The sequence below is a fragment of the Oceanobacillus sp. Castelsardo genome, from assembly GCF_001659985.1.
Classification (GTDB): domain Bacteria; phylum Bacillota; class Bacilli; order Bacillales; family Amphibacillaceae; genus Oceanobacillus.
The window spans coordinates 1-57,671 of the sequence record NZ_LYCS01000013.1; the positions used below are offsets into that span (position 1 = coordinate 1).

At 36.0% G+C, this 57,671-nt stretch carries 55 protein-coding genes, 15 tRNA genes, 1 rRNA gene and 1 riboswitch (1 of these 72 running past the window's edge); of the genes, 16 read left to right on the plus strand and 55 right to left on the minus strand.

Annotated elements, in window-relative coordinates; translation table 11 throughout:
• The 17 genes from A9178_RS16375 to A9178_RS16455 all read right to left on the minus strand — a co-directional run.
• Positions 1 to 498: ribosomal RNA gene (locus A9178_RS16375) — 16S ribosomal RNA — on the minus strand; the annotation flags it as partial.
• Between the two features lie 241 nt (positions 499 to 739).
• Positions 740 to 813: transfer RNA gene (locus A9178_RS16380), tRNA-Ile, on the minus strand.
• Positions 814 to 823: 10 nt separating this feature from the next.
• Positions 824 to 897: transfer RNA gene (locus A9178_RS16385), tRNA-Gly, on the minus strand.
• Between the two features lie 12 nt (positions 898 to 909).
• Positions 910 to 986 (minus strand) — tRNA-Arg (locus A9178_RS16390).
• Positions 987 to 1,001: 15 nt separating this feature from the next.
• Positions 1,002 to 1,078, minus strand: a tRNA-Arg gene (locus tag A9178_RS16395).
• A gap of 3 nt (positions 1,079 to 1,081) precedes the next feature.
• Positions 1,082 to 1,170: transfer RNA gene (locus A9178_RS16400), tRNA-Leu, on the minus strand.
• Between the two features lie 5 nt (positions 1,171 to 1,175).
• Positions 1,176 to 1,250, minus strand: a tRNA-Gly gene (locus A9178_RS16405).
• Positions 1,251 to 1,275: 25 nt separating this feature from the next.
• Positions 1,276 to 1,360: transfer RNA gene (locus A9178_RS16410), tRNA-Leu, on the minus strand.
• A 7-nt stretch (positions 1,361 to 1,367) separates the two neighbouring features.
• Positions 1,368 to 1,440, minus strand: a tRNA-Lys gene (locus A9178_RS16415).
• 160 nt (positions 1,441 to 1,600) lie between these two features.
• Positions 1,601 to 1,676, minus strand: a tRNA-Thr gene (locus tag A9178_RS16420).
• Between the two features lie 18 nt (positions 1,677 to 1,694).
• Positions 1,695 to 1,779: transfer RNA gene (locus A9178_RS16425), tRNA-Tyr, on the minus strand.
• 6 nt (positions 1,780 to 1,785) lie between these two features.
• Positions 1,786 to 1,861, minus strand: a tRNA-Phe gene (locus A9178_RS16430).
• Positions 1,862 to 2,077: 216 nt separating this feature from the next.
• Positions 2,078 to 2,154 (minus strand) — tRNA-Asp (locus A9178_RS16435).
• A gap of 2 nt (positions 2,155 to 2,156) precedes the next feature.
• Positions 2,157 to 2,233, minus strand: a tRNA-Met gene (locus A9178_RS16440).
• A 27-nt stretch (positions 2,234 to 2,260) separates the two neighbouring features.
• Positions 2,261 to 2,336 (minus strand) — tRNA-Val (locus A9178_RS16445).
• Between the two features lie 103 nt (positions 2,337 to 2,439).
• A tRNA-Glu gene (locus A9178_RS16450) sits at positions 2,440 to 2,514 on the minus strand.
• Between the two features lie 237 nt (positions 2,515 to 2,751).
• Positions 2,752 to 3,009, minus strand: coding sequence for a hypothetical protein (locus A9178_RS16455; protein ID WP_068677229.1), 258 nt, complete (start codon positions 3,007 to 3,009; stop codon positions 2,752 to 2,754).
• 221 nt (positions 3,010 to 3,230) lie between these two features.
• Here A9178_RS16455 and A9178_RS16460 point away from each other — a divergent pair, with 221 nt between their 5' ends.
• The gene (locus A9178_RS16460) at positions 3,231 to 4,277 is read left to right on the plus strand and encodes a lactonase family protein (RefSeq protein WP_082918242.1); all 1,047 of its coding nucleotides are present in this window, start codon (positions 3,231 to 3,233) and stop codon (positions 4,275 to 4,277) included.
• Positions 4,278 to 4,324: 47 nt separating this feature from the next.
• Here A9178_RS16460 and A9178_RS16465 read toward each other — a convergent pair whose 3' ends face one another.
• From A9178_RS16465 to A9178_RS19580, 4 genes are all read right to left on the minus strand, one after another.
• A complete protein-coding gene (locus A9178_RS16465; protein WP_369801992.1) occupies positions 4,325 to 5,551 on the minus strand; it encodes an MFS transporter in 1,227 nt (408 codons plus the stop codon).
• A 176-nt stretch (positions 5,552 to 5,727) separates the two neighbouring features.
• Positions 5,728 to 6,144 carry a MarR family winged helix-turn-helix transcriptional regulator gene (locus tag A9178_RS16470; RefSeq protein ID WP_068677233.1) on the minus strand — a complete coding sequence of 139 codons (417 nt, stop codon included), beginning with the start codon at positions 6,142 to 6,144 and terminating at the stop codon, positions 5,728 to 5,730.
• A gap of 158 nt (positions 6,145 to 6,302) precedes the next feature.
• Positions 6,303 to 6,413, minus strand: a complete 111-nt coding sequence (locus A9178_RS18760) for a YjcZ family sporulation protein (protein ID WP_082918244.1) — start codon at positions 6,411 to 6,413, stop codon at positions 6,303 to 6,305.
• A gap of 98 nt (positions 6,414 to 6,511) precedes the next feature.
• A complete protein-coding gene (locus A9178_RS19580) occupies positions 6,512 to 7,594 on the minus strand; it encodes an N-acetylmuramoyl-L-alanine amidase (RefSeq protein WP_068677237.1) in 1,083 nt (360 codons plus the stop codon).
• A 221-nt stretch (positions 7,595 to 7,815) separates the two neighbouring features.
• Between A9178_RS19580 and sda the strand changes: the two genes are divergently transcribed.
• Positions 7,816 to 7,953, plus strand: coding sequence for a sporulation histidine kinase inhibitor Sda (gene sda / locus A9178_RS16480; protein WP_068677239.1), 138 nt, complete (start codon positions 7,816 to 7,818; stop codon positions 7,951 to 7,953).
• Between the two features lie 268 nt (positions 7,954 to 8,221).
• Here sda and pabB read toward each other — a convergent pair whose 3' ends face one another.
• Positions 8,222 to 9,967, minus strand: coding sequence for an aminodeoxychorismate synthase component I (pabB, locus tag A9178_RS16485; protein WP_068677241.1), 1,746 nt, complete (start codon positions 9,965 to 9,967; stop codon positions 8,222 to 8,224).
• A gap of 203 nt (positions 9,968 to 10,170) precedes the next feature.
• Here pabB and A9178_RS16490 point away from each other — a divergent pair, with 203 nt between their 5' ends.
• The 4 genes from A9178_RS16490 (at position 10,171) to trpB (ending at position 14,551) form a co-directional block, all read left to right on the plus strand.
• On the plus strand, positions 10,171 to 10,674 hold the full coding sequence (locus A9178_RS16490; RefSeq protein WP_068677243.1) for an Lrp/AsnC family transcriptional regulator: 504 nt from the start codon (positions 10,171 to 10,173) through the stop codon (positions 10,672 to 10,674).
• Positions 10,671 to 11,843 (plus strand): aminotransferase, encoded by a 1,173-nt coding sequence (locus A9178_RS16495; protein ID WP_068677246.1) that lies wholly within the window; start codon positions 10,671 to 10,673, stop codon positions 11,841 to 11,843. Before A9178_RS16490 ends, A9178_RS16495 begins: the two co-directional genes overlap by 4 nt.
• Before the next feature lie 271 nt (positions 11,844 to 12,114).
• Positions 12,115 to 13,245 carry a CAP domain-containing protein gene (locus tag A9178_RS16500; RefSeq protein WP_068677248.1) on the plus strand — a complete coding sequence of 377 codons (1,131 nt, stop codon included), beginning with the start codon at positions 12,115 to 12,117 and terminating at the stop codon, positions 13,243 to 13,245.
• Positions 13,246 to 13,384: 139 nt separating this feature from the next.
• Entirely contained in the window at positions 13,385 to 14,551 is a 1,167-nt protein-coding gene (gene trpB, locus A9178_RS16505; protein ID WP_068677250.1) for a tryptophan synthase subunit beta, read from the plus strand.
• 98 nt (positions 14,552 to 14,649) lie between these two features.
• On the opposite strand, the gene A9178_RS16510 is transcribed toward trpB, so the two are convergent.
• The 8 genes from A9178_RS16510 to A9178_RS16545 form a co-directional block, all read right to left on the minus strand.
• Complete coding sequence (locus tag A9178_RS16510) at positions 14,650 to 15,987, minus strand: GntP family permease (protein WP_068677251.1); 1,338 nt, start codon at positions 15,985 to 15,987, stop codon at positions 14,650 to 14,652.
• Positions 15,988 to 16,107: 120 nt separating this feature from the next.
• Positions 16,108 to 17,307: an iron-containing alcohol dehydrogenase gene (locus tag A9178_RS16515; protein ID WP_068677253.1), complete on the minus strand. Its 1,200-nt coding sequence runs from the start codon at positions 17,305 to 17,307 to the stop codon at positions 16,108 to 16,110.
• Positions 17,308 to 17,458: 151 nt separating this feature from the next.
• Complete coding sequence (locus A9178_RS16520) at positions 17,459 to 19,252, minus strand: sigma-54-dependent Fis family transcriptional regulator (protein WP_156520796.1); 1,794 nt, start codon at positions 19,250 to 19,252, stop codon at positions 17,459 to 17,461.
• A gap of 197 nt (positions 19,253 to 19,449) precedes the next feature.
• A complete protein-coding gene (locus tag A9178_RS16525) occupies positions 19,450 to 20,940 on the minus strand; it encodes an MDR family MFS transporter (protein ID WP_068677255.1) in 1,491 nt (496 codons plus the stop codon).
• A gap of 312 nt (positions 20,941 to 21,252) precedes the next feature.
• Positions 21,253 to 23,202 (minus strand): ABC transporter permease, encoded by a 1,950-nt coding sequence (locus A9178_RS16530; RefSeq protein WP_068677257.1) that lies wholly within the window; start codon positions 23,200 to 23,202, stop codon positions 21,253 to 21,255.
• Positions 23,192 to 23,953, minus strand: coding sequence for an ABC transporter ATP-binding protein (locus A9178_RS16535; protein WP_068677258.1), 762 nt, complete (start codon positions 23,951 to 23,953; stop codon positions 23,192 to 23,194). Before A9178_RS16535 ends, A9178_RS16530 begins: the two co-directional genes overlap by 11 nt.
• A gap of 217 nt (positions 23,954 to 24,170) precedes the next feature.
• Positions 24,171 to 25,205: a sensor histidine kinase gene (locus A9178_RS16540; RefSeq protein ID WP_068677260.1), complete on the minus strand. Its 1,035-nt coding sequence runs from the start codon at positions 25,203 to 25,205 to the stop codon at positions 24,171 to 24,173.
• The gene (locus A9178_RS16545) at positions 25,198 to 25,890 is read right to left on the minus strand and encodes a response regulator transcription factor (protein ID WP_068677262.1); all 693 of its coding nucleotides are present in this window, start codon (positions 25,888 to 25,890) and stop codon (positions 25,198 to 25,200) included. Before A9178_RS16545 ends, A9178_RS16540 begins: the two co-directional genes overlap by 8 nt.
• Before the next feature lie 153 nt (positions 25,891 to 26,043).
• Between A9178_RS16545 and A9178_RS16550 the strand changes: the two genes are divergently transcribed.
• From A9178_RS16550 to A9178_RS16565, 4 genes are all read left to right on the plus strand, one after another.
• On the plus strand, positions 26,044 to 26,253 hold the full coding sequence (locus tag A9178_RS16550; RefSeq protein WP_068677264.1) for a helix-turn-helix transcriptional regulator: 210 nt from the start codon (positions 26,044 to 26,046) through the stop codon (positions 26,251 to 26,253).
• Positions 26,243 to 26,674, plus strand: coding sequence for a DUF2178 domain-containing protein (locus tag A9178_RS16555; RefSeq protein WP_068677266.1), 432 nt, complete (start codon positions 26,243 to 26,245; stop codon positions 26,672 to 26,674). Before A9178_RS16550 ends, A9178_RS16555 begins: the two co-directional genes overlap by 11 nt.
• 174 nt (positions 26,675 to 26,848) lie before the next feature.
• Entirely contained in the window at positions 26,849 to 28,261 is a 1,413-nt protein-coding gene (locus A9178_RS16560; RefSeq protein WP_156520793.1) for an RNA-guided endonuclease InsQ/TnpB family protein, read from the plus strand.
• 263 nt (positions 28,262 to 28,524) lie between these two features.
• Positions 28,525 to 28,743 carry a hypothetical protein gene (locus tag A9178_RS16565; protein WP_068677271.1) on the plus strand — a complete coding sequence of 73 codons (219 nt, stop codon included), beginning with the start codon at positions 28,525 to 28,527 and terminating at the stop codon, positions 28,741 to 28,743.
• 761 nt (positions 28,744 to 29,504) lie between these two features.
• Here A9178_RS16565 and A9178_RS16570 read toward each other — a convergent pair.
• The 13 genes from A9178_RS16570 to A9178_RS16630 are packed head-to-tail and all read right to left on the minus strand — an operon-like array spanning position 29,505 to position 39,969.
• The gene (locus A9178_RS16570) at positions 29,505 to 30,116 is read right to left on the minus strand and encodes a histidine phosphatase family protein (protein ID WP_068677273.1); all 612 of its coding nucleotides are present in this window, start codon (positions 30,114 to 30,116) and stop codon (positions 29,505 to 29,507) included.
• Between the two features lie 2 nt (positions 30,117 to 30,118).
• The gene (locus A9178_RS16575; protein ID WP_068677275.1) at positions 30,119 to 30,832 is read right to left on the minus strand and encodes a hypothetical protein; all 714 of its coding nucleotides are present in this window, start codon (positions 30,830 to 30,832) and stop codon (positions 30,119 to 30,121) included.
• A complete protein-coding gene (locus tag A9178_RS16580; RefSeq protein ID WP_231889875.1) occupies positions 30,829 to 31,323 on the minus strand; it encodes an ECF transporter S component in 495 nt (164 codons plus the stop codon). Before A9178_RS16580 ends, A9178_RS16575 begins: the two co-directional genes overlap by 4 nt.
• 5 nt (positions 31,324 to 31,328) lie before the next feature.
• On the minus strand, positions 31,329 to 31,763 hold the full coding sequence (locus tag A9178_RS16585; RefSeq protein WP_068677277.1) for a bifunctional adenosylcobinamide kinase/adenosylcobinamide-phosphate guanylyltransferase: 435 nt from the start codon (positions 31,761 to 31,763) through the stop codon (positions 31,329 to 31,331).
• Entirely contained in the window at positions 31,715 to 32,329 is a 615-nt protein-coding gene (locus tag A9178_RS16590) for a histidine phosphatase family protein (protein WP_231889876.1), read from the minus strand. Before A9178_RS16590 ends, A9178_RS16585 begins: the two co-directional genes overlap by 49 nt.
• Positions 32,299 to 33,093, minus strand: a complete 795-nt coding sequence (gene cobS / locus A9178_RS16595; RefSeq protein ID WP_068677375.1) for an adenosylcobinamide-GDP ribazoletransferase — start codon at positions 33,091 to 33,093, stop codon at positions 32,299 to 32,301. The genes A9178_RS16590 and cobS overlap by 31 nt, the downstream gene beginning before the upstream one ends.
• The gene (locus tag A9178_RS16600) at positions 33,090 to 33,929 is read right to left on the minus strand and encodes a cobyric acid synthase (RefSeq protein WP_082918246.1); all 840 of its coding nucleotides are present in this window, start codon (positions 33,927 to 33,929) and stop codon (positions 33,090 to 33,092) included. Before A9178_RS16600 ends, cobS begins: the two co-directional genes overlap by 4 nt.
• On the minus strand, positions 33,929 to 34,504 hold the full coding sequence (locus A9178_RS16605) for a bifunctional adenosylcobinamide kinase/adenosylcobinamide-phosphate guanylyltransferase (RefSeq protein ID WP_068677281.1): 576 nt from the start codon (positions 34,502 to 34,504) through the stop codon (positions 33,929 to 33,931). The genes A9178_RS16600 and A9178_RS16605 overlap by 1 nt, the downstream gene beginning before the upstream one ends.
• Entirely contained in the window at positions 34,486 to 35,562 is a 1,077-nt protein-coding gene (gene cobD / locus A9178_RS16610; RefSeq protein ID WP_082918247.1) for a threonine-phosphate decarboxylase CobD, read from the minus strand. Before cobD ends, A9178_RS16605 begins: the two co-directional genes overlap by 19 nt.
• Positions 35,537 to 36,502, minus strand: coding sequence for an adenosylcobinamide-phosphate synthase CbiB (gene cbiB, locus A9178_RS16615; protein WP_068677283.1), 966 nt, complete (start codon positions 36,500 to 36,502; stop codon positions 35,537 to 35,539). Before cbiB ends, cobD begins: the two co-directional genes overlap by 26 nt.
• Positions 36,503 to 36,504: 2 nt before the next feature.
• On the minus strand, positions 36,505 to 37,971 hold the full coding sequence (locus A9178_RS16620) for an adenosylcobinamide amidohydrolase (protein ID WP_068677285.1): 1,467 nt from the start codon (positions 37,969 to 37,971) through the stop codon (positions 36,505 to 36,507).
• A gap of 14 nt (positions 37,972 to 37,985) precedes the next feature.
• On the minus strand, positions 37,986 to 39,035 hold the full coding sequence (locus A9178_RS16625) for a FecCD family ABC transporter permease (protein ID WP_068677287.1): 1,050 nt from the start codon (positions 39,033 to 39,035) through the stop codon (positions 37,986 to 37,988).
• Positions 38,995 to 39,969, minus strand: coding sequence for an ABC transporter substrate-binding protein (locus A9178_RS16630; RefSeq protein ID WP_068677289.1), 975 nt, complete (start codon positions 39,967 to 39,969; stop codon positions 38,995 to 38,997). Before A9178_RS16630 ends, A9178_RS16625 begins: the two co-directional genes overlap by 41 nt.
• Before the next feature lie 128 nt (positions 39,970 to 40,097).
• Positions 40,098 to 40,277, minus strand: a riboswitch (cobalamin riboswitch).
• Between the two features lie 228 nt (positions 40,278 to 40,505).
• On the opposite strand from A9178_RS16630, the gene A9178_RS16635 reads away from it, so the two are divergent.
• Positions 40,506 to 41,804: a purine/pyrimidine permease gene (locus A9178_RS16635; RefSeq protein ID WP_068677292.1), complete on the plus strand. Its 1,299-nt coding sequence runs from the start codon at positions 40,506 to 40,508 to the stop codon at positions 41,802 to 41,804.
• A 58-nt stretch (positions 41,805 to 41,862) separates the two neighbouring features.
• Here A9178_RS16635 and A9178_RS16640 read toward each other — a convergent pair whose 3' ends face one another.
• The 3 genes from A9178_RS16640 to A9178_RS16650 form a co-directional block, all read right to left on the minus strand.
• On the minus strand, positions 41,863 to 42,465 hold the full coding sequence (locus tag A9178_RS16640; protein WP_068677294.1) for a hypothetical protein: 603 nt from the start codon (positions 42,463 to 42,465) through the stop codon (positions 41,863 to 41,865).
• Positions 42,466 to 42,537: 72 nt separating this feature from the next.
• Complete coding sequence (locus A9178_RS16645) at positions 42,538 to 43,011, minus strand: DUF2306 domain-containing protein (RefSeq protein WP_068677296.1); 474 nt, start codon at positions 43,009 to 43,011, stop codon at positions 42,538 to 42,540.
• 313 nt (positions 43,012 to 43,324) lie between these two features.
• On the minus strand, positions 43,325 to 43,756 hold the full coding sequence (locus A9178_RS16650; RefSeq protein WP_068677298.1) for a YhfM domain-containing protein: 432 nt from the start codon (positions 43,754 to 43,756) through the stop codon (positions 43,325 to 43,327).
• Positions 43,757 to 43,970: 214 nt separating this feature from the next.
• Between A9178_RS16650 and A9178_RS16655 the strand changes: the two genes are divergently transcribed.
• Complete coding sequence (locus tag A9178_RS16655; protein ID WP_068677300.1) at positions 43,971 to 44,936, plus strand: hypothetical protein; 966 nt, start codon at positions 43,971 to 43,973, stop codon at positions 44,934 to 44,936.
• Between the two features lie 182 nt (positions 44,937 to 45,118).
• Here A9178_RS16655 and A9178_RS16660 read toward each other — a convergent pair whose 3' ends face one another.
• The 3 genes from A9178_RS16660 to A9178_RS16670 all read right to left on the minus strand — a co-directional run bounded on the left by A9178_RS16660 (position 45,119) and on the right by A9178_RS16670 (position 48,348).
• Positions 45,119 to 46,447, minus strand: coding sequence for an IS3 family transposase (locus A9178_RS16660; protein WP_068672527.1), 1,329 nt, complete (start codon positions 46,445 to 46,447; stop codon positions 45,119 to 45,121).
• A 127-nt stretch (positions 46,448 to 46,574) separates the two neighbouring features.
• Positions 46,575 to 47,186 carry an NAD(P)H:quinone oxidoreductase gene (gene wrbA, locus A9178_RS16665; RefSeq protein WP_068677379.1) on the minus strand — a complete coding sequence of 204 codons (612 nt, stop codon included), beginning with the start codon at positions 47,184 to 47,186 and terminating at the stop codon, positions 46,575 to 46,577.
• 220 nt (positions 47,187 to 47,406) lie between these two features.
• Positions 47,407 to 48,348, minus strand: a complete 942-nt coding sequence (locus tag A9178_RS16670) for a ring-cleaving dioxygenase (RefSeq protein ID WP_068677302.1) — start codon at positions 48,346 to 48,348, stop codon at positions 47,407 to 47,409.
• 276 nt (positions 48,349 to 48,624) lie between these two features.
• Here A9178_RS16670 and A9178_RS16675 point away from each other — a divergent pair, with 276 nt between their 5' ends.
• From A9178_RS16675 to A9178_RS16685, 3 genes are read left to right on the plus strand one after another with little or no spacing between them, the layout of a single operon-like run.
• Complete coding sequence (locus tag A9178_RS16675; protein WP_068677304.1) at positions 48,625 to 49,002, plus strand: GntR family transcriptional regulator; 378 nt, start codon at positions 48,625 to 48,627, stop codon at positions 49,000 to 49,002.
• Positions 48,999 to 49,883: an ATP-binding cassette domain-containing protein gene (locus A9178_RS16680; RefSeq protein ID WP_068677306.1), complete on the plus strand. Its 885-nt coding sequence runs from the start codon at positions 48,999 to 49,001 to the stop codon at positions 49,881 to 49,883. The genes A9178_RS16675 and A9178_RS16680 overlap by 4 nt, the downstream gene beginning before the upstream one ends.
• The gene (locus tag A9178_RS16685) at positions 49,867 to 50,640 is read left to right on the plus strand and encodes a hypothetical protein (RefSeq protein ID WP_068677308.1); all 774 of its coding nucleotides are present in this window, start codon (positions 49,867 to 49,869) and stop codon (positions 50,638 to 50,640) included. The genes A9178_RS16680 and A9178_RS16685 overlap by 17 nt, the downstream gene beginning before the upstream one ends.
• Before the next feature lie 42 nt (positions 50,641 to 50,682).
• Here A9178_RS16685 and A9178_RS16690 read toward each other — a convergent pair whose 3' ends face one another.
• Both A9178_RS16690 and A9178_RS16695 read right to left on the minus strand, forming a co-directional pair.
• Positions 50,683 to 52,437, minus strand: a complete 1,755-nt coding sequence (locus tag A9178_RS16690; RefSeq protein ID WP_068677310.1) for a sensor histidine kinase — start codon at positions 52,435 to 52,437, stop codon at positions 50,683 to 50,685.
• Positions 52,438 to 52,439: 2 nt separating this feature from the next.
• Positions 52,440 to 53,150: a response regulator transcription factor gene (locus A9178_RS16695; protein WP_068677312.1), complete on the minus strand. Its 711-nt coding sequence runs from the start codon at positions 53,148 to 53,150 to the stop codon at positions 52,440 to 52,442.
• Between the two features lie 183 nt (positions 53,151 to 53,333).
• Here A9178_RS16695 and A9178_RS16700 point away from each other — a divergent pair, with 183 nt between their 5' ends.
• On the plus strand, positions 53,334 to 54,524 hold the full coding sequence (locus A9178_RS16700) for a DUF418 domain-containing protein (protein ID WP_369801993.1): 1,191 nt from the start codon (positions 53,334 to 53,336) through the stop codon (positions 54,522 to 54,524).
• Positions 54,525 to 55,024: 500 nt separating this feature from the next.
• On the opposite strand, the gene A9178_RS16705 is transcribed toward A9178_RS16700, so the two are convergent.
• The 4 genes from A9178_RS16705 to A9178_RS16720 form a co-directional block, all read right to left on the minus strand.
• Positions 55,025 to 55,801 (minus strand): alpha/beta fold hydrolase, encoded by a 777-nt coding sequence (locus A9178_RS16705; protein WP_068677316.1) that lies wholly within the window; start codon positions 55,799 to 55,801, stop codon positions 55,025 to 55,027.
• A 196-nt stretch (positions 55,802 to 55,997) separates the two neighbouring features.
• Positions 55,998 to 56,327, minus strand: coding sequence for a cupin domain-containing protein (locus tag A9178_RS16710; protein ID WP_068677319.1), 330 nt, complete (start codon positions 56,325 to 56,327; stop codon positions 55,998 to 56,000).
• A gap of 129 nt (positions 56,328 to 56,456) precedes the next feature.
• Entirely contained in the window at positions 56,457 to 57,293 is an 837-nt protein-coding gene (locus A9178_RS16715; RefSeq protein WP_068677321.1) for an undecaprenyl-diphosphate phosphatase, read from the minus strand.
• A 121-nt stretch (positions 57,294 to 57,414) separates the two neighbouring features.
• Positions 57,415 to 57,671: the 3' end of a hypothetical protein gene (locus tag A9178_RS16720; protein ID WP_068677324.1), read on the minus strand. Its footprint extends 490 nt past the window's final position; only the last 257 of its 747 coding nucleotides appear in the window; its start codon lies off the right edge, out of view; it ends in the stop codon at positions 57,415 to 57,417.

A 57,671-nucleotide genomic window follows, 5' to 3' on the forward strand; every position in this document is an offset into this window, starting at 1 on the left:
ATGATCAGTTACTATCATACTTGTTCTTCCCTAACAACAGAGTTTTACGATCCGAAAACCTTCTTCACTCACGCGGCGTTGCTCCGTCAGACTTTCGTCCATTGCGGAAGATTCCCTACTGCTGCCTCCCGTAGGAGTCTGGGCCGTGTCTCAGTCCCAGTGTGGCCGATCACCCTCTCAGGTCGGCTACGCATCGTCGCCTTGGTAGGCCTTTACCCCACCAACTAGCTAATGCGCCGCGGGCCCATCTGTAAGTGACAGCTTACGCCGCCTTTTAAACTTCTTATTATGCAATAAAAAGTATTATCCGGTATTAGCTCACGTTTCCGCGAGTTATCCCAGTCTTACAGGTAGGTTGCCCACGTGTTACTCACCCGTCCGCCGCTCTTTCCACTACTTTCACCCCCGAAGGGATGAAAGTAGCTTCCAGCGCTCGACTTGCATGTATTAGGCACGCCGCCAGCGTTCGTCCTGAGCCAAGATCAAACTCTCCAAAAAAGTTTGTCAGAATGAACACCAATTCATTCTAATGTCTTAGCTTTTCAGAAGTATTACCTTCTGTTTTTAAAAGAAAAACGAGTTTCTTTTTTCTTGACATACTGGTTGTTTTGTTCAGTTTTCAAAGAGCAAATATTATTATCACTTCCAAAGAAGCGACTATAATAATTTATCATAATTACTATAATTTTGTCAACAACTAATTTAAGTTTTTATTTTATCCAAATTTAAATTAGTCGGATGGGCCTGAGTGGACTCGAACCACCGACCTCACGCTTATCAGGCGTGCGCTCTAACCAGCTGAGCTACAGGCCCATTTTAATAATGGAGCGGGTGATGGGAATCGAACCCACGACATCAGCTTGGAAGGCTGAGGTTATACCATTTAACTACACCCGCGTATATATGAAGTGGCCGAGAAGACAGGATTCGAACCTGCGACCCACAGCTTAGAAGGCTGTTGCTCTATCCAACTGAGCTACTCCCCGTACGCTATATGTATATGGCGCGCCCGAGAGGAGTCGAACCCCTAACCTTTTGATCCGTAGTCAAACGCTCTATCCAATTGAGCTACGGGCGCATATGGTGCCGAGGACCGGAATCGAACCGGTACGGTAGTCACCTACCGCAGGATTTTAAGTCCTGTGCGTCTGCCAGTTCCGCCACCCCGGCAAGAGTGGAGCGGAAGACGGGATTCGAACCCGCGACCCCCACCTTGGCAAGGTGGTGTTCTACCACTGAACTACTTCCGCATAACATTATAATTAAGAAATGAAATGGTGCGGGTGAAGGGAGTCGAACCCCCACATCCGAAGATACTAGATCCTAAGTCTAGCGCGTCTGCCAATTCCGCCACACCCGCAACATGATGAGCCATGAAGGACTCGAACCTTCGACCCTCTGATTAAAAGTCAGATGCTCTACCACCTGAGCTAATGGCTCATATTAAATACTCTTATCTATTGATTCAAAATAACATATTAGTGACCCCTACATCTACTAGCTTATTCAAGGAAGCTAAGTGCTTCGGGGTTACTCGAAGCAAACTCGGTAGAAGTATTGCTCGTTACTCTACCAGCTGAGCTAATGGCTCTTAATAAAATGGTGCCGGCCAGAGGACTTGAACCCCCAACCTACTGATTACAAGTCAGTTGCTCTACCAATTGAGCTAGGCCGGCAAAGTATAAACTTTTCAATGGTGGAGGGGGGCAGATTCGAACTGCCGAACCCAGAGGGAGCGGATTTACAGTCCGCCGCGTTTAGCCACTTCGCTACCCCTCCAACAGATGGTGGCTCGGGACGGAATCGAACCGCCGACACACGGATTTTCAGTCCGTTGCTCTACCGACTGAGCTACCGAGCCAGATTAAAGATTGGATAAAATTGCAATTTAGTTCTTACTATTATAATAGTAAGAAGTTTATTCAAAGAAGTAAACCTTTGCTCGTCGTGTTGAAAGTTATTTCAGAGAAGCAGCACTCCTCGCAAGCCTACAATTCGAAGCTTATTCAAGAAGTTTACGGCTTGCCCTACCAACTAAGCTACCGAGCCATAATATTGAAATAGTTATTTATTTAAATGGCGGTCCGGACGGGACTCGAACCCGCGACCTCCTGCGTGACAGGCAGGCATTCTAACCAACTGAACTACCGGACCATTGGTTGCGGGGGCAGGATTTGAACCTACGACCTTCGGGTTATGAGCCCGACGAGCTACCAGACTGCTCCACCCCGCGATGTAAGAAAAACAAATTAAATTATGATGGTGGAGGATACAGGGCTCGAACCTGTGACCCCCTGCTTGTAAGGCAGGTGCTCTCCCAGCTGAGCTAATCCTCCGAAGCATAGGATGTGCTAGTGCATGTGTTGCGACAAATCTTTACAGTGAGACGAGTAATCGGAGTCCCAGGACGTCGCGTAGTTAACATGCCTTCCTTGAAATTGGTGACCCGTACGGGATTCGAACCCGTGTTACCGCCGTGAAAGGGCGGTGTCTTAACCGCTTGACCAACGGGCCATTTTTAGATCAATTTGTCAACGCGATTTAATATACCATGTTTTCAAGTCCGATGTCAACAAGAAATTTCATATAAGTTTTTCGCGTTTTTCAACAGCAAAATTTATATTAAAGCAAACTCATATAAATGTCAACACAAAATAATAATTTTTATTATTCAATTTTAATAATCGGTAAAGATGCCCTAAAATGGCGATTAATATAATCATACCCATTATAGAAAGAAGTGAAACAACACTAAGATTCCTCTTCTATTTCGTCATTATCCAATTCCACATCCCCCAGATCTAGCCAAGATAACATTTCACCTACTACTGTGTTTACTTTTTCATTTACGATATCTTCCCCGTATTTTTTCTTCGCCTTTTCAATAAAACTTAAAACTTCATCATTATATTTGATAATCGGCTCATCACTCTCAAGATTATTAAACAGATCTAATATTTCATCTAATGCTTTATCGAATCGTTTACTTTCTATTTCAGTTGCTTTCATAAATAAGTCACCTCAGAATTATCATGCCCTAAAAAAATCATTTTGCACCTTTCTTTTAATAGGTTGTTCAAAAATGCCATTTCCTATTTCTTCGTTAGCTTGATTCTTTCCATTTCCCTTTTGATATACACACTTAAAAATAGGCAGGAAAGTGACAAGTGATAATGGAATCGATATACTTAGGTAGATAATAATTTACGTGGAAAGGAGATTCTCGGATCGTGAAATACATAGGTTACATCGGCACATATACAAAAAAAGCTAGTGAAGGAATCTATACATTTGAATTAGATACAGAAGAAAGGAAAATATCAAATGTAAATGTTGCAGCGAAAGTGGATAGTCCAACTTATTTGAAACTGACTAATGATAACAAGTTTCTTTTTTCCGTTGCAAAAGATGGGGAAAATGGTGGGGTTGCATCCTTCCAAGTTAATCATGGTACAGGTGGACTAAAAGCAATTAATAAACAATTAGAACCGGGCGCTAACCCTTGTCATATCAACACAGATACAGATTATCAATTTTTATTCAGCACTAATTACCATAAAGGTACGGTTGATTCTTATAAAATAAATCAACATACTGGAGAAATCAGCCAAGCAATATCCACTATCCAACATACTGGTAACGGCCCTGACTCAAGGCAGGAAAAGGCTCATGTTCACTATGCAGGTATGACTCCGGATGGAAAATATTTAGCTGTCGTTGATTTAGGTAGTGACTTACTTGTGACTTATCAAGTTGGTGAAAACGGAGAATTAGTCGAGGTCAGCCGTTTAGTTGTTCCTGCTGGTAGTGGACCAAGACACTTAGCTTTCCATCCAAGACTTTCTTCCATTGCGTATCTCGTAACTGAATTCAGTGGAGAAGTTTTTGTCCTATCATATGATCAAACAAATGGAAGCTTCTCCATTGTTCAATCAATTAAAACCATTCCAGAGGATTTCAAGGAAAACAATCAAGGTAGTGCCATCCACGTTTCTTCCGATGGTAAATTTGTTTACTCTGGAAATCGTGGGCATAATAGTATCGCTGTTTTTAAAGTGGATACGGAAACAGGACAATTAACCTTTATTGAGAATACACCTACAGAGGGCGACTGGCCAAGGGATTTCATTCTTGATCCAAGCGAAAAATTTCTTATCGCTTCTAATCAAGAATCAGATAATTTAACCCTGTTCTCCCGTGATACAGAAACAGGTAAATTAACATTACTACAAAAAGATATTTCTGCCCCTGAACCGGTTTGCTTAATATTTTTATAGTAAACTCATTCGAGTTGGAAGTTCTATTCATAAAAAACAGCTAGTGCTTAGAGCTCTAGCTGTTTTTTTACTTCCTCTTGAATTAGTCCAGGCTGTTTTCTTGATTGGGATACCTTTTTCCCATGTAGCAGATAATAAACAAAAATGGAAATAAAAACAAGGCATGCCATTCCAACATACATTCCTCTGTAACCTGTTAATGGTAGGGTAAAACCGAGTAAAAACGGGCCGACTCCCACCCCTGTGTCAAAGAATACAAAAAAGGTAGAAGTTGCAAGTCCAATTCTATGCGATGAGGCTTTGTTAACCGCAATCGTTTGAGCACTTGATTGCACTGTACCAAATCCAATTCCAATAACGGCTCCTGCAATAAGCAAAATCAAACCATGTGATGCTTGACTAAGCAAAATTAACCCAAAGCCAAATAGGACAAGACATGGATATATAACGGAGTTTTCTCCTTTCGAATCAAATAATGAGCCAGTAAAAGGTCTAGATATTAATAGAAAGGCGGCATACATTACAAAAAAGAAACTTGCTGCATCAACTAAATTAATTTCCGTCGCATAAGACGTCATAAACGATAAAATGCTGGAGTATACAAAACCAAGGATTGCTACAAATATGGCAATCGGTAAAGTTGTCTTTTCAAAGTAATCACTAATTTGAAAGGCCTTTCTCTCTTTCACCTTAGAAACTTGAACTACTTCAGGTAGTTTCAACGTCAATGCAGCCAAAAAGGATACTAGAGCAAAAGCTGTAGTAGTTACAAATATCACTGTATAGTCAAAATGTTGACTTATAAACAATCCTAAAAATGGACCAATGGCCATTGCCAAGTTCATACTTGTAGCAAAGTAGCCCATTCCCTCTCCACGTCTTACCATCGGAATAATTTCTGCTGCAATCGTTCCTGTTGCTGTCGTACATATACCAAATGAAAAACCATGGATAAATCGAAGGGTTAATAATAAAGGTAAATTGTTAACAGGAAAATATAATAGCATCATGGCTAAAAAAAGTACTGAACCGAATAATAATAGTTTTTTCTTACCAGCCGTTGCAATTACTTTTCCTGCTATTGGTCTTACAAGCACTGCACCAAGCACGAAAATACTTGAAGCAAGTCCTGCCATACTTTCTGATGCATGAAAACTTTCTATTGAATAAACCGTTAATGTTACAATCAACATGTAAAACGAAATAAATAATAAAAAGTTTGAGGTGGATACCATTATGAAGTCTTTCGTCCATAACTTAGGTTTTCTACTCAAACTCATTCCTCCCTTATTTAATTTTTTTGTAGCTTTGGGTACCGTAACGTATGCAGTTAATACGTGAAGAACGGAAAAGCAAGCCAACGAGCTTCCACAGGATGTGGTGACTTCGACGTTCGTCATAGGACATGACGAAACTTAGTCGAAGGTCCCCTGTATTCGACGTGTCATTTTTACCGGACTTTTTGAACATCCTCTTTTAACTTCTGGATTGTATGTAAAGTCACCATCAAATCCTCATCTGAAATTTCGCTTATCAGATTTTGTTCAAATGTGTCTACAATCCGCTTTGCATCGTCATAAACTTGCATCCCTTTTTCCGTTAAATGTATTTTTTTCTCCCGCTTATCTGTACTAGGGATTTTTTCAATTAGTCCCATTTCTTCTAAACGGTTCACGGTGCGAGTTATTGTTGGCTTTTCTACATCATAATAATTACTTATCTCAACAAGAGTAGCTGAATTAAAATGCTTCAAATAGAATACAATCGACCATTGTGAATGATATAGACCAACTTTTGCCAGTTGTTCATTTATTTTTTTCGTAAATGCCCGGGTAAACTGTAACTGATGATGAAAAAAAGAATCCACTTGAAACCTCCACTCCAACAAATTGGTTACCTAGGTAACTATACGCTTTTTTATTTGTCTAGTCAATAGGGGGGATAGGAGCCGGCGCTGGACAGTAAATAAGGCACCATTGAAAGGGTGCCCCACTTAATAGTGTTAATCAGTATAGTTTTAAAAGATTAGTAACCATTACCTACATAAGAGGTTCCGATAATAATTAATAAAATGAATAGAACTACGATTAAGGCAAATCCTCCACCATAGCCAAAGCCTTGTTCAGGTGCACCCATGAATTAACACCCCCTCATTCACATACAGAATTACTATATGTTAAAGCATACGAATTGTTCGAGATAGAAGCCCATCTTTGATACTTAAACCTCGAGAATTAAGTGAAGAGAGCTTCTGCAGTGTTTTTTCCAAAAATGCCATCTGCCTGAAGTCTTGCACTTCTCTGGAACTTCTTAACTGCATTTACAGTACCGCTACCATAAATCCCATCTACTCCATTCGTGTCATATCCTTTACTTGATAGCGTCGCCTGAATGATCCAAGTGAGATTTCCTTTAGCACCCCTATCCACTATTACTGTCTTCCGCTTCGTATTAGGTCCAAATATCCCATCTACTTTTAATCCAGCATTAAATTGTTTATTTAATTCTGTTTGGTATCCTATTACTAAAGCCCGAAGTGTTTCTGGTCCATATTTATTATCCACCCGAATTTTGGTATTGTAGCGCTTATTTAGGGTTGCTTGAATGTTTGCAATATCACCTGCTCTTTCACTCCCCGCTGAACTAACTACTTGTGATTTTCCTTCCGTTTCTTTCGGCTTTGTAACCTTGGTTGGTTCAGAGGACGACGAACCTTTGCCTGAATCTGAATTCTTATTATTCTTTTTAAGTCCAGCATATTTAGCAACAGCTTCTGCAACATTTTTCCCTGCTTGTTCCAACACTTTATCATCACGAAGTTTTTTTATATCGATACGTGAATCTACAAATCCACCTTCTGTTAAAACAGCAGGCATGTTTGTTGCATTAATTTCATATAAGTGATTTCCTTTTTTAAGACCACGATCATATAGTCCATAAGCTTTCAACATGGCTTGATGAACCACTTCTGCTAATTTTTTACTCTCTGAGGAACCTTGATAATAAAAAGTTTCTGTACCAGTCCAATCCCCCCATTTTCCCGAAAAAGCATTATGATGGACAGAGATATAAACATCTGCTCCCCAACGATTTGCTCGACTCGTTCGATTTCGAAGTGAAACATCAACTAATCCATCAGATCTATTCGCATCGTCTAATCGTATTATTTCTACACCATTGTATTTTTTTAGTTCATTTATAAATGAGGTTACCACTTTATTACTAAAATTCCATTCATATTCACCCTCAGGACTTCGCTTACCAGGGGTTGAACCAGCGCCACCGTGCCCAGCTCCGACTGCAACTTTAAATGACATGTTTCTCCCTCCTATCCCCTACATCTTACGTGTAGCAATCAAAATTCGTTCGGGCAATGAGAACCTAATCAGCCTCTCTCGTACGTAGAAAGCTATCATTTATATAAAGTGATTCTATGGTACTAAATGTTTATCTATTAAATTCTGTGGGAATATATGAAAATAAATAGTTAATGAGGCTATACTTTATAATTTTCACGCAACAACTAGGAGGATACTAGATGGATTATCTAAGTGATCATATGTTAATAAATGCGTACCATAAAGCAGTTAAATTAGAATTGGAGAAAGAATTTATAGAATTACTTGTAAAGGAAATAGAGAAAAGAAAACTTGTCACTATGAAGAGAAAAATATAGAAACCCCATTACAAACCACCAATGCTCCGGTCATTCTTGGTTTGAGATAATTAAGTAAACATATATAAAAGGAGGCTGAGACATAACTAAAGTGTTTAACTTTAAAAACGAACAACGCGCTATCAGGCAAGGAAATATACGCAGACTACTGCGAGAAGCGAAGTATATTTCCGGAGCGATTACTTGATCCAATCATGTTTGGATTTCACTAGGTAAAAATACTTTGTCTCAGCCTCTTTTTTTAGATATGGTCTATAATGATGATAGTTTATACTCTTTTATCTACCAATTTGACAGGCAGCCATTTACGTACACTATTAATTAACCAAATACCCTCTGCACTTTCTAAGTCTTCTACATATAATACTTTCTCCTTTATTTTCCCTGTTGCAATCAGGAATTCACGATAAGTTCCAGCAAGTAACCCACATTTTATTGGTGGGGTCCATAATGCCCCGCCAATCTTTAACACAACATTACCAATCGTAAATTCCGTTAGCTCTTTATTTTCATTCCATAAAAGCAAATCGTATATTCCCTCTTTACTCTGAAAGCGACTATACATCGTACGATTCGTCGTTTTATGGTAATAAAATAGATTTTCCATTTCGATTGGCTCGTTTGCAAGCATTACTTTTATCGGAACATCTAAATCAGTAATGGACTCGGCTTCTAATTCGACTTCTTCATTTTTTGAAAAAAGCAAACGAACTTTATACTGACCACTTTCATAACGTTTTGCAAATTTAAGAAAAGCTGTTTTAACCTTATCTTCATTCATTGGTATCCCAAAGTATTCAGCGCTATTGTTAAGACGATGGATATGCTCTTCTAACAGAAAATACTCACCATCCTCTAATAGCAAACTCTCCAATAATCGAAAATCCGGTCTCTCTTCTTCTAATAATTTGGCTTTATCAAGCATTTCCTGATACTCTCCTATTTTCGTAGAATCCCAAGTAATTCCACCGCCAGCACCATAAGTAGCAATCCCTGTATTTTCTTCTATGACAACCGTTCGAATTGGAACATTAAAAATTGCTTCCTTTTTCGGTGTAATAAATCCGATTGCACCGCAATACACTTCCCGTGGGGTTGTTTCCAAATCAGAAATAATTTCCATCGTACTTATTTTCGGAGCACCGGTAATGGATCCACAAGGGAAAAGGGCCCGAAAAACATCTACTAAATCAGTTTGATCCTTTACCCTCGCTTGTACAGTCGATGTCATTTGGTGAACTGTTGGATATTGTTCAATTTCAAATAATTTTGGTACATGAACTGACGTTGGTTGTGCAATGACACTTAAATCATTTCTTAATAAATCTACAATCATAATGTTTTCAGCACGATTTTTTTCCGAATGATACAACCATTTTGCATTTTCCTTATCTTCCTCCGCTGTCTTTCCTCTTTTAACCGTTCCTTTCATTGGACGGGTTGTAATTGTTTCTTCCTCCATATGAAAAAAAAGTTCAGGAGAAGCTGATAATATCCGAAAATCCCCTATATTAAGATAAGCAGAATAGTTAGATGTTTGTGCCCTTTTTAGTTTTTCAAAAAAAGCGAAATCATCACCTTGAAATTTAGAATACAACCGAGTGGTATAATTCGTTTGGTACGTAACTCCATTTTTAATAGCCCTTTTAATAGATTGAATGGATTTATTGTAATCATCTATGGTTGTAGAATTTTTCCATGGATTCACCTGATATTTTCCATTACTTTGCACGTTTTTTTTACTAACTTCCTTAAATATCCCAAACCATAATAAAGGCATTTTATTATCGGGATTCACTTTAAATTTTTCATTAAAAGCAGGCGCACTCTCATAAGACAAATATCCTGCAGCATAGTATCCCTCTTCAACCGCATCCTGAACCATTTTTAAACACGGTATCACTTCTTCCAACGTACTAGCTGAAATAACTCGAACTGGATTAGTAAAAGTATGCGGACAAATCTCCCCCGTAGATGAAGCAAATTCAAATGATAAAATAACGTCTTTATTCATTGGCTTTTTCCTTTTCATTTTTAATTATTTCTTTCTATTATAATATTATTAAATCATCCATGTCACTTCAGTTAAAGCTTCAACCAAGAAGTTTCAAATTCCATTAAAAGTCAACATTAATCTATCTTTATTTGTTGATAAATTCTGTAAAGTGATATAAATTATATACAGTTTATCGTTTAAAAATGGATGGAGGAAAAGTAATGAAATTATCTAATGATGAATTGAATATATTAGCTATTCTAGAAGAAAATCATAGAGTCTCCACGGAAGCAATGGCAATGCAATTAAATATGACTGAAGATAACGTTCAAAAGACGATTAAAAAATTAGAAGATAATAAAATAATTGTTAGTTATCCAACCCTAATTGATTGGAACCAAATTGAAGGAAAAGAAACTGTCGTTGCAATGATAGATGTTAAAGTAACACCTCAACGCGGCGTTGGATTTGATGAAATCGCTGAGCGAATTTATCGTTATCCTGAGGTTAATTCCGTCTATTTAATGTCAGGTACTTATGACTTATCTGTTACGTTAGAAGGGAAAACATTGCAAGAAGTTTCAAAGTTTGTCTCCAATAAATTATCAACGATTGATAATGTTATTTCTACAACCACACATTTTATGCTAAAAAGATACAAACATGATGGTGTCATTATTGAAGGAAACGATGAGGATGACAAAAGAATGGTGGTTACTCCATGAGTATGGACTATGAACAATACCTATCAAAAACAGCAATAGACCTAAAACCATCTGGAATTAGAAAATTTTTCGATTTAGCCGCAAGTATGGAAGGCGTCGTCTCACTTGGAGTTGGGGAACCTGATTTTGTTACTCCATGGAACATTCGTGATGAAGCTATCAACGCCCTCCAGGATGGTTACACATCCTATACCGCAAATGCTGGACTACTAGAATTACGACAAGAAATATCCAATTACGTACAAAGAAGATTTAATGTTCACTATGATCCAGAAAATCAAATCATTGTCACTGTTGGAGCGAGTCAATCTATTGATTTAGCTTTTCGCGCCATTGTAAACCCTGGTGATGAAGTGTTAATCGTAGAACCAGCTTTCGTCTCCTATGCTTCACTCGTGATATTAGCTGGTGGGGTTCCTGTCTCAATTTCTACTTATTCAGAAAATGGATTTAAGGTAACACCAGACCAAATTGAAGCAGCGATTACAGATAAAACGAAAGCCATTTTAATCTGTACACCAAATAATCCAACTGGTACTTGTTTAAATAAAGAAGAATTAACAGAAATCGCTAAAGTCATTCAAAAACATGACCTCATTTGTATTACAGATGAAATATATGCGGAACTTTCATATGATGATGGATTTACAAGTATGGCTTCTATCCCTGGTATGTATGAGCGAACTATTTTAATTAATGGTTTTTCCAAAGGTTTTGCAATGACTGGATGGAGACTCGGGTTTCTAAGCGCTCCAAAAGAAATGGTAGGTCTGATGGTCAAAATTTATCAGTATACAACCATGTGTGCACCACATATGTTACAGAGAGCTGCGATAGAAGCTTTACAAAATAGTACGGATCAAGTAGAACATATGAGAGAAAGTTACTGGCGTAGAAGAAATTATATGGTTCAAGCCTTAAATAATATTGGGCTCGACTGCCATATACCTGGTGGTGCATTTTACGTTTTTCCATCTATAAAGCATACCGGACTCACTTCCGAAGAATTCGCATCCCAACTTCTACAACAAGAAAAAGTTGCAGTTGTTCCGGGTAATGCCTTTGGTGAATCTGGAGAAGGATACATTCGTTGTTCCTACGCCACATCTATCGAACAATTGCAGGAAGCAATGAAACGTATGGAAAGGTTTATAGATTCATTAAAGTAATATTATAAATCCCTGACTTGGTAGTTGGGGATTTTTTAGCATTTATTTCTATTTAGGCTATCCATTGGTTGCTGAGCCCACTATAATAATGCTTTAACCTTTATTCTGCATATACTAATCCTCCTCATATTTGTTCATACTGTTGATACTTAATAAACGAAACTTAATCAGTGGAGTTTTCTTCCATCATCTACCAATGAAACAATCTTGGCTACGCCGTTTATTTCCATGATAAGATAGAAAAACATAGTTAGAGACTGGATGTGGGGACATGTTACGACTGAAAAATTGGATAGTTTTATTTCTTATCGCCGGGGCCTTATGGCATTTTTACGGAGAAACATACGAGCATTCTGGTTTTCAAGGTGTTTTTTATGAGATAAAAGAAGATGTAAATGAATTGATAGAAAATCCGGCTGTCACTTCAACAGTAAATACAATCAAACAAGAATTCCAAATATTAATGGCAAGGATGACAGAGTTTCAAGAAAATAATGATATGAAAACTGCGCCTATTTTAGAAAAACCAAAACTAAATGAACCAACGAATCAAACCTTTTCTATTCATAATATTGAAATTGGTGATACCAGGTCAAATGTTGAGGCACAAGTCGGATCACCAAAACGTTCAAGTATTAATGAATATGGAGTGGAATGGAGTAGTTATCATGAAAATTACCAAAACTTTTTTATGGTTGCATACGATAACCAAGATAAAGTAGCAGGATTATATACGAATCAGGATTTATTAAGTTCTACACTTGAAATTGATTTAGAAACTTCACGTGAGACAGTTTTATCAAGTTTAGACGAACCATTATCCGCAATACGTAAAGGACTAGTCCGTTATCAAATACAAAATGATGAGGAAAATGATACATTTTTCATTGATCATAACTATGTAACGATTTTTTATGATAAACATGAAAATAGTACGGTTACAGCGATTCAAATTATTAGTGCTGAACTAGAACAACAGAAGAAAGAATACTTCGGAAAACCGACTCCAGATTTAAAGGATGGACTAGAATATCAACTTTTTGACTTAACCAATGCCACCCGTGTCGTTCATGGCCTCCCTACTTTATCATGGGAAGAATCCTTGAGAAAAACTGCTCGTAATCATAGTAAAGATATGGCAGATCATAATTACTTCAGTCATCACAACTTAGAAGGACAATCACCATTTGACCGAATGAAGGAAGATGATATTGTATTCCGAATAGCAGGAGAAAATCTTGCAACAGGACAACCGAGTAGTATCTTTGCTCATGAAGGGTTAATGAATTCACAAGGTCACCGAGAAAATATATTAAAAAAGGAATTTGAATCTTTAGCTGTTGGTGTTGCTTTTAATCAGAATTCACAACCATTTTATACAGAGAACTTTTTAACAAAATAACAACCATATGGATGTAGGACTAACCTACATCTTTTTTTATAATTCCCGCAAAATTTTCAAAACATATTAAAGTCCCCTAACATTTCATATATAATAGTATAGTGAAACATAGTATTATAGATTAGGAGTTGAGCAGAGAATGAGTAAAGAAGTTATAGCTGAGAAAGGTTATTTTGGTGAATTTGGTGGCAGTTTTATTCCTGAAGATTTAAAGAAAATCTTAGATGATATTGGAGAACAGTTCGATAAGTTTAAAAACGATCCTGAATTTCTAAAGGAATATCGTTACTATCTAAAAGAATATGTTGGGCGTGAAAATCCACTAACATTCGCTAAAAACCTTACAGAAAAAATAGGTGGAGCAAAAATCTATTTAAAACGGGAAGATTTGAATCATACAGGTGCGCATAAAATCAACAATGCACTTGGACAAATTCTTCTAGCAAAACGTATGGGAGCTAAACGTATTATCGCTGAAACTGGTGCAGGACAGCATGGCGTTGCCACTGCAACAGCAGCCGCAATGGTTGGTTTACCTTGCACTGTATACATGGGTAAAGTCGATACAGAAAGACAAGCATTAAATGTATTCCGTATGCAACTGTTAGGTGCAGAAGTAGTTGCTGTAGAAGATGGCCGTGGTCGACTAAAGGAAGCAGTAGATGCAGCCTTTGAAGACCTAGTCAAAAATCACCAAAATACGTTTTATTTAATCGGTTCTGCCGTCGGACCATATCCATATCCAGAAATAGTGAAATACTTCCAATCTATCATCAGTGAGGAATCAAAAAGACAAATTTTAGAAAAAGAAGGTAAACTACCAACAGCGGTCGTTGCTTGTGTAGGCGGTGGAAGTAATGCAATTGGTTCCTTCTCTAATTACTTAGATGAGAAAGAAGTTCGTTTAATTGGTGTGGAACCTTCTGAAGCACCATCTATATCAGAAGGTATTCCAGCAGTATTTCATGGATTTAAGTCTTACACATTATTTGATGATAATAATGAGTTAAAGCCGACCAATTCGATTGCAGCAGGTCTTGACTATCAAGGGGTTGGACCAGAACATAGTTACCTACATGATTCCGGGCGAGGAGAATATGTTCAAGCAACTGGCGGCGAAGCGCTTGAAGCATTCCAAGAGTTATCTAAGGTGGAAGGAATTATTCCGGCATTAGAAAGTTCTCACGCTGTTGCACATGCTATGAAGCTAGCAAAAGAATTAAACAAAGATGATGTTATCATCGTTAACCTTTCTGGTAGAGGCGATAAAGACGTAGACCAGGTTTATACTATGTTAAATAAGTAAATTACACTTGAGCAGGATTCCCTGCTCTTTTTTTCCGAACTTATATCATTGAAATACTCCTCCAAATCCTTGGAGGAGTACCTAATTTTATTATTTATTTAAAAAATACTATACATAATAACAGCTAAGGCTAAAACAATCGTTGGTAAAATTACACTTAGTAATAAGATAGGTTTGTATGACCTCTTATGAGTTTCCCCACAAATAGCACGAACTGTTGTTACAATGTAACCATTATGCGGTAAGGAATCTAGACCACCTGAAGCTAATGCAGAAACACGGTGCATTGCTCCTGGATCTACTCCTTGCGCTAAATAAATTGGCGCAAGAATCGGTAGTGCAATTCCAAGTCCACCTGATGCAGACCCTGTAAGGCCACAAATAACTGTTACTCCAATTGCCAACCCTATTAGTGGTGGTCCTGGTATATTTACAAGACCAGTAATTAGAGAATCGAAAGCGGAGACTTGTGCCGCTACACTTCCAAAACCAACTACCGCACACGTATTGGCTAATGCTACAAGTGCATTTTGAGCACCAGTTGCAAGTGCATCCCAAAACTCCTTAATGAACCTCAACATACTTAAACATGCAACAGCAATACCTATAGTCAAAGCAATTAAAAGTGCTACAGTAGGTGTCATAAACTGACCAAGAATATTAAGTATAACAATAACTAGTACAAGTGGAAGAACAGCTAAAATGATATTCGGAAGGTCACCTTTATTTGGCTCAGGTTGTTCTTCTTCTGCCGCCAAACTAGCAGCAGTTTCATCATTTCCTTGATTTGGTAGGGAGAAAACTTCACCATTAGCAGATGCTTTTCTTACCATTGCCCCTAACCATAATCCACCAACAATCATAATCAATAATGCACATAGAACCCCAATCCAACCACCTGCAGTAGGAGTTGTCCCAAAGAATTCAGTCGGAATAATGTTTTGGATTTCTGGTGAACCAGGTGCAGTCATTGTAAAAGAAATCGATCCAAATACTAATGCTGCCGGTATGAATCGGTGTGGTAAATTAGCAGCACGGAACAAAGAAACTGCGATTGGATAAACGGCAAACCCAACAACGAATAAACTTACTCCACCATATGTCATAATTGCAGCAGCTGCAACTACAGCAAATACAGCACGCTTGGTACCAAATTTATTTTTTATCCAATTTGCGATACTATCCGCAGCTTTCGTTTCTTGCATCACTTTTCCGAAGATAGCTCCTAACAAGAATACTAAAAACCATGAAGCAAAATACCCCGTAAACCCTGTCATGTAATTGTCCATTAATGCTGTATCTAACCGTAATCCCCCAGTAATAGCAACAACAATGGAACTAAGTAGGGCTGCGATAATAATATTAACGCCTTTCATCGTAAGATAAATTAATAAAATAAGTGACCCTAATAGTCCAATCATCCCTATAAATGCCATTATGTTCTCCCCCCTTATTTTAATTTAAGCATGCATTCAAAAAGAAGGATAAAAGAAGGAACTAACTAGCCCAAGTTCCTTAGTGTCCGCGTGTCACTAACCAGACTTTTTGAACGTTCTTTATGATTTAATCGATTTTTCTAAAGTATAGTCATAGTTATAGCAAACTCGATATAAGTCTTCTATCTCTTTTTTTGAAGGAACCTTGGGATTGTTTTGTGGACTTCCACTTCCTAAAGCATCCTCAGCCATTTTGCTAATTGCCTGTTCGAATTTTTCCTCGTCAATTCCAAACCCTTTTAAGTTGGGGATATTTAACTCAAGACAAAGCTTTTTCACCGATGTTACAGCGATTTCAGCTGCTTCTTCATCTGTTAGATTGTTGGCGTCCTCGTTAAATAATCTCCCAAGGTCTGCTAATCTCTCAACACATGCCCCTTTGCTAAATTCAAGGACGGCAGGTAGTAACATAGCATTGGAGAATCCATGGGGAACATGGAATAATGCACCGATTGGTCTAGACATTCCATGCACTAAGCAGACAGAAGCATTGGTAAATGCCATTCCCGCTTGCAGAGCTCCTACTGCCATTTCTTCTCTTGCATCGATATCACTTCCATCCTTGTATGCCTGTTTTAAATTTCCAACAATTTTCTCCATCGCTGAAAGGGCCAGCATATCTGTCATCGGTTGAGCTTGTCTTGAAATATAGGCTTCTATTGCATGACTCAGTGCATCCACACCCGTAGCAGCTGTCACTGATTTCGGCGAAGAAACCGTCAATAACGGATCAACAATGGCAACCTCAGGCATAAATGCAGGTTGTTTTATCATCATTTTGACATCATTACTTGTATTATTAATAACGGTAGCATCTGTAGCCTCAGAACCTGTACCTGCCGTAGTTGGGATTGCTATATGAGGAACTGGACTATTCTGTGCTAGTTTTTTAGCTCCCATATAGTCCCCAATATAACCACCATTTGTTGCAACAACAACGATTGCTTTGGCCGTATCTATACAACTTCCTCCACCAAGGGAAATAACAACATCACATTGTTCTTTTCGATAAATCTCTAGCGCCTCATCTACATATTGATCTGTAGGTTCAGATTTAACCCCTAAATAGATAGCGCTTTCAATATCTTCCTGTTTTAATAAATCACGGCATTCACTTACGTAACCGAGATCATACATGATTTGGTCGCTAACGATAAGTGCTTTATTTCCTCGTTTAGCCGTTTCCTTTCCTACTTTTCCAAATGCCCCTCTACCATAATTAATGGTTTGTGGGGTACTAAATACAGCATAATTTTCCATCTCTTTCTACCCCTTCCTAATTATTCACTATTCTACATGCAAAAATCATGCCAACTTTTAAATGTACACGATGTAAGCATTTTATATTTATAGATGTATATATAACGCTACATAGGTGTAGGGATAGTGTAGTGTTGTATATACACTATCCCTACAACCTGTATTTCTTTAACTTTTGATAAAGAGTCGTCCGATGGATTCCCAATTTCTCGGCTGCTTTTGTTTTATTTCCTCCTGTTTCCTGCAACATACGTAAGATTAACTCTTTTTCTTTTAAATTTTCTTCTTGTTTTACTTTATGTAAAGGTGGAAAATTCATATTTTGATTATGGATCTCCCTGTTTTTTATATAATTTGGTAGATGAAAAGTATCAATGGTCTGTTCTTCAGTAAGGATTAGTAATTTTTCAATCGTATTTACTAATTCCCGTATATTCCCATACCACTCATATTTCATCAGAATCCCCATTGCTTCACCCGTAATCTCTTTTTTAGGGATATTATATTTTTTACATAAAGATGTTAAATAATGAGAAATTAGTAAGGCAATATCCGTTTCTCTTTTTCTCAAAGGAGGGATAATAAGCTCAATCACATTAATACGGTAATATAAATCTTCTCGAAATCCCCCGTCGTTAACCATTTTTCTTAAATCTTTATTTGTGGCAGCAACAATTCGCGCTTTAAGTGTTTTCTTATAAACTGATCCAATTCTTTCAAACTCTTTCTCTTGCAATACTCGTAATAGTTTGGTTTGCATCGTTTGCGGCATTTCCCCTATTTCATCTAAAAATATAGTGCCACCTTCAGCAAGCTCAAATTTTCCTGGTTTTCCATTTTTCTTTGCTCCCGTAAACGCCCCCTCTTCATAGCCAAACAATTCTGATTCAAATAATTGCTCCGGTATAGCCCCACAGTTCACACTGATAAAAGGGCCTTTGCCATAATTGCTTAAATCGTGAATGCTTCTGGCAAACATTTCCTTCCCTGTACCACTTTCACCCGTAATTAAAATGGATACATCCGTTTTCGCAACTTTTCTAGTCGTTCGTTTTAAATTCGCAATGACATCACTTTGCCCGATAATTCGTTCGATTGCTGTAGTTTTCATTACATGGTTTTCCACTGGCTCTGTTTTCGTCTCTGCAGGAATCTTATGTTGTGAATTCTTTCTAAAACGATCATAAATTTGATATAATTCGCTTACCCCTTCAAAAATTAACATCCCAATAGCTCCAACTGGCTCCCCATCTCTCCAAATTGGAATACGGTGAACGACCATAGGCTGCCCTTGAATATATTGAATTTCTCCACGTTCCGGCAAACCCGTACGTACCGTATGATGAAGATTGGTATTATCAATGACATCTTGTACTGGACGTCCAATTACATCTTTTTGATTAACTCCTATAAAACGACTATATGCTTCGTTAAATTCTACAATAGTTGCATTTTTATCTACGACTACGATTCCTTCATAGGCACTTTCAAGAATAACTTTAGCAATCTCAGCATAATCATATGCCCGATTTAATCCTTCAAACTGAATTGAAATCCCTTTCAAAATTTCGTTAGGAGTTAATAACCCTACTAATGAATGATTCTCATTAACTACTAGAAAATAAGAAAAAGGTAAAGGAAATATATCTAATATAGAGTCATCTGTTCTGACAATGTAAAACATATCTTTGGCCATATAATGAATAATTAATTCTTCGTGGTCTTCATTTACTAAAGCTTCCAATATTAATTTTGGAGTAATGATTCCAACCGGATTCCCCTTTTCTCCAACAACAGGAATGTGTTCTTCTCCCATTTGATTCATAATAAGAGCAGCCTCTTTGACAGTATGGTTCAACGAAATAGATAATGGATTGGGAATCATCCAATTTTCTAAGGATAAATCTTTTATTCTATTTTTCATTACTAAATCATTATACTGCATCACAACCCCACCTCCTAACACAAATTATACACGAAAATGGTTCCTACCATCGCAATATAATCACACCCATGCATATGTAAAACGTAATTAAAAAGTAATCACCCTTTAATCTATCGGTGATTACTTTTTTAATTAGTGCTTACTATTTAATCAGCATAACATGGGCACCTATTAATCCAGTATTCAGTCGTGAAACCTTAAACCTCCGCAACCTTTTTTCCAACATCATCATCTATACCTTTTTCAGACGTCGCTCGTTTCATAAAAAATGCTAGCATCATAGCGACAAGTGCAACCCATCCTGAAATTAAGAAAGCAAAGTTAATTCCGGCTTGCATCGCTTCTAGGCTAATTTGTTGCTGTAAAGCTGCAGTCGGTTCCCCAACCACTTGTGATAGTAATTCAGTTGCAAAACTTGTTTCGCGCATAGCCATAATAGTAACAATAAGCGCCGTACCAATTGCACCCGATACTTGCATAATCGTGTTATTCATTGCAACTCCATGCGGATAGTACTTGGAAGGTAATTGATTTAATCCATTTGTTTGTACTGGCATCATTACCATGGACATTCCAATCATTCTTAGAGCATGGATACCCATTATATAGTAGTAACTCGTTTCAAAAGTTAAATGACTTAACGAGAAACTTGCTGCGGCGGTAATTCCTAATCCAATAATCCCTAAATATTTACCACCATATTTATCGAATAATCGTCCAGTTACTGGAGACATAACAGCATTCACGATAGCACCTGGCAATAGCATTAGTCCTGTTTCTAATGCACTAATGCCTAATACGGTTTGAACATAGATAGGCAAAAGAAGAAAACCTGAGAACATTGCCATTGTATTAATAGTCATTATAATGGAACTAAGCGAGAACATCGGATACTGAAATACTCTAAAATTCAGCATCGGAACTTCAAGCTTAAACTGACGTAAAATGAACCATACTAACGAACCTATCCCTATAGTAATCGTTATGTAAATAGTGGGATTGTTCCACCCATCAGAGCCAGCTGATCCAAAACCATATAATATTCCACCGAAGCCAACACTAGACAATACAAAAGAGAATAGATCTAATTTTATATTTGTTTTCTCTTTTTGATCTTTTAACCTGAGGAAAACTGTAAGCCAAACGATTACAGCTATCGGCCATATGATATGAAACAGCATACGCCAATGAAAATGTTCTAATATCCAGCCAGATAACGTAGGGCCAATTGCAGGAGCAAACATAAATATTAATCCAAATACCCCCATCGCTGTTCCTCTTTTTTCAACTGGAAAACTTGTTAGCATGACATTCATAATCAATGGCATCATAATTGCTGATCCACTAGCTTGAATCATTCGAGATAATAATAATATCGGAAAAATAGGAGAAAATCCGGCTACTATTGTCCCAACGGTAAACAATCCTAACGCAACTAAAAATAGCCTTCTTGCTGAATATTTTTGAATCAAAAATGCGGATGCAGGTATTAGTAACCCATTCACTAACATAAATCCTGTTGTAAGCCATTGTACCGTAGAAGTATCAACCTTTAGATCAATCATGATAGATGGTAGTGCTACGTTTAGTAACGTATTATTCAAAAATCCTATAAAACCTCCAATCATTAAGATCGCAAGTATTCCATATTGCGGCCGATCATTAATAACAGATTGATTGCTCTCCATACATTACCTCCTCCACGAAAACAAATCCCTAATGATTAAATCCTATATACTTAAAACTATTTTTAACATTTCTATTAGACTAACAGTATATTATCTGGATATTTTCAATTATTTATATATATAGAATATAAACTAAATACTTCCATATTGCAATGTAACTCCCATTATTGATTGGAAGATAAAAATGAACCAACAGTTTAATCATGATACACATCCATCTTATCATCGTGTATGAACGTATCTTTTTTGCTTCAAGAAATGACAGATAACGCAAAAGCTCCGGTACGTATAGTTAACCGGAGCTTCCTTTAATTATAATGCATCTTTAATTACCTTCTTGTAATACAATACCGATAAAAGTCCAAATATAGAATAAAGCACTGTATACAGTACCATTACGATAATCATCGGTGTCCAAAGTTCTGTTCCAAAGAAAAACCAGCCAGACTTCACTGCAAAATAACTGTGACATAAACCTACAACTAATGGAATCCCAAAGTTAAATAGTTGTTTTACTTTTATACCATTTAATAAATCCTTATTAGTAAAGCCTAATTTTCGTAAAATCGTATAATTTTCTTTTTCTTCTTCACTTTCATCCATTTGTTTGAAATAGAGAATGCATCCGGATGTGATTAAAAAGGTAAGGCCAAAAAATCCAACTAGGAACATGATTAGTCCCATTGCGATTTTACTAGTAGAACTTACAAAAATCCGTGAACTGTATCCGAAGTTCTCTTGAAAACCTAATTCTTGAAAAATTTCATCCGCTTTCTCTATATCACTCCTATCACGTATATCTATTCCAATATAAATGGAAAGTTCCTCTTGAATTGATTCATCCATATCTTCCTTTAGTTGTTGATAGACATCCTCGTCAACAACGGCAACCGGAAACCCACCTAACGTCAGAAGCGACGGTAAAATATTCTTATCCTCAATTCCTTTAAAATCAAAATTAAACGTTTGCTCTTTTCCTGTTAATGAAATCGGACCTACATTTTTTAAAGACATAAACTGCCCCAACATGTCTGAAAAATTCACAAAAACACTTTCATTACGGGGCACATCAATCTCTTCCACTGCTTCATCACTAATCACAACCATGGATGTATCTTCAGGTTCAAAATTCATATTTTCTTCATCATACGTCTTCATGATTCCTGATAAATCTGCATGTACCTGATGAAAGTCTACCTCTTTCTTCATATATTCGATTTGCGCTGCTTCCAATTCATCCATGAAACGAGTTGCATCTTCTTCATCTGGAACCGAGAAATGGTTTGGAATGGATTGTTCAGCTGATTTTTCCGCTGAATAATATGAAATATAAGTTAAAGACAACAAGCCAATTGCTAATGCAGATACGGTCGTAATAATCGTTAACAATAAGGAATTTGACTTCATTCGGAACATAATCGATGAAAGTGAAAGCACTTTATTTATAGAAAGGTAGCCATTATCCTTTTTACGAATAAGATTAAAAATAAAACTAACAGACCCTTTATAAAACAAATATGTTCCTATAATAACAGAGCCTAGAATAGTAATCATTGCAATGTATAATTCAACCATACCTGTAAAATCCCCGCTGAACAGTCTAGTTGATAAATAATACCCAAAAGCAATAGATCCTATCCCCAAGACTCCTATTAACATTCCAATAATAGAAACCCGATTTACTTTACCTTCTGTTTTAGATGTTGCCTGAAACAAATGAAGAATTCTTTGCCTCTTAATAAACAAGGCATTCATTGCCATGATCACCACATAGATACATACAAATACAATGATGGTTTGTAATAATGCTTCAATAGAAAAACGTAATGTTGCTACCTCATTAATTCCCATAATTTTGATTAAGGTCATCATAAGTAATTTAGACACGGAAAACCCAACCAAAACCCCAACTAACATCGAACCAAAATATAACATCATATTTTCTACACTAAGAATTTGAAAGATTTTTCCCTTGGTTAAACCAACTAATTGAAGTAACCCAATTTCTTTACTTCTACGTTTGATAAATAAATTATTCGCATAAATCAAAAACACTGTAATAATGGCGATTAACATAATGGACCCTACACGTAATGCTGCAGCACCCTTTATGGAACCTTCTATCTCATCCATGGAAGGATCATATTGTAGAGTGACAAATGCAAAATATAAAGCAACACTAAAGACTAATGCAAAAACATAAAGATAATAATTTGACAGATTCTTTTTCAAATTACGAATAATGAGTTGACTAAAGCTCATGTTGCACCCCACCTAGTACACCTTGCGTTTTAATAATGTCATTAAAAAATGATTGTCTATTCTCGTCACCTTTATTTAACTGAGTAAAAATTTGACCATCTTTTATAAAGATAACCCTACTACAATAACTTGCCGCTAATGGATCGTGCGTTACCATTACAATCGTTGCTTCTCGTTTATCGTTTAGATCCCCTAGTTTATTTAATAAATCAGAAGCAGACTTAGAATCCAATGCTCCTGTAGGTTCGTCTGCAAAAATAATACTTGGTTCATGAATGAATGCGCGGGCTGCGGATGTTCGTTGCTTCTGTCCCCCAGATATTTCACTTGGGTATTTATCTTTCACTTCAAAGATACCCAATTCCCTTGCAACTGTGGCAAATTTACCTTGTGCCGCTTTTTTGGATTCTTTCTTTATGGTTAATGGCAGTAATATATTTTCCTTAACAGTCAATGTATCCAATAAGTTATACTCCTGAAAAATAAAACCTAAATGATTTTTTCGAAACTCAGCTAGCTGTTTCTCCTTCATCTTGGTAAATTCTTGATCTTCAATTTTGATGGATCCATTCGTTACTTTATCAATAGATGATAATACATTTAATAAAGTGGTTTTTCCAGATCCAGAAGGGCCCATGATACCAACAAATTCACCTTTATCTACTTTAATATCTATTCCTTTTAATACTTCTTGTTTATTCCACTTGTTGCCATAGCTTTTATGAATTTTTTGTGCTTCTAAAATATTCATATATGTTCACCCTTTTTCTTCTTAATGATCTTACCAAAGCTCTATTCTAAGTATAGAAAATACAGTTTACTTTTTCCCTCGAATTACCGAACAAAATCAAGAAGCATGTGACAATCTTGTCACATGCCTCTCACTTTTAGAAAACTTGGCGGTCGTTAAAGGTTTTGCTTTCTTAGAAACCTTTATACTGTTGAGTGCAATCTTTTGGGGGAATGCCTTAATTGCACTTATGCAGGAGGAGAAAGTTTATACTTTCTTCTATGCCTAGAAAAGTATTCTTTTTAGCAAATGTTAATGTAAAGACCGTACCCTTGCCAACCTTTGACTGTACATCCATTTTAATTTTTAACGTATCCGCTGCTTTCTTTGTTAAATAAAGTCCCATCCCTGTCGCTTTATAGTCTTCGTGATTCTTCGTTGATGTAAAACCTTTATCAAAAATACGAGGTAAATCTTTTTTAGGTATTCCTCTACCAGCATCCTGTATGATCAATTGGATCTCACCATCATTATCAACACTACTTATGACTATATCTGAGTTTTCACTATACTTTACCGCGTTTGTTAGCAGCTGGCGGATGATAAAGCTAAACCATTTTACATCGGTTAAAACATCTGTTATTTCTAAATTTACATCAAATCCGATTCCCTTTTGCATACACCATGTTCGCAAATCCTTGATTTCCCTATAGACGAGAGGCTTAATAGCTACTCTTTCAATATAAAGATCATTTTCCATAGATGGCATACGCCTCTGATGTAATTGTTGGTCAAGAAGTAAATGGATTCTCAACCATTCGTACTGAAGTTGAGATTTTAGCTGATCATTTTCAAGCCGCTCAATCATTAATTGCATAGCAGTAAGTGGCGTTTTTACTTCATGAATCCATGAAAGTAAGTCATCTTTTTCCTGTTCCACCTGTCTTATGTTATCGTTTAATTCCTTTTTATAATACTCTGCTTGGCCTCTGATTGTCCTCTCAGAAATCTTTTCAAACGGTTTGTCAGCTTCTTTTAGGTAACCAAGATCATCGCTCGGATACCAGCTCTTTAATGTTCTATAGTATGCCGACTCCTTTTGATATCGAATAATCATAAAAAGAGTAAAAATAATTACAGATAGAAAAACAACATATAAAATAGATTGAAAGTTAATGGAAGCATCAAGATATGCAACAAATAATAATAAAGCTTGTAAAATGAAGAATAAATAGATCCAACTTTGCCTCTCACGTATGTATTCCCTAATCATGAATTTCTTCCTTCGCCACATAACCTTGTCCAACTTTTGTTTCAATCCACTTTCCTAAATCCAGCTTTACAAGACTTTTTCTTAACCGATTAACATTAACTGTTAACGTATTATCACTTACAAAACGTTCATCGTCCCAGAGGCTTCTCATCATTTCCTCACGGCTAACAATTTGATTTTTACTTTCAACTAAAATCTTTAATATAAACATTTCATTTTTCGTCAGTTCCACTTCACCTGTCTTATTGCTAACGGTGTTTTTTAAAAAGTCGATTGTCGCACTATTCCACACTAGAATATTTGTTTGTTGTTCCGTGCTATAATCATATACCCGTCTTAATATCGCATGAATTTTCGCTATTAGCACCTCAAAGTGAAATGGCTTTTGAATAAAATCATCAGCTCCTAGCTGCATAGACATAACCATATCCATTGGGTGATCACGAGAGGACAGAAAAACAATCGGTACATTGGAATGTGAACGGATCAATCGGCACCAATGGAACCCATCGAACTTCGGCAGTTGAATATCAATCACAACTAAGTCTGGCATAATTTCTGTAAATTCTTCCATCACTTTTTTGAAATCACGAATTCCATATACATCATAAGACCACTGCGATAGTCGATCCTTTATCTCATTGAATAATGTTTTGTCATCCTCAATTAACATTATTTTGAACATCAATCCCACCTCTTTTGTGGTTCTTCTTAAATAAAGTATATCACTACCTTTCCTTTTTACATATTCATTTAAAAAGGAAAGTAAACTTTACATTAAAGGATGCATATTATATAATATATGTTAAGTTCACTTTCCATAAAGGAGAAACATTTAATGAAAAACAAATTAGAAGAGATACGAAAAAAACACGGTATTAATCAAGAAGAATTAGCCAATGCGTTAGAGGTAACAAGGCAAACCATTGGGTCGCTTGAAAACGGAAGATATAACCCATCTATCATTTTGGCATTTAAGATTGCAAGATACTTTGATATGCGTATTGAAGATATTTTCATTTATGAGGAGGAGAATAGTGAGAGTTAAAATAAGATTACTACGATCTTTAGAAGTGGTTGGAGTCCTACTTCTACTATTAGGTGTAGCCCTCGGCTTCATTGGAATGGAATTTCTCAAAGTAGCATTTATTAGAATGGATTTAGTTCCCATTGCAGTTGGATTTCTTGGAGTTCTAATATTTCTTGTGGCCAGTTCTGCAATCGGGTATGAAAAAAACAAGTCAAGAGAACAACAAATTGAGGAAAAAGATGAACGTATCATCCAAATACATGAAAACTCAAAATCCAAGGCATTTGATCTTATGGCTACCATCTTTCCATTAGTTCTACTAGCATTAGTCATGTTTGGTTATATGAATACAGTATCCTTTTTCTTTCTTGCAGGGCTATATCTTATTTGTATTTGTTACTACAATTATCATCTTTTGTTAAATAAAAAGAAAATGTAAGGGGGTTATATAACAATTTGATTAAGATTACTTAAATCTACTCAAATCACTCCATTTGAGTAGATTTATTTTTTAAAATATAGAAAGATTTCAGTTGAATACACGAACATTTGTTTGGTATAATTTAAGCGAGGAGGTGAAAATGTGAGTCTAATATATAACAAGAAATTAAAAGTGGATTTTACAAAAAAGGAAGAAATTATTTTAGATGGACAAAGTAAAATTTGTAATTGGCTTTATAATCAACTTTTAGATGCTTGCCGAAAAGATTATTTAGAAAACAATAATACTCTAGAGTTATTAAAAGGGCGGAATCTTAGAAACTATGGAGTTTCTTTGAAAAAGGAATATCCATTTTTAAATTCTGTATTTTCTTCTGTTTTGAAAGAACCCTCTGCACGGTTAAAAAGAGCTTATGAAGGTTTTTTCAAAAGTGGACGCGGTTATCCAAAATTCCGTAGTTGGAAGAAGAAATGGTTCAGCCTTGTATTTGATGAGCCAAATAAAGGGTGGGGACTTCAAAATGACGGAAATAGTCTTCTAATTTCTTTAGGAAATATCCCTGATATGCCTGTTAAGAAAGGTAGAAGGAATCCTGCTGTAATTGGAAAGTTAAAAGAACCTCTTCAATTAATAGAAGGGGAACTTTTGAAAACACTCACTATTTGTAAACAACAAGGAGTGTTCTACGCTGTTTTTTCTATTGAAAAATGTTCTGTAGAAGAGTTAGAGCATAAACAAAAAATGAGTGATTACCGAAAAATATGTAATAAAATAAAAAAAGAAAACAAGACCTTAGACGAAAATATGCAGATTCCTCTTCCTACAAAGCCAGTATTAAAAGAGAAAAAAGTAGAGATCCCCGAAGAAGTGAAATGGATTTCACTAGACCCGAATCACAAAAACTTCTTTGTTGGTGTAGACGATATAGGTGATTCTATTGAATTTGATAAACTTCAAGAAATCAAATACTGGGACAAGAAGATTGATAAATTAAAATCCTTTCGAGATAGGTGTCAAAAGAAATATCGGAAACGTGAAACCAAGCATGGAAATAAGTATGTGGTTCACAGTCCGCGTTGGAACAGGTTTAATCGTGCGCTTGATAAGGCGTATCATTGCCGTCGAGAACAAATAAAGACAGCACTATTTACCATCGCTCATGAACTGTACCGACATTACGACCTTGTTATTATTGGGGATTACACGCCAACTAATGGAACGGCTAGGTTTAAGAATACAAAACGTAGCATGTTGAATCAAGAAAAAATTGGTGAGTTTAGATTAGTTCTCAAATGGGTTGCTTCAAAACTAAGAAAATATTACATCAAAGCAAATGAACATCATACAACAAAGGAATGTTGTGTTTGTGGACATTTAAAGAAAAAGGAACCTAATATTCGAATATTTAAATGTGTTTCTTGCGGTACTAGGTTGATGCGTGATAACAATTCTTCGGTAAACATAGCAAAGAAAGTTAACTTTTTGTTAGATATTCAAAAATACAAGGACAAACTAATAACCTTCACCTTCAAAGGTGAATACAGATATGGACAAAAAGTATCTATTATTAAAAACAAATTATAATTGCCAAGCTCAGGCTAGATAGGAGTATATCAAATACGTTTGTACTATCTATACTTTGGATAATTGTACTTCTCATTTGAAGGTATGAAGTGCTCATTTGCACGGAAAAAGCATTTATCACTGCCGACAAGGTTTACACTGAAATATGACCTTGACTCGGGGAAAAACATTTCCTCAGGTGTACAATTTATCTAGATTTGTATAGTGAGTAGATTTATATAAATTTAGTTAGATTTGAGTAGGAAAATTTGAGCGGTGGATCCATGATCAATAGAGTGCTTACTACTTTAAGCATAGCATTGTATGCATTTGTCGTAAGTTATCTAGTGGCATCTGTTTTCGATAGAAATGGAATAGAAACCAATGCCATGTTAAATTCAGTATTCATTTTACTAACCACTATGATTATTGTTATAGTAACTGTTATATTAATTGCAGCAATTAATCGATTTCTTGTTTCGAGGCAAAGAACAGATAATTAAAGAAGAAACAGCCATGTCAAAATTATACTAGTTCTATTAAGATGAAAAACATACAAAATAACATATCAATCGGAAGACCGAATCGTGTCATGATTTGGTCTTCAGTTATTCCCCATCCCCATCCATTATTTGAATTCGCATCGCAAATCGGACTATCAAATTATTAGCGTGCTTCTGTATTCCATGTTAAAACGTTTTATTACATACATAATTGTGCTATAATAAGAGTAGAATAAAAAGACGATGTGCTGGATACACATCGCCTGCCTTACGGTAACTTCATCGCTCGAAGCGAGAGTTGCTCTTATCGTTTAGTGTTTATGAGAAGAACCACCCTTGCTTTTGGTCGAGCATTTTCGGGTGGTCTTCTTTTTGGACTTTTTACCACGTTTCTTTGAAAATAACAAAGCGATACTTTGATTTAACACCGCTTTTATCAAAGTTAGTAGTAGTTCCATTAGAATATCCATTGCGATCACCTCCTTTCTCCTCCAAAAAAGAGAAAAAAGGACAGCAATCTCCCACTCCGAAAACAATTTTGTTACCAATATTCCTATGTAAAACAAAAGATAGATTTATATAATTATAAAGTAAAACTCAATCAGTGGGGGTTTTCTTGCATCCCCCACTAATTGTTAGTTGAACTTATCAGGGCGCTACTGGCTGTTGTCCCCCACTTAGATTTCTTGGTTAGCCCGAACTCTTGAAGTGGGGGTCTTACAGCCAGTTAAGACGTGATAAAAACGGCCTATTTATTTCCGTTATTCCTTATGCGAAATATCCCCCTCTACCAACATCTTCCTTTTTCCATCTATAATTTCAACAATGGTCAGACTTGTCCCATCAATATCAGGTGGTTCCCAAATTTGTTCGATGGAATTGTTTTTACAAATGAGCTGTAGTGCTTTTACTACAACGCCATGCGTAACAATAAGATGATTTCCCAAATGGTACGTACTTTCCACATCTCTCAAAAACGCATGCAATCTATTAATTACATCCGATAGAGTTTCCGCTCCCTCTTCCTCTCTTTTATATAAATGGGGCTGTTTTACATAATTCTCATATGTAAAAGGGTCCATTGCCTTAATCTCTTCAAATGTTTTCCCTTGCCAACTTCCTAGATTTATTTCTTTTAGCCGCTTATCCGTTTCAATCGCTATCGTCCGATTTCCACTTACTATTCTAGCGGTATGCATAGCCCTTTCACTTGGACTAGAAATAATGGAATCTAAACTAATAGATTCTAGTTTCTTAGCCAATAGTTTTGCATGATGGATTCCATTGGCTGTTAATGGAGAATCTAGATGTCCTTGCAATCTTTTTTGTACATTCCATTCTGTTTCACCATGTCTTACAACAAATAACTTCAAGCTTACCCCTCCCAAAGACGTTGTAATTTCTTACCTGTTAGTTGTAGTAACTCGGATTCTTTCTCCAGAGGATATTTCACTAGAATAGATGTGGATGGTCCTCCTGATTTCTCTAAATCTAGCTTTATGTTATCTTTCATCTTACCACCATCAAAGGAAGGCACCATTCTTTTCAATTCATGCAATATTCCTTTTGAACCAACGGGCCAAACTTGAACATCTCTCATCTTGCAAATATCCCTTACTACAGAAAGAGGGACAACATCATCTTCTTGCGCTATAACTTTTTCACCAACTAATGGTAAACCAATTAAAGCTACACGATAGGAATCAGAGGTCTTTATTTTCACTTGATTCAAGGCAGGCCTCTTACCAATAATGGTAACTCCAATTGCAGATTGACTTAAAGAAAAGTTACTCTCCGTACTTCCCGTTATTGCAACATTTCCCATTCCAAGTTCAGCTAATCCTCTCCGAATTCCTGTGATTAAATTCTCCCATGCCCCATTCCCACAAAAGTTTTGCAGGACGACAGAGACCGGCATTGCACCTGAGGCTAAGGTTTCAACTACAGCAACTCGAAAAGAATAATAGCTTACGATTTCGTATGGAACTTGAACAGCATCCTCTTCTTTTAATCCAATTGCACCACTATTATCAGTCGTAATGACTAATTCTTCTTGTTCATTAAACGGTATAAGTAGCGCATCCCTCATCCCTTCGCTTCCCCTTTTTGGTAAGCTCCTTGAAAGACAGCTACTAAACGCGGAATCATCAACCAAGCGATAATGACATTAAATAAGGATCCGACAAATAAAGAAGGGACTAATGCAATGTAGAATGCTACATCAAGAATAAACATAAAAGGTAAGGGTGCAATCAATGTATTACCAATAACGAATACGATAAATGCCAACGCCCTTTTCCCATGTCGAAACAATATAGCGAATATATAAACAAGCAAGGCCATACTAATTGCCACGATAAAGTGAAGTGGCCCCAAGGGCATTCCACCAATAAGTGCGGATACCATATGACCAAATCCACCGACTATTGCGCCTGGTACCGCGCCAAAAAACGCTCCGGCAAGTAAGGCGGGAAAAACATCTAAAGCAACACTTCCAATTATAGCGGGGATTTTAATAGCCGCTCCGATGACCGATAAAGCAATAAATAAAGCAATGAAACTCATTTTTCTTATATTCACTTTCCTCACTCCCCCTTTTTAATAGTTTGATTTATTCCATACCAAATAACATCCACTCGTTTGCTTTTTTTCACTAAATCTTGATAAAACCAACCGGTCAAATCCCGCCAATCTCTTTCTTCTTTGTGCATCGGAACAATTCCCTTCATGATATCTGTTCCAATTATAATAACGCTTCTGTTGGCATTTGCATTTTCCCATGCCAACCATTGATCTAGCCGCTTTCTTAAATGAACTTGTGCTTCGTCAATGTCCATTCTCTCTGACCATTCTTCTGTCAAAAGTTCAACCCCTTCGAGCACAATATATTCACTGGACAAGGCTTCCAAAGTCTCAGGTAACGTGTCTCCATTGTAGGAAGATAACCATTCGGCACCGTCATAGTTATCTTTTACCCAAGCCCTTTTTCCGTTAAAGGCACCTCCTGTAACAAAATGCACGGCTCTCCCCTCCTTAAATCTGTTTTATGAAATTCCAAAACATATCCAGTTCCATGATCTATTTTCCATTCCCAAAAGTCCTTTTCTTCTTCAGTCAAACGACTTAGTAAATAGCGAATGACCCCGCCATGTGAAACAATAAATACATTTTTGGCATGGTATCTGAGTATCAATTCCACAATCTGATTCCATCCTTTATCCACTCTATATGCAAACTGTTGAAATGACTCACCACCAGGGATTACTTCTTTAAATGGTTGATCAATCCAACGCTGGTAATTCATATCGTTCTTTAAATCCTCATATGTTTTCCCCTCAAATATACCAAAATTCATTTCTCTTAATTTGGCTAATTTTGTAGGCCCGATAATGGGAAATAACAGATTCATGGTAGTTACACAACGGTTAAGATCACTTGAAATAAATAAATCATAATCGCCTGCCTGAAGTTTAGTGGAAGCTAGACTAATTTTGGCTTCTTCGGTTAGGGCTGAATCAGTCCAACCTAAATATGTTTTTCGCTTATTTTCTTCTGTTATACCATGGCGAAATAATGTAATAGCCACAACGTCATCCATAATATGTTTTCAGTCCCTTCTCCTGAAGCACCGAGAATATCACCTGTTATCCCGCCAAAATGTTTAACAGATTTTCGCCGAATAAGAAGGTAACACACCAACGCAATTAAGACAAATAAAAGCGCTAGGAAGATAAAGTGAAAATCAATCATACTTATAAGTGCAACTATGATAATGAGGTACACAGGATAAATATATAATGTAGTTTTCTTTGCTGCGTTCTGGAAAAAAGAAGCCAAACCTTCCTTCTTCGCTGCTGGAATATGAAGTAACACCATTCCCATCACTACTTTACTTAAAAAAGGAATAAGAACGATAACGAGGAACGTGACTATCGTTGGAAATTGGATCACTTCATAAATAAATAAAAATCGACTGCTTAATAAAACTAATAACGACATGACGCCAAAAGCGCCGGCTCTTGGATCTTTCATAATCTCTAATCTTTTTTCTTTATCTTGATAAGAGAAATACGCATCACTCATGTCCATCCAACCGTCTAAATGAATTCCCCCAGTAATTAATATCGTAGCAAGCCAAATAATAAAGGCGATGGCTAGTGTTGAAAAAGGAGTCCATTCTAAAAGAATATATAGAAGAATACTGTAAAAGGTTCCTTGTAATAATCCTAACAATGGGAAGGACTGAATACTTTTTTCAATATAATCTTTCCCCATCGGTAAAGACTTCTTAATTGGTAAAGCCGTTAAAAATTGGATTGTTATGAGAAACCCTGTTATAAAATTCCTCATCGTTTGTCCCATCCGTTCAAAATGTCCTTGACTTTTTCCCATTGAAGATGCCTCTTTATTTCGGATGCTAGATAATCAAAATTTATTTGTTCCGTTTGGTTCACAATTTGGGACGAAGTAGATAAAGAGTCTTCCACAGGAATACCGTGGTCTTTGATGTACGGTACAACACCAAGAACGGGAACTCCCGTCCTCTCTTCCAACCAACGTACACCATCTTCAAAAAGAGAAATGTCTCCACGGAATTTATTAATAATAACCCCTTGTATCCGCTTCCTATCATCAGGAGAAAGCAACTCTAATGTTCCAACAATATTGGCAAAAACTCCTCCACGCTCAATGTCAGTAACTAAAAGAACAGGGACATCCGCTAGTTGAGCAATCTTCATATTGACTAATTCCCGATCATTTAAGTTTATTTCTACAGGACTACCTGCTCCTTCAATCATGACCACATCAAACTCCTTTTGTAAATGTGTTAAAGAAGTTTGAATCGCCTCTAATCCCTTTTCGTAAAATTGATTTCGGTAATCTTTTCCCGAAAGTGTTTCTACTGTTTCTCCGAGTAATACGATTTCTGATCGGGTATCAGAATTAGGTTTTAATAAAATGGGATTCATCCAAATAGAGGCATCTGTCTTTGCCGCCTCTGCTTGAACACCTTGCGCAAGTCCTATCTCTTTTCCATCTTTTAAACTATAAGAATAGTTAGACATGTTTTGTGACTTAAATGGGGTAACTTTCAAGCCTTCTTGCACAAATAAACGACAAAGGGCAGTAGTAATAAGGCTTTTTCCAACATCAGAAGCGGTTCCTTGTATCATGATTCCTTTCATTAGTCTCCCCCTTTCATCATTAAAGGCACTCCTGATTCTACTAGATAAGCCTTTTCTGCGTAATGAACTATTTTTTGATGTAATTTCCCGAGTAATTCACTATAGGTCCTTAATAATGGATTGGGAAGAATAGGCTCATTTAACACTTCATTACTTACTAGGACCACCTGATTGCTATGATCTGCTATTTCCTTTATCCCGTGCCAAATCCTCCAGAAAACCTTTTCTTTATCCTTAATCTGCTCCTCCCAATCAGCCTCATGAGCAAATAATTCATTTGATAACATTGTCGTCAAGCAGTCTAATAAAATGATATCTTTGTTATTAAATTCAGGGGCTAAGCTTGAAATATTCGTTTCCTTTTCCCATGTTTTCCATGAATGAGCCCATTTATTTCGATCTTCCTGATGTCTTTTAATTCTTAATCTCATTTCAGAATCTGTTGCTTTCCCGGTAGCTATATAATGTAAGGTTCCGCCTATTTCCTCTGCCTTTTGAATGGCTATCCTTTCCGCAAAACTGCTTTTGCCGCTTCGGACACCACCAGTAATAAACGTTATGGAAGTTGTCTCCATTCTTTTAACACCTCCATAAGTTGATTATTTTCCTTTGCACTTTTAATCGCAAATCGTAACCATTTTCCATCTAATCCTGGAAAATTGAATGTATGTCTAGGTACAATGCCATGCTTCAAAAGAAAAGTAAACAACACTTCTGTATTATCCTTCTGCGGTTCTTTTAATAAATAAAAGTTAACCTTAGAAGGAGAAAACGTAAAACCTTCCTTTTCAAAAAAAGCAAATAGCTTTGTTCGTTCTTTCTTTATATACTGAATCGTATTATACACAAAAGATTCATCTTGTAAGCACAGCTCCCCAGCTGCCATTGCTAATGCATTTACACTCCAGTGGGGTTGATAAATAGCTATTTTCTCCACAATGGATTGGTGAGCAATCACATATCCTAATCTCAGACCTGGAATGGCAAACATTTTTGTCATCGAGCGAAGAATGACTAGATTTTTATAGTCATAAATTAGTGCAGCAATGGAAGTATATCCCTCCACAAAATCATAAAACGCTTCATCGACTATAAGTAACGTATTCGCCTTTTTACATTCTTCCAACAATTGAACAATGATGTCATAGCGATAAAAAACACCAGTTGGGTTCGATGGATTGCATAAGAACACAGCATCTATTTTCTTTAGCCTTTCCTTTATTTCATTGATATGTAATTCCCAATGAGGCTCTTTTAAGTAGTGGTAATAAATTTGACAATCATTCGCCTGACAAGCCTTTTCATATTCAGAAAATCCTGGTTCGATAATAAGTACATTTTTCCCCGATAATAATCTACCCACTAACGAAATCAATTCTGCTCCACCATTTCCTATTAAAATCGAATCCATACTTACCTGATTTTTTTCCGAAATAACCGTTTTTAATGATAGTGTGTAAGGGTCTGGGTAATCATTAACTTTCTGAAAAAAGTTAATCCAGTTTTCTTTAATACATTCAGGTGGACCTAACGGATTAATATTGGCACTTAAATCAATGATTTGATCAGGCTTTTCCATTCCCATTTCTTTATATAAGTATTGGGGATTAGAACCATGTTGTGGCAACTTCAATTGCGCCCCCTCCAATCCATAAAACAAGTAAAAAAACAATAGTCGTTCGAGTTAATATTTTATTCGTTTCTAAAATATGATTTTTATTTAAAGGAACAATTGCATCTCCCATTTTCGCTCTATTCGAGATGACACCTTTATAATAATTGATGCCACCGAGTTGCACGCCCAATAGAGCAGCCACAGATGCCTCAAGCCAGCCACTGTTTGGACTTGGGTGTTTTGGTGCATCACGGAATAGTATTTGCCATGCTTTTGCTGCTTTCGTATGTGCTGGTTGGTGAGCAACTAATATAAGCAAACCAGTCAAACGACTTGGTATCCAATTTACTACATCATCTAACTTTGCTGACGCCCAGCCGAACTCCCCGTATTTATCATTTTTATAGCCTACCATGGAATCACATGTATTGATACCACGGTAAACTAGAGCTAATGGTGCACCACCTATTAATCCCCAAAACAATGGAGCAGTCACACCATCACTTGTGTTTTCCGCCACCGTCTCCACCGTCCCTCTCACTATTTCTTCCTCTCCCATAATTTCGGTGTCCCTCCCAACAATGTACGATAACTTTAATTTTGCTTCTTTGAAATCGCCCATTTTAAGGGGGACATAGACTTCTAAAGCTGCATCTCTCAATCCTTTTCGTGCAATTGTTGTTGCAATAAGGATACCTTCTAGCAAAATACCAGCAATAACATGAATGTGGTAAAAGCTCCAAACAAGTAGAAATGTGATGAAGAAAATCACTGTTATAATAATAAAAACCATGATAATTCCTTTTTCTTTTCGTGCCTTTCCCCGATTCCATTTCTTTGCTAATCCGGTAATCCCTCTTCCAATCCATTTAACAGGATGTGGCCATGATGGTGGATCTCCTATAATAGAATCGATAAGAATCGCTAATGTAATGGCTATTAAATGATACATTATCATTTTTATTTCCTCTTTTGACTTTTTTGAATAGATTCTCTTGTACACATATAAACGGCTTTACTAATTAACTTACCTAATGGGGTAATGCTACCGGCAAAATCATGCTTCTCCCCTCGTTGAGTTGCGGCTATTGAGATACTATCTGTGGACGTTCCGGTTGCATAAGTTCCCGTTACGGAATCAATTACTTTTTGATCTTCAAGCGCCCTAACTTTCGCCTCTGTTGCCGTTACCATCCCTTGAATAAAGGCTTCTTCCGTTATTTTACCATTAATAAAAATCCATGTATTAATCGTTCCAGGAATAAACGCTGATGAATGGTTTTCACTTTGTGTAGCATCTACCGCATTACCGACTCCTGCTGTGACAACAACAAAGACAGATAACGTATCTTCCTCCATCCATTTATAAGACACATCATCCAAAACAACGGCAGTCATCATCCCAACTGTTTCAAGTGGGTCAAAACCTCTTTCACATAAATAATTCATCATCTCTTCTTGGTGATTACTACAACTATAACCTCTGTCCACATGACGATTAACAAATGTTTGATGCCACCCTAATCCCGCACCAACCACACCAGATGACATAGTTTTTAAGGGAATTGGTGACTTAAGTACAATATGTTGTTTGTCATGTTGTAAAATGTCAGCGGTAATCTTCACTGCCTCTAATTGTTCTTCCTTTTCCCATTTAGGAAGTAAGGTGATTTGTGGAACTGGAACTTTTGGATGGGCAAATTTTTTAATATCTGTTTGATACACTTCTTGAATCCGGTCTTCTTTCAACACTTCATTCGTCTTATGTTGAATATTAATCATCCCTTTTTTGAGCAGCAAAAGACGATCACAATAAAGTCCAGCTAAATTTAAATCATGGAAAATGGAAATAACCGTAAGCGTTCCATCTCTTGTCCATGTTTTCAAAATGTCTAATAACTCTTTTTGATAAGAAAGGTCCAAATGGTTGGTCGGTTCATCTAATAATAAGATCTCTGGTTCTTGCGCAAGAGCTTGAGCAAGATTTACCCTCTGACGTTCACCACCTGAAAGTTCTCTGAGATTTTTATTTTGTAAAACTTCTACCCCTGTTTGCTTCATTACCTTTTGAACAACTTTCTCATCTTCCTCTGTCCATGTTTGAAGGAAACCACTTTGGTGTGCATACCGCCCCAGTGAAACTGTTTCTTTAACTGTATAAGAGAAGGCATGCTCTGAATGCTGGGGAAGAACAGCAACAACTTTAGCCAATTCCTTCTGCGTATATTGAGATAGTTTCTTTTCTTTTATAAAAATACTACCTTCTTTAAAAGGTAGTAATCCACTAATCATTTTAAGTAAAGTTGTTTTTCCACTCCCATTCGGTCCTAATATGCCAAAAAGTTCCCCTTTAGCAACATGAAAAGATATATCCTTTAACACCGAATATCCTGAATATCCACCAGATAATTGTTTTACTTCAAGCATGTTAACCCTTCTTTCTAGCTTTGTCGTCGTTTAATTAAAATAACACCGAATGCTGGTGCACCAATTAATGCGGTGATGACCCCTATTGGTAATTCTGTCGGAGAAATGATGGTCCTTGCAATTAAATCCGCTAATATTAAAAAACCACTTCCTGTTAACATGGATAATGGAAGCAAATGATTATGATCAGGCCCCCATAAGGTTCGAGTTAAATGTGGAATGACCAATCCTACAAAGCCAATTGTCCCCGACACAGCAACTGCTGCACCCGTTAAAATCGACCCAGCTGTTAAGATTACTAGTTTTCTTTTTTTTACGTCTACACCTAAATACTGTGCCCGATCTTCACCGAAAGACATGGCATTTAATTCTCTACCATTCGCCATTAATAACATGGATCCTACTATGAAAAATGGCAAGACAATTTTAATATAATCCCAACCCCTCATCGAGACGCTACCTAGGAGCCAACCGATAATTTGTTTTAGTTCATTACCGGTGAGTGATATCATAAGTGAAATAAAAGCACCTAAAAAGGAACTAAAAATAACACCTGTTAAAATAATGGTTTCCACCCTCATGGAACGATCAATTTTTCGCGCAAATGTTAAAACAAGAAAAATAGTAATAAAAGCAAAAACAACACTTAAAAACGGTAAGGTGAATGCTCCAATATACGGAAGGGAAATACCAAAAAAGATAGTGACAACTGCACCTACAGAAGCACCGGAAGAAACTCCTAGCGTATAAGGGTCAGCTAATGGGTTTCTAAGTAGGCCTTGAAAGGCAGCACCAGCAATGGCCAGTGCTGCCCCAACAAGTCCTGCCAAGATCACTCTTGGCAATCGAATATTTAATACAATACTATGATACATTGGATCAATGTGATCAATGGAATAACGGAAGATTTCTGCACCAATAATTTGAATGATATCTAATATTGGAACAGAAACCGTACCGATAGATATGCCCAATAATAACGAAAGAATCGTAAATATAGTAGCTATGACGTAAGCTATTAGCTTATTCTTCGCTAAATATTTCAGGGTAGACTGCTTTCGCAATTTCTTTAGCTCCTTCAACTAGTCTTGGACCTGGACGACTTACAAGGTCGGAATCGATATCAAATACTTGGTCTTCTTTAACCGCGGTAACCTCTTCCCAACCATTTCTTTCCTTTATTTGTTCGACTATATTTTCCGTATAGTCAGTCGTGATGATAATATCAGGATTGTATGAAATCAATGCTTCCTCATCCAATTGTGGCCAGCCTTCTTCTTCTACTGCATTTTCTGCATTGACGATAAATAACAATTCATCCATAAATGTATTTTTTCCAGCCACATAAATTTCTGGAGCAGATTGTATTTCAAAAATTACAGATTTCTTTTCCGTTACTTCCTTAACTTTCTCTTGAATATCATCGATTTCATTCTTCATATCGGTTATGATTGTTTCCGCTTCTTCTTGAGTATTGGTTACTTTTCCAATCATTTGAATGGAATCATATACTTGGTCAAAATTGGTCGCATCATTTACTACAAGAACCGGGATACCAGAATCTCTCAGTTGTTGAAGCCCCTCTTCAGCACTTCCCATACTAGAAGCATGTGCCAATACTAAATCAGGCTCTAAAGAGATAATTTTTTCAATATTAAATTCCATACCACCAATTTTTTCAATATCCGCAACTTCATTAGGATAATTATCATTGTCAGATACTCCAACTACTTTATCACCTAAACCTAAAGCAAAAGCAATTTCTGTGTTACTAGGAATTAGAGAAACGATTCTTTCTGGTTCTTTCTCAATCGTTACCTCTTGGTCTGTTCCATCCGTAATAGTCACAGGGAACGATGCATCTTCTGTTTGTTCCACTTGTTCTGTATCTTCAGCATTGTTATCCGTGTTCGCATTATCTGGCTCTTCACTACCACAACCAGCAATAATTCCTATTGCGAAAAACATCAGAAATAAAAGCGATATTAATTTTTTCATTCTTTACTAATCCTCCTAGAAAAATCTTTTTATAAAAGACAAAAAACATCTCTACAAATGAACGTAAAGATGCAAGGTGCTCTAGATAGTATATTCCAGCCACCACATCCCTCCCATCCTCGTAGGTTTAAGTGCGATAGAATTAGGCAGGTATCCTGGCTCATGATCAATGCTTCCTACACCTTCCCATACAGTAAGTACAGTGGTTTATTGTAAGTCGCTCCCATTTACAGTGGCGGGACCGCGTTGGATTTGCACCAACTTCGCTTTTAAGTCTTTATTAGACCACCTAAATCCATTTTGTATATAATTTTCCATTACTAATTCATCATACTACTAAATTCCCCAAAATGGAAACAATGCTTTCCTCATTTCATGTAGAATTCATGCCGAATAATGAAGAATAAAGGATGTTTTTAAAATTGTTTCAACGTGAATCAAACGTTTGTCCCAATTTATTTTTATCATTCAAAGTTAAAAAAGTGATAGAATAATAGTTATATTATATTTTTTCACAGGATTCGGAGGGATTTGAATTGAATAAATCTACCTTTACAGGCACAACCATGGAGACGATTCAATGGTTTGTTTTCCTACTTGCAAGTTCTGTAGCATTGCCTATCGTTATCGGTGCTATTTATCATATGAATTTCACTGAAGTTTCTGGATTGATGCAACGCTCCTTTTTTGTTATTGGTACAGCTTCTTTGCTTCAAGCTTTATTTGGTCACAAGCTGCCAATTGCGGAGGGTCCAGCTGGAATTTGGGTTAGTGTCTTCACTGTAATGGCTGTAACTGGGCTTCAAAATGGGACATCACTTCATGATACATTACGTTCCTTGGAAACAATCATGTTATTAGCCGGGTTATTTTTGTTTTTACTCGGTTTTTTCAAGATTGCACAAAAAATATTACCTATTTTTACACCGCTAGTTACAGGAACCTTTTTCTTACTTTTAACGGTTCAATTAAGTGGGACATTTCTAAAAGGGATGCTTGGTCTACAAGGAAATTCAAATACAATTCAACTAATCGAAGCAATCCTAGCATTTATTACTTTCTTTATGATTCTTGGATTATCTACCTTCGCTAAGGGATGGTTGAGTAATTATGCGGTATTTATAGGAATTGTCATTGGTTGGATTTGCTATGTAATCTTTGTCGGAACCCAAACTCACGAAGGAAATGTAGAGTTATTTTCTATGCCGGAATTATTTGCGTTTGGTCCTCCATCATTTGATTTAAGCCTAATTCCTATCGCATTCTTTATCGCTATCATAGTTCTTTCGAATGCTGTTGCTTCAATTGTTGCAGCAAATCAGGTACTTGATCGTAAACCAAAGGACAAAAATGCAGAAATAAATAAAGGTACGATGTTTTCAGGTGTCAGCCAAGGACTTGCAGGTGGGTTTGCCGCAATTGCCAATGTCCCATTAGCTACTTCTACTGGATTTATCGCTCTAACAGGACAAAAACGGAAATTGCCATTTATCTACGCAACCATTCTAATTATTTTTATCGCATTTTTCCCACCGGTGATTTCTTTTATTTCTACCATACCAGGTCCTATCGCAAATGCGGCATTGATGGCCTCCTTTGTTCAGCTAGTTGGATTAGCCGTTAAAAATGTATCATTAGAAAAATTAGACTCCAGAATAGTAACCATACTTGGGGTAGCATATTTAATTGGAATGGGAATCATGTTCTTACCAACAGAAGTATTTTCCGATTTACCATCCATTGTGCAGAACATTATGAGTAATGGTTTAATTGTTGGAACAGGATTAGTCATCATTATTGAACAACTATGGAAAACAAAAGATAACTTCGATTAATATCAGAACATTATTAACACAAAGGGAGAGATTCTAAAGTACAAGAATCTCTCCCTTTTCACTTGGCTGTCACTTCTTTCTCTACTTTTACTGGAACATTAATTTTCCCAGTAATAATATCAGTTAACTTCTCTTTCATTTCATCTGACATGACTACACAACTAGTTGATCGAAACTTAGCCTTCACCTTTAATTCATACCCGCTATTCGCTCCCTTATTAAATCCATAAAATCTATGGTTCATATCAATCGGAATAAATTGAACATCTTTTATTTTATCCCAAGCAATAAACCGATTTCCTGATAATATACCGTCATCCACGATTGCAAACAAATTAACACCATCGTCGGAATATGTCAAAGGAAGTAATAACATGACATTAAAAAACCAACTCATACTATCTTCTTCCCTAAAGAAATATAACAGAAAAAACATCGCAACAATAAATAGTAGCATACAAGAATAAATGATGACTCCCGTTCTTTGTCCAGAAAATGTCGGTCGATAGATTGGCTTATCTGGATGTTTTCGAATCCCCCTTAAATCCTCTTCCGATATCGGAAATAGAACGTGATGACCTAAGCGAAATAAAACTTGAGCAAATTGATAAATATAATATCCGATTGCTAGAAAGAATATCAATTCTAAAAATAATTCCACTGAAAGATCCCCCTTTGTTACAGGATAAAACTTGTTACCATTCTTACGGTATTACATGAAGAAACGTTTCACTTAGTTGGATATTTTTGAAAACTTCGACCTATACTTCTTGCCTATCATAAATATAAAGGGAGTTCCAATTATAGTAGGTAAAAACCAGAATAAAAGAACAGGGAATTGATTTAAGTAGGGAACCTTATGTATATTGACTACTAAAGTTGCTGTTACTATTCCAATATAAGAACCTAGCATTCCGCTTAAATGTAGCGATAACCACTTTTTTGAATTCTTCTTTTTAACAGACAAGAAACCCAGTAAAGCTAAACTATAAGAAAATAAAGCAATATAAAAAAGATACTGGCTCTCTTCCCAGTTTATGATTGACATTAGAATAGCTGTTACAAAAACACCGAGGTAGGATAAGTGGTAAACTTTTCCGAATCTCGTATGTTTTCCTCTTCCTTTTTTAGCGAGCATAGCAAATATCCCAGTAATTAAACAAAGAATACCAGTTAATATATGAATGACTAGAAAAGTAGACATCATGTTAGATCACTTCCTATCATTTTTTAGGGTTCTCACAAATAAAAAACATCATAACAGATACTTATGTCATGACGTTTCCATATCATTACTCCATATCCATCATTATAACTTAAACTTTGCTATTTTTACCTTTGTATATCCGTAGCGTTTCATTTGTAATACCTATTCCGCAATTATCATTGGCGATAGAACCAACGTATATTCTTGTTGTGTGGCTTTCTCAAAGACTTTATATGCTAACGGTGATTGAATATCATCATCATTAGTCAAAAACCTAATGACAACGTTTGCATCTACCAATGGGCACTTAATCCTATTCACCACCTAAAATTAATAACGTTCTTAATTTATTCGTCATTTTAGGGGAAGTATGATAGACAACATCATCAGCTATGTAAACGAACGTACTTACTTCATCTTCCTCCCCTAACCATAAATGCAAACCATGAGTAGGGAATCCACCGCTCGATGCATCATATTCAACCATCACGTCATACTCAGGTTCAGAAGCAACTTTCTCTTCCGGCTGTTTTACTGCAGTTCGAATAGCTGTTTGAAAAATGTCTAAGGCCTTTTCATCCACGAATGAATATAAAATATTTTCGTTCATATCACCAATCCCTTTTGATTCGGATATCTTAACCTCTGCAACCTTCTCATCCAATAGAACCATTGTTTCCCCATGTTGGGAGCTGCAACCCATTAAAGATAAAAAACAAATAATAATTGAAAAGATTCCCTTCAACACATTTCCCCCTTAAATTTCAAAAAAACTCTTTATATTACTTAAAAATTTTCTACCTACTTCTATTTCTGAAAGCATCGATAAGACTCAATCATTTTCACTTCCTAATATTCATATTATTATAGCTATTATAATGCTTTTTAGATTACTTTCCACAAGTGTAATAGAATAATAATATGCTTACCGATAAGTTTAACAGTTAAAGGAGACAAATATGAAGAACAAAAGTTGGTTCACATGGCCAAGGGTATTCGCCTTTCTCGCATTTATATTCTTATTAATTACGATTTATGGTAACTGGTTAGAACATAAGGATTTCATGGAAGAAGCAAGAAACAACATCGTTGAAGTGAATGTCATACAGAAAGTTGCAGTTGTTAATCTTCTAGAGGGACCGGGGTTTTCCATTCAAATAGAAGCAATCCCTGAAAGCCGTGTTCCGACAAAGTACAATTCCTCTATGATACGAGTAAGCCAGGAGTTTTTCGAGCGAGCAGAGACTGGTGATTCCATTGCTGGCTTTGAGGTGAATGGAGAATTTTATTTAGAGAGCCATCTGGAAGATGAAGTTCGTATATTTTACATGTTATTAGCTATTTTTAGCCTTTATCCAGCTGGCTATATTCTATATTGGATCATGAAAATTAAATCTGTTCGAGAAAGGTTCGGGAAACTAGCTGAAGTACTACACTTAGAAAAGATAGGAAATTTTGTCATAACCTTTGTTATATTCGGGGGAATTCTTGCAACTATACTTTTCTTTTCCTTTACTGAATTAAAAGATGCTTTGGAAAATGGCTACGAAAGATTTTTCGGAGACAAACATGCAGAGGCTAATGCACTAATATTAGAGAAAAATGTTGATTTAAATTCCTCCTTACATGGGGACCATGAGTATTACATTTCGCTAATGTATCAACCAGCTAATCAAGATGAGAGCATATATATTGCTAAGGGTGTTACTTGGCCCACTTATAACAGGTATACAGATACCATATCAATCATGTATAACGCAGATAACCCGTACCAAGTATTCGTTAAAGAGATGACCTTTTGGGATATTGTAGAAATAATCATGACGGATACTGTTCTTATGGGTATTATTGCTGTATTATTAGTTATTCTATTAAGTCTTATCCCCTATTTTTTATGGAGAAAAAAGAAATATGGCCATTATTAGATGCGGGGTGAAAATAGATACGATAAAATTAACCATCTAATTGTAGAAATGTATTGTATCACAGAAATAAAATCTCCTAAATTGTCGATATTTCCCGGGAAATGCCGATATTCCTGAAATAAAAGAAGGGTGTTAGCTCATTTAAACTGGTACCCATGTCAAGGACACTATAAAAAAAGAGATTAAGCAATTAGAAGATGATTCCTATATTGAATAGGGGTCATCTTTTTTAGATTCCATTGATAACGATAATTGTTATAATAAACCATATAATGATTAATTTTAGATTTTAGTTCTTTTAGTGTTTTACAAGATTGATAGTTTACCTCATCTTTTAAATGACCAAAGAAGGATTCTTGAGGGGCATTGTCCCAACAATTGCCTTTCCTAGACATAGATTGGCCTAGACCATATTCTTTTAATAACTTTTGGTATTGTGGACTCGTATAGTGACTTCCTTGATCCGAGTGGATATAGGCATCTTCATGTAGGGTAATTTTCTTGTTGTTGACTAATTTRTGGATTGTCTTAGTTGCGATGTCTAAAGTAATTCGATCAGAAACGTGATAGGCTAGGATTTCATTTGACGAAGCATCTTTTACGGTAGACAAATAAGCCATACAATTACCACTATATGGCAAATAAGTAATGTCAGTTAATAACACTTTACCTGGAACACCTTGCTTAAATTCTCTGTTTAACTTGTTTGGAACAACCTGATGCTCCTTGGTTGCTTTAGCGATTTTTTTGTATGGATTTGGTCTTCTATGAGGGCAGACAATTCCATATTTCCTCATGATTCTTTGGATCTTTTTACGACTAAAGACAATGTTATATTCATTTTCCAATATCATTTTGATGGAACGTGATCCTTTCTTATACCCCCGTCGATTAAATGCCTTTAAAATRATTTCTTTCGCTTCTAAGTCCAATCGCTCTCTTACTTCTCTATAAGTAGATGCCTTTAGATAGCTATAATATCCAGAACGGGAGACCTCCAAAAGGTCACAAAAATACTTCGTCATTCGCTTATATTGATTTTGTTCAATAATCTCGTAAATTAACTGATATACTTTACTTGGGTCTAGATTTTCGCTTGCGTTTAGCAGCCTCCTTTCTGTCACTTCTAGCTTTTTTAATAGTTCAACTTGACCCTCCAGTAAATTAATCCTTGCTTCCTGTCTTTCAATGATTTCGGACGGAGTAAGTTCCCGTTTTAACGGTCTGCCAGAACTTGTTTTTCTTGTATCTGTAAGCCCCAATAATCCATCCTTTTCATAAGCCTTTTTCCATCTATAGGCTGATTGTTCAATTCGCTTCATTCCTATAACATCGACATCAAATCCGTTCTCAGTAAAAATCTTTCGCGGGAGTTTTCCGGCTAAATACTCATCCATAAATCTATTTTTAAATGCATCAGTATATGTAATAGCTCGCTCGCTAACACGTTGTACATTTGGATTCTTTTGAAGTGTTTTTATCTCTTTAGTTGAAAATGTTATCTTACTCATGTTGTCACCTATTCCCCATATCTTGAAATTCAAGTATATAAAAAAATACCTATAGATTAAACACTTTTTTTAAAGTGTCTTATCTACAGGTACCAGTTTACATTAGCTAACACCCTTCTTTTATTTATTATTGATTTCCTTTTTTAACCCATTCTGCAACCGTTACTGTACGTGTAGCTTGGTGTTTCACTGCAGCTTCCACATCTTCCACCATTTTACCATCTTGGTCTACTGTTACACTCGTTCCATATGGATTTCCACCTGCTCCAAATAGTACCGGATCTGTATACCCAGGAGTCGCGATAATCGCTCCCCAGTGCATCATGGAAGTGTATAGAGATAATAATGTTGCTTCTTGACCACCGTGTGGGTTTTGTGCCGAAGTCATCGCACTTACCACTTTATTTACTGTCTTACCAGTTGCCCAAAGTCCACCTTGAAGGTCTAGGAACTGTTTCATTTGAGAAGCCATATTACCAAATCGTGTTGGTACACTGAAGATGATCGCATCTGCCCATTCTAAATCTTCTGAAGTTGCTACTGGAACATCTTTTGTAGCGTCTACTGTAGCTTTCCAACCTTCATTTGCTTCCACTACTGAATCTGGAGCTAACTCTTGAACTTTTAATAAGCGAACTTCCGCACCAGCTGCTTCTGCTCCCTCTTTAGCCCATTTTGCCATTTGATAGTTTGTTCCACCCATTGAATAAAATACTACTGCTAATTTTGTATTTGACATATTTTCTATCTCCTTTTCTTTTTTTCCAAATAATTTATCTAAAAATCCCACTTGTAGCACCATCCTATTTATATAATCAGATACACCCTAGTTATCCTTAATTAACATATTATCATTTCATAAATACTAAATTCAATATATATGCTTATAAAGTTTTATTCAATTAATGGGGTTTTCTTCATCTCTCTGCGAATACCATTTCCATACACTTTTAACTCTGTTATTTTTCTATTTCCCTTACTTTAATTGGAATTAAACTATTTTTCAATTGCTCACGATATTGCTCAAATTGCTCCGGTAACATCAATTGTTCTCCTAATGTTTCTTTAGATTCATCAATTGCGAACCCTGGTGGATCAGTTGCAATTTCAAATAAGATTTCTCCATGCTCTCTAAAGTAAATTGCATTAAAATAATTTCGATCACGAACAGGTGTTACCCTATATCCATTTGCTCGAATATATTCTTGCCATTCCATATGGTCGTTATCATCTTCCGCTCTCCATGCGATATGGTGAACTGTTCCTACTCCCATAACGCCTTTTCCAGTTGTTGTCATTCGTAAATCAATGACATTTCCAATATCCGCCGAAGAACGAAAACGCATGAAATCTCCCTCTTTCCCAACGAACTCAAGCCCCATCACGTTTTCTAATAACTCTTTAGTTTCATTTGGTTTTGCAGAATATAGGGTTGCGCCGCCAAAACCCTTAATCGCAACTTTCGGTGTTACATCTCCAAATGTCCATGAATTACTTTCTCCTTCTTCTCGTTCAACGATTTCCAAATGTAACCCATGTGGATCATCAAATTGTAAATATTCCTCATTAAACCGTTTAGTTCTAGTAAACGATATTTCAAACTTTTCTAATCGTTGTTCCCAGAATTCTAAAGCTCCAACAGGTACGACATAAGACGTCACCCCTACTTGGCCATCTCCAATTCTACCTGAATATGCATCGGCCCACGGGAAGAATGTAATGATTGTCCCCGGCTTCCCAGCGCTATCTCCAAAATATAGATGATAGGTACCAGGATCATCAAAATTAACCGTTTGCTTGACTAAACGTAATCCTAAAACACCTGCATAGAAATCAATATTTTCTTGAGGATGACCTACGATTGCTGAGATGTGATGGATTCCACTTGTTTTTTTAACCATTTTTATTCACTCCAATACTAACACCATTTAATGAAAGTTAATCCCTTACTTCAAAACCATATACTTAATTAATGTATTACGAAATTGAGATAATGGACTAAAAAAATAATGTCTTTAGTCCTTTATATTATTCTTAATTCAGAGTAATTATAAGCCCTTATCCATTAAATTGTCAACCAGATTATTCTTGACTGAGGAAATAATTGCTATTATGGTTATATACATAACTATATGACCATATATATCTGAATAACAAGAGAATAGTGGGCGATAAACATGAGAAAAACGTTTAATCAAGATAAGCCAATTTATTTACAAGTGCGTGAACAAATTGAAGACCAAATTCTTAACAACCAACTGAAAGAAGGGGAACAAGCTCCCTCAACAAATCAACTAGTCAATTTTTATAAAATTAACCATGTTACCGTGTCAAAAGGGGTAAACCAATTAGTTGATGAAGGCATTCTTTATAAAAAGAGAGGAATCGGTATGTTTGTAGCAGAAGGAGCGAGAGAAATGCTTATTCAAAAACGAAAAGAATCATTTATGGAAGATTATGTGGTTAAGTTAGTTCGTGAAGCAGATAAATTAGAAATTACTGAAAGTGAAATCATTCAATTTATCAAAAATGTAAAGGAACGTGATGCAGAATGAATATAAAAATGGATAAGTTAAGTTTACATTTTGGAAATCATAAAGCATTAGAGGATATAACATTTGAATTAAACGAAAAGAAAATATATGGATTACTTGGTAGGAATGGCGCCGGTAAAACATCCCTCCTATCCATCATTGCTTCATTCCGTGAACCAACATCAGGATTGCTTACGATTAATGGAGAAGTTCCTTTTGAAAATTCCAAAATCATGCAGCAAGTTGCATTCCTGTATGATAAAGATTATAAAGATGAATCAGACAATATCATAAAAATGCTACAAGGAGTGCAAAGATATCGGCCTAATTTTGATATGGAATATGCGGAGTATCTAATCCAACGATTTAAACTAGATACGAAAAAACCTATTAACAAGTTATCAAAAGGTATGCAATCCACTGTAAATGTCATCATTGGGCTAGCAAGCAGAACTCCGTTAACGATATTTGATGAAGTATATCTTGGTATGGATGCTCCGGCAAGAGATACCTTTTACAAAGAATTACTCAAAGATCAGGAAAGTCACCCAAGAATCATAATCTTATCTACACACCTCGTATCTGAAATGGATTACTTATTTGATGAAGTGATTTTAATAAAAAGTGGGAAATTTTTATTGCAAGAGGATTATGATTCACTTACTTCCAAAGGTGTTAGGATTACCGGGGATCAAGAATTAGTTGAGGAGCTTGTACAGACGAAAGTACAACTTAACGAAGAACAATTAGGTAATACAAAATCTGTCATGATTTATGGTGAACTAACGAATCATGAGAGGAAAATGGCAATGGATCAAGGTCTTGATTTAGGACCAGTATCCCTGCATGATTTGTTTATTCATTTAACAGAGGAGGAAAATGTCGATGAAAAACTTTCCTAAAGTTACGGCTGACATGTTTTGGATGCAAATGTTATGGACATTTGGATTTTTAGGTGTCATGTTCATCATTAACATTATTAAAATAGTAATTGATCTTATACAAGGAACTGAAGTGGATGGTTATTATGCATCCGTATTAATTGCTTCTAACATTTATATGGTCATCATCGGACTCATTTCGATATACTTCCTCCCCTATTACGTAGGAAATGGAGTGACTAGAAAGGATTATTTTAAAGGAGGTCTCCTCGCTTCTTTTGGATTATCTCTTGCAATTCCAATTATTACATTTTTTATATCTATAGTAGAACGTTTTATTGTAACTAATTTATTAAACTTGAATTTTCATGTAATAGATATTAATGAGGCTGTATTGGATGTTGATGGTAATATCATTGGGGATTTGGTACTCTCTGTAATTTTAACTCCATATGTGGATCCTGGAAGCAATTGGCTTTTGGCGATGGGAGTTTTTAGTTTACATCTCTTTATCTTTTACTTACTAGGTTGGTTCATTAGTGCAAGTTTCTATAGATTTGGTACGTTAACTGGTTTGGTATTTATTCTAATAGCTTTTATTATTATTCTGTTAAAAGACTTGTTCCTTAGAATTTCACTAGGTTTACCTTTGTCTGATCGTTTTTCATCGTTAGCCTCTCTTCCACTAGGGGTAACCTTACCTGGAATAATGTTATTAATTGTTTTCACTGTCTGGGGAATTCGTTTACTTACAAAAAGAGTTACTATTAAAATGTAAGACGTAATGGAAAATTAAAACGGAGCAACAATTGCGTTGCTCCTAATTCTTTGGACCTCCCAACTTTGATTGGAAGCGTAATATAACTCTTGTTCCTTCGTTTTCCTTTGATTTCACATAAATATCACCATCGTGTAGTTTCGCAATCTGTAATGCAATGCTCATTCCAAGACCGGTGCCTTCTATTCTTTCATCGGTATTGGTCCCTCGATAGTAACGATCGAATAAATGTTTCCTTGTCTCTTCATCGATTCCTAGTCCATTATCTTGAATAATTATCTCTACTATTCCGCCCTCATAATTAACACTTACATAAATTTCCGTACCATTTGGATTATGTTGAATTGAATTATATATTAAATTATCTACCATTCTTTCAAACAAACGTTTGTTTATAGGTAAGTAATGTCCATCTTTCGTTGGCCTATATAGGATGGAATAATTCCTTAACGTCATATCCCTATGAAATTTCCTCAAAATATTTTGCATCAGAAAATTGATTTCCATATTTTCATAAACAATCTGACCTGTATCGTTTTTCAGCTTAAAACTTAAATTAAAATCTTCAATTAAATTCACCATGTAATCACTTTTCTCATGAATAGTCTTACCGATATCCATCAGCTCATCTTCAGTCCAAACGTACTCCCCACTTGCTAACAATCGGCCGTATCCCTCCATCGTAGTTAAAGGTGTACGTAAATCGTGTGAGATACCTACCATCCATTCTTCCCGGGTCTTTTCCAAACGCGCCCTCTCTTTTTGCGATTTATCTAATCTATTCGCCATTTCATAAAAGGCATCGAAAACTTCCTTATACAACCGATAGCGCCATTTCAGCTTACCGTTTTTACGATATATTTGCTTTCTTTCCCTTTCCGTTAGTACCTCTGCATAATGTTCATTCCCCATTCGGCTTAACCAATTGGAAAATATAAAAAGCGGGTTTCCATAACGAAATCCGTTCCACACGGATATCACAACTGTAATAAGAAGCACAATAACACCTGTTATTGCAAAAGCAATAATAACATTCAAATAAGTATCTAATTTTATATCCTGCTTTTCTTTATTTGGAGTGTATAATGCCCAAAACACATCTGAATCTGGATCATAGTGCGTTATGACTTTCCTATCATAAATATCCGGTGCTGTATCACGAACTAGTACATCAAGTACTTCGCTTTTATTTATATCTATGTTGTTGCCAAGTTGTTGCTTTATCTCATCATGATGATTAAAAATGAACAACGTACCATCAATTTCTTTCAATTTCTCCTCTACTAAAGGGATATTACCCTTTGTAATCGCACCATCTACATTATAATTTTGAACAATGTGATTTAATACAAGATTAGCTTGATCCTCATAGCCTAAAACAAACAAATAATTGTCTTGATAAAATGTTTCCAAGTAAAGTTCTAATCTATATCCATTTAATTGTTCCGTTTGCTTCATTTTTAATAAATCATGAGAACTATATTGTTTTGGTAAAGAGTCAGGGACATTTCCTTCTTCTATCACTTTCCCATTGTGATCAACAATTTGAACCCATACCCCTTCATCGTCCAAACCTTCATCCCAACCCTCATTCATCGTAAGGTTTACAATGGAATTTCCAGTCTCCATTGTAATGTTTTCAAGTAAAGTTCCATAATAATTATGTTTAGATTCATCTTTGGCAACAAAAATAATTACCGTAAATAAAGTTATTAAAATAACAATAACCATTAACACAGCAACAGAAATAAATTGTGCAGCAAAGTGTAGAAATAGTCTCCATCTTAATTTTTTCATAATCATGATCCCTTAATTAGTTTATAGCCTAAGCCCCTAATGGTTATTAGAAATTTAGGATGACTAGGATCTTCCTCTATACGTTCTCTTATTCTTCTAATATGTACGGAAACTGTATTATCATCTACATAACTATCAAATCCCCACACCGCCTCCAACAGCGCAGATTTGGACAAAACCTTGTTCGGATTTTTACAAAAGTAAAGCAGGAGTAAATATACTTGGGTTGGACAAGAAACCAACTCCCCATTCACTAATAGTTCACCTGCACTCTCATCAAGTGTAAAACGTCCAAAGTCAAATCTATTTGTAGATTCATGTTTTGGTACAGATGCAGTTACTTTATTTCTTCTTAAATATGCTTTGATTCTCGCTGCAACTTCCAACGGATTAAATGGCTTCGTTACATAATCATCGCCACCAGTCGCAAATCCTGTAAGTACATCTAAATCGGAAACCCTTGCAGTTAAAAATAGAATATATGCATTGGTAAGCTGGCGTATTCTAGGACATAGGTCAAATCCGCTTCCGTCCGGTAACATGACATCTAAAATAATAATTTCAACCTCATTATTATTTATTATTCCCAAAGCATCTTTTCCTGTATGTGCCGTGTAAATATGTTGAAATCCTTCTTTCTTTAACATCATTTCTAACATTTTAACAATAGCTTTTTCATCATCAACAATTAGAATTTTCGTATCCGTTTCCATCAATCTCCACCTCAAATCTTATACTACCATTCCAACATTACGATTAGTTGAACAAATTTGTATTTTTTTACCAAAAGTTATTCCCATTTCGATTAAATGTTTAAATGTTGTTAAGGCTACCGTTAAAAAACCGAAAACATCCATTGCTATATTTAAATCAACAGATAAGAAAGGATGTTAACAGTGAAAAAACGGGTAAATACAATTGATGGTTTAAGAGGTTTTAGTTTAATAGGAATCCTAATAGCAAACATGCTTATATTTCAATACGGAATGTTTGGAAAGGATAAGATGGAGAACTTCAACTTATCCGCTATTGATCAAGTAGCATATATTTGGACGAAGATTTTTGTTGAAAGTAGCTTTATGCCAATATTTATGTTTATGTTTGGCTATTCGATGATTTTTTTACAAAGGAAATTGGTGCGAAATGAAAAAAAGGTAAAAAGACATTTTGTCCGTAGATTTATTTTACTTATCATATTCGGGCTACTCCACGCAACCTTTGTATGGGAAGGTGACATTCTTTTTTCCTATGGTATCATGGGCCTGCTTATGCTCATCTTTCAGAATAGAAAAAAGAAAACCATTCTTGTTTGGGCGATACTATTATTCGTGATTACTTCTTTACTCAGTATTGGTGAAGTAGAAGAAACAGCGGAAGAATTAGAACATCAAGCATCATATATTCAAAAGGAGACCACTGCCTATTCGGTTGGCGATTATCAAGAGGTATACAATTTCCGTAATAGCGGAGAAGACCCATTTGGTTATCCCGATTACGTCTATGCTTTAGTCATCTTCATGGCACCGCTTGTAACTTGCCCAATGTTTTTATTTGGAATGTATGCTGCTAAAAGCAACTGGTTTACCAATCCGAAAAGGGAGAAAAAATTATATACTCGATTTATCCTTATATTTTTACCCATAGGCTTTGTACTGAAAAGTGTTCCCTATCTATTCCCAGGATTATCGGTAGAATTTGCACTATATACTACTGGAGCGACACTTTTATCCATTGGCTATATCTTTAGTTTTTCATTACTTTATACAAAACAAGAAATCCAATTCCTATCCTTCTTTGAAAAGGTTGGAAAATTATCCTTGTCTAATTACTTACTGCAAAGCATCATCTGTACTGTTATCTTTTATGAATATGGATTGGGTCTATTTCGAGAATTAGGTGTTTTATACGGGATTATTTTAGCTATATTTATTTATGGAATACAAGTTATCCTAAGTCATTACTATTTAAAGAAATGGAGATTGGGGCCTTTTGAAAAAATCTTGAGAATAGGTACTTATCTTTCCTGGAAAGGTAATCCAAAACGTAAAGAACAGGTGGAACTTGAGAAGATACCAGTGGATATGTAAATTTATTTCTCACCTCAATTTGAACAGCTTGGAAAATAAAAGTGCGTTTCTTCTTAAGGCCCTTGCTGTTCAGCTTATCACGGTTGACTTGTGACCAATTGCGCTTGGACTCTACCGTGAGACTATTCCTGGAAGACAACGAAATAAATCAATAGCATTATACATATCAGAAATCCGTAATCAAATAACACGCATCGTACAATGTTCTGAAAAAGAAGCTCGTTATTTAATCAATCATTCATGGATTGCACAAGAGGTGTATAATGCGGACACCATATTATTGCATGAGAATCCCGCATACTGGGCCTATTTACTATTGTATGGGGACGGGGAATTATGGTATAAAGATTACGAAAATTACGTTGAACCAACTAAGTGACATTTCATTCATTTACCATTATAAATAACCACCTAATTCCCAATAAATATTAGATGGTTGTATAGTATGTAAACTAAATTGATGAGGTGAAGGGGTACTGTACAAATACAATGAGTTTAACTTATCCATTACATTCTTCCAGTACCTTCCCTTCTTTAATCCATTTATCTATGAGTTGATTAAAGAACTCAGGCATTGCCAAAGGAACGCCATGACCTATCTGAGATATTAATATTCCCTCAACGTTAGGGTTCGATGCGATAATGTCTTCAACAGACTTTTTCATTACCGTTCTTTCCTTTTCGCCGACTGTTACTAATATTTTTGTACTTGCTTGACTAAACTCCTTTGGTATTGTAAATGACATGTTTTCTCGCATAACTCCAACCAACGTCTCTAATTTCATTTGACAAGTTTCCTCGTAGTATTTATCAAAATAATCTTCACTTACAAACAAAGTTTTAGCTTGTAATTTAGAAAAACTTCTATTTTTGATGAGTGGAAAGAATAGATTCATAGTTGGTTTCATAATAGGTTTAGCATAAGTCATTGGCCGAACTAAGGCACTATTTATAATGGCAAAGTCTACTAAATTTGATTTGATACTTAACATTTGAATGATAACTTGCGATCCTAGAGAAAAGCCAACTAAGATGACTTTCTTCCCAGTTGCCTTCTCTTCGATTATACGAATTAAATCCATTGCACTATCTTCAATGGAAAATATATTTATATTCCTATTTAAGCCGTGTCCAGGTAAATCTGGAACAATACAATGATATTGATTTTTAAAGTATTCAACCTGTTTATCCCACATCCATCCACTCACTCCACCACCATGAATAAAAACAATAAGGTCAGCGGATTTAATACCATATTCCTTATATAGCAACGACATTGCTTTCTCTCCTTATTTATATTCGACTTTTAGCTAAAAACAGGCAGTTAGAAAACTTGGCATTCGCCAAGCCTGTTGGCGATGCCTTAGTTGCACTTATGCAGATCTATACGGTGGGGCGAGTAATCGGAGCCCCAGACGGGAAAGATTTTATACTTTCCTCACTGCTAAAAAAATGTGTACCTTAAGATACACATCATTTTATCGCATTATTAAGTTTAGTCATTGTAGCATAAATGGATACCCGGTCCTCACTTGTATTGATAAAACCTATTTGCTCATCCGCACCACATAGAACTACATCACCAGTTTTCACCTCAAGATCCTCGCCATTGATAGAAAAAGTACCGTTCCCCTCGACCACATGCAAATATAATTCGCGGTCTGGATGGTTATGAGGCTTCATGTGTTGGCCTGGTAGGAAGTTTAACATAAAAGCAACACTTCTAGTCGTTTTTATAATATTTATTTTGGTGAATCTCTTCTCATCAAATTGTTGAGCTGTTGTAATGGATTGCTTTTCCATTTTTTCACCCCTTTTTTCTAATTGAAACCGCATACTTTATACTTTACCATTTAGGGAATAGCCATATCAAATGGATAAGAAAAAAAGACCTTGATTTCGTCAAATATGATGAAAATCAAGATCTTCTTATTAGAAATATAAAAAGTAAATAACAATTACCAAAACAATTCGATATATCGCAAATGGAACTAATTTTACTTTATTAATTAATTTTAAGAAAAAGCGTATCGATACTAAGGCAAATATGAATGCACTTATAAATCCAACGATGAAAAATGGTAATGCATCCATTGTGAAATATTCCCAGTTTTTTAATAATGACAAGAAACTTGCTCCAGCCATTATCGGAACAGCCATAATAAAGGTGAAATCAGAAGCAGTGCGGTGATTCATCCCTAATAGTACCCCACCTGAAATAGTTGCACCTGATCTGGAAAAACCAGGCCACAATGATAAACATTGAATTAACCCGACTGAGAAAGCTTGCTTATAACTAATTTGATCAACGGAAACGACTTTTGGATTTTTAGAACGAAATAAATCCGCTACAATCATAAATATCGCACCGATAAGTAAACCGACTAAAACTGTTTTTGTCGTAAATAAATACTCATCAATATAATCTTCAAAAAGTAATCCAAAAACCCCAGCTGGTAATAAACCAACTATGATGTGCGTGAGTTTTAGATGCGGGCCACGGTGAGTCTGCCCTTTTTTATTGAAAACTCGATTTAATCCAAGTAAATCAATAAATCTATCTTTAAACACAACTACCACGGCTAAAATGGAACCGAGCTGGATCACAATTTTAAATGTATTAGCTGCATATTTCCCCAAAAAATCGGTAGACTTTAACCACATATCATCCACTAATATCATATGACCAGTAGAGGATACTGGGGCAAATTCTGTTAATCCTTCCACCAATCCTAGTATGATGGCTTTTAGTAATTCAATGAATTCCATTGTTCAATCTCCTTACCTACATTTTTAATTCTTTAAATGCAAGTTTCATAGTAAACGTTTATTCTACTTTTGTAAATACCCTCTTTTTATTCCCCCTAAGTATATTGTAGCTTCCCAAATTTCATTCAAATTGCTTCGCCCATGCTTTTACTATGGATATAAATGATTCTCGCCTTTGGTCGAATTGTTTTTTCCTGTGACCGTTTGCTCCAGATGGATGTGGAAAACCAAATAAGTAAAAATGGTTTGGAAGTCCCCCTTCTTGACGCAATTGATAAAAAACATGCTCTACCGTTTTACCTAATGGAATAATAAGTGCTGATTCCTTTATCTGATATAGCTCTTTAGGAAATATATCAAAAGCATATCTAACAAGTA

Coding starts and splice junctions, on each gene's coding strand:
- A9178_RS16525 (WP_068677255.1), bottom strand. CDS start 20,940: ATGGAGAGCAATCAATCTGTTATTAATGATCGGCCGCAATATGGAATA.
- A9178_RS16540 (WP_068677260.1), bottom strand. CDS start 25,205: ATGATTAGGGAATACATACGTGAGAGGCAAAGTTGGATCTATTTATTC.
- A9178_RS16600 (WP_082918246.1), bottom strand. CDS start 33,929: ATGAAAGGAATCATGATACAAGGAACCGCTTCTGATGTTGGAAAAAGC.
- A9178_RS18760 (WP_082918244.1), bottom strand. CDS start 6,413: ATGGGTGCACCTGAACAAGGCTTTGGCTATGGTGGAGGATTTGCCTTA.
- A9178_RS16670 (WP_068677302.1), bottom strand. CDS start 48,348: ATGGTTAAAAAAACAAGTGGAATCCATCACATCTCAGCAATCGTAGGT.
- A9178_RS16685 (WP_068677308.1), top strand. CDS start 49,867: ATGAAAAACTTTCCTAAAGTTACGGCTGACATGTTTTGGATGCAAATG.
- sda (WP_068677239.1), top strand. CDS start 7,816: ATGGATTATCTAAGTGATCATATGTTAATAAATGCGTACCATAAAGCA.
- A9178_RS16680 (WP_068677306.1), top strand. CDS start 48,999: ATGAATATAAAAATGGATAAGTTAAGTTTACATTTTGGAAATCATAAA.
- A9178_RS16500 (WP_068677248.1), top strand. CDS start 12,115: ATGTTACGACTGAAAAATTGGATAGTTTTATTTCTTATCGCCGGGGCC.
- A9178_RS16695 (WP_068677312.1), bottom strand. CDS start 53,150: ATGGAAACGGATACGAAAATTCTAATTGTTGATGATGAAAAAGCTATT.
- A9178_RS16605 (WP_068677281.1), bottom strand. CDS start 34,504: ATGGAGACAACTTCCATAACGTTTATTACTGGTGGTGTCCGAAGCGGC.
- cbiB (WP_068677283.1), bottom strand. CDS start 36,502: ATGATAATGTATCATTTAATAGCCATTACATTAGCGATTCTTATCGAT.
- A9178_RS16565 (WP_068677271.1), top strand. CDS start 28,525: ATGATCAATAGAGTGCTTACTACTTTAAGCATAGCATTGTATGCATTT.
- A9178_RS16575 (WP_068677275.1), bottom strand. CDS start 30,832: ATGAGGGATGCGCTACTTATACCGTTTAATGAACAAGAAGAATTAGTC.
- A9178_RS16675 (WP_068677304.1), top strand. CDS start 48,625: ATGAGAAAAACGTTTAATCAAGATAAGCCAATTTATTTACAAGTGCGT.
- pabB (WP_068677241.1), bottom strand. CDS start 9,967: ATGAATAAAGACGTTATTTTATCATTTGAATTTGCTTCATCTACGGGG.
- A9178_RS16520 (WP_156520796.1), bottom strand. CDS start 19,252: ATGCAGTATAATGATTTAGTAATGAAAAATAGAATAAAAGATTTATCC.
- A9178_RS16630 (WP_068677289.1), bottom strand. CDS start 39,969: ATGAAAAAATTAATATCGCTTTTATTTCTGATGTTTTTCGCAATAGGA.
- A9178_RS16550 (WP_068677264.1), top strand. CDS start 26,044: ATGAAAAACAAATTAGAAGAGATACGAAAAAAACACGGTATTAATCAA.
- A9178_RS16535 (WP_068677258.1), bottom strand. CDS start 23,953: ATGAATATTTTAGAAGCACAAAAAATTCATAAAAGCTATGGCAACAAG.
- A9178_RS16495 (WP_068677246.1), top strand. CDS start 10,671: ATGAGTATGGACTATGAACAATACCTATCAAAAACAGCAATAGACCTA.
- A9178_RS16645 (WP_068677296.1), bottom strand. CDS start 43,011: ATGATGTCTACTTTTCTAGTCATTCATATATTAACTGGTATTCTTTGT.
- A9178_RS16705 (WP_068677316.1), bottom strand. CDS start 55,801: ATGTCGTTGCTATATAAGGAATATGGTATTAAATCCGCTGACCTTATT.
- A9178_RS19580 (WP_068677237.1), bottom strand. CDS start 7,594: ATGTCATTTAAAGTTGCAGTCGGAGCTGGGCACGGTGGCGCTGGTTCA.
- A9178_RS16515 (WP_068677253.1), bottom strand. CDS start 17,307: ATGGAAAATTATGCTGTATTTAGTACCCCACAAACCATTAATTATGGT.
- A9178_RS16710 (WP_068677319.1), bottom strand. CDS start 56,327: ATGGAAAAGCAATCCATTACAACAGCTCAACAATTTGATGAGAAGAGA.
- cobS (WP_068677375.1), bottom strand. CDS start 33,093: ATGAGGAATTTTATAACAGGGTTTCTCATAACAATCCAATTTTTAACG.
- A9178_RS16690 (WP_068677310.1), bottom strand. CDS start 52,437: ATGAAAAAATTAAGATGGAGACTATTTCTACACTTTGCTGCACAATTT.
- A9178_RS16455 (WP_068677229.1), bottom strand. CDS start 3,009: ATGAAAGCAACTGAAATAGAAAGTAAACGATTCGATAAAGCATTAGAT.
- wrbA (WP_068677379.1), bottom strand. CDS start 47,186: ATGTCAAATACAAAATTAGCAGTAGTATTTTATTCAATGGGTGGAACA.
- A9178_RS16655 (WP_068677300.1), top strand. CDS start 43,971: ATGAAGAACAAAAGTTGGTTCACATGGCCAAGGGTATTCGCCTTTCTC.
- A9178_RS16715 (WP_068677321.1), bottom strand. CDS start 57,293: ATGGAATTCATTGAATTACTAAAAGCCATCATACTAGGATTGGTGGAA.
- A9178_RS16545 (WP_068677262.1), bottom strand. CDS start 25,890: ATGTTCAAAATAATGTTAATTGAGGATGACAAAACATTATTCAATGAG.
- A9178_RS16530 (WP_068677257.1), bottom strand. CDS start 23,202: ATGAGCTTTAGTCAACTCATTATTCGTAATTTGAAAAAGAATCTGTCA.
- A9178_RS16620 (WP_068677285.1), bottom strand. CDS start 37,971: ATGCTTGAAGTAAAACAATTATCTGGTGGATATTCAGGATATTCGGTG.
- A9178_RS16490 (WP_068677243.1), top strand. CDS start 10,171: ATGAAATTATCTAATGATGAATTGAATATATTAGCTATTCTAGAAGAA.
- trpB (WP_068677250.1), top strand. CDS start 13,385: ATGAGTAAAGAAGTTATAGCTGAGAAAGGTTATTTTGGTGAATTTGGT.
- A9178_RS16510 (WP_068677251.1), bottom strand. CDS start 15,987: ATGGCATTTATAGGGATGATTGGACTATTAGGGTCACTTATTTTATTA.